Below are 57,671 nucleotides of genomic sequence, written 5' to 3' on the forward strand. Positions count from 1 at the left end.
GTTCGCGCCGAGCTGAACGACACCGTGGTGGAGATAGCCAAACAGGTCGAGCAGATCCTCACCGCCGTGTTCAATATCAACAAGCGCCTGAAGGGGCGCGTGGATATGACCATGGCGCTGGGGCTGTCGGACGTGAAGGCGCAGATGGCGGGGCTGGTGTACCGCGGCTTTGTCACCGGCAACGGCTTTAAGCGTCTGGGCGATACGCTGCGCTATCTGCAGGCGATTGAAAAACGTCTGGAGAAAATGGCGATCGATCCGCACCGCGATCGCGCGCAGATGCTGAAGGTCGAAAGCGTGCAGCAGTCGTGGCAGCAGTGGTTAAACAAGCTGCCGCCGGCCCGCCGCGACGATGAAGATGTGCAGGAGATCCGCTGGATGATCGAGGAGCTGCGCGTCAGCTTCTTTGCTCAGCAGCTCGGTACGCCGTATCCGATTTCGGATAAACGTATATTGCAGGCGATGGAGCAGATTTCCGCTTAACGTCCTTGCCCGGTTTTCTCCCTCTCCCACAGGGAGAGGGTCGGGCTGATGCCTTCACCCATTCACAATCGCCAGCGTAAACCCATCCCATCCCTTAACCCCCACCGTTTGCAGTGCGGTGGCGGTTAAGCGCGGGTTATCCCCCGTCATCTCGATAAAACGCCGCACGCCCAGCACGCGCGCGTCGTCGCTTTGCCCGTTAATGACCTCGCCGTCGCGGACCACGTTATCGCCGATAATCACCGTGCCGGGACGGGAATAGTGCAGCGCCCACTCCAGATAGCCGGGATTGTTTGGCTTATCGGCATCAATAAAGATCAGGTCGAACGGCGGAACGTCACCGAAATTCTCCAGCGAGTTCAGCGCCGGGCCTTCTATTAATTCAATACGATCGTTCAGCCCCGCGAGGCGAATATTCTGGCGGGCAACATCGGCATGCGTTGGGTCCGCCTCGAGCGTAATCAGCTTTCCGTCCGGCGGCAGGGCGCGCGCCATCCAGATAGAGCTATAGGCACCCAGCGTACCGATCTCAAGAATGCGTCTTGCCTGCGTCATGCGCACGAACAGCGCCAGCAGCTGTCCCTGATTGGCCGCAACATCGTGTTCGGGTAGCCCGGCGCGTTTGTTGTTCTCAAGAACCTTCTGTAGAACCTCATCCTCAGGGATAAGCGAAGAAATCATGTAATTATCTACTGCAGACCATTGTTGTTGCATAGATTGACTCCTTTAGAGGGATTGCCGGGTGGCGGCTACGCCTTACCCGGCCTACGGGTGCGAAATGCAGGTCCGGTAAGCAAAGCGCCAACGGGCAGGTTTTCAGGCACTGACCCATCCTCCGCCCAGTGCTTTATACAAATCAATCTGCGCCAGCAGCAGGTTATTTTTGACCTGCACCACGCTGGTCTGGACCGAGTACAGCGTGCGCTGCGCGTCCAGCACGTCAAGATAGGATGAATAACCGTTGCGATAGCGGTTCTGCGCAATGCGCAGCGTCTCCCGGGCCACATCCTGCTGGGCAAGCAGCTCCGTCAGCTGTTCCTGATAGCGCGTAATGGCATCAAGGCTGTTGTTCACTTCGGCAAACGCGTTACGCACGGTTTTTTCATACGCATACAGCGCCTGGTTACGCTGGGACTGGGAAATATCCACCTGCGCGTTCAGCGCCTGGCGGTTCAGCAGCGGGGCGAGAATGCTGCCGCCTGTGCTCCAGAGCTGGAGCGGGTTATCCAGCAGGCCGGAAAGGGTGCGATCCTGGATCGATCCGGTTGCGGTCAGGTTGATTGACGGCAGCAGGCTGGCGCGTGACGCGGCAAGCGAGGCGTCAGCCGCGACCAGCTGTCGCTCAGCCTGCACGATATCCGGCCGACGATTCAGGAGCGTGGAGGGCAGCTGTGACGGCAGCGTGAGCGGCGTCAGCGCCGCAAAGCTTTCGCTACGCGCTACCGCACCGGGATTGCTTCCCAGCAGCAGGCTCAGGGCATTCTCCTGCTGCGCAATCTGATGCCGCAGCACGGGCACCTGCGCTCGCGTTGAGCGAAGCTCGGAATCCGACTGCATCAGCTCCAGGCGCGAACTGTAGCCCGTCTCAAGCTGGCGTTTGGCAAGATTAAACGCCTCTTCGCGTGATTTCAGCGTGGATTCGGTCACGCGCAGCTGTTCATCAAGCGAGAGCAGGGTGACGTACCCGGAGGCAACGGACGAGGCGACGGTGAGATCCGCAGCCGCGGCGGCGGCTTTTTGCGCCTCCAGCGAGGCTTCGGCGGCATTGGCCGTGCTGCGGTTGACGCCCCAGATATCAACATCATAGCTCGCCGTCAGGCTGCCTCTGTACAGCGTGCTGTAGACCGGCAACCCGGTGGCGGCGGATTGCGAACGGGCGCGCGTCCCGGTTACGCCCGCGTCGAGCGAAGGAAACAGGCTGCCGTCGGCGGCAAAGACCCGCGCCTGATATTCGTTAATTCGTTCCCGCGCGATCAGCACGTCGCTGTTGTTTTTTAGCGCCTGGTCCACATAGCGGTTGAGGTTGTTGTCATGAAAATTGCGCCACCAGAGCTGTTCCGTCGGGCTGGTTGGCCCTGAGACGGCGCGCCATTGAGCCGGAATTTGCAGGGTCGGCTGCGCCGGCTTGACGTCAACGGACTGGCATCCGGCCAGCATGAGCGCCCCCACCAGCGCGGCTATCGGGCGAAGGATCATGGCTTCGCCTCCCGCGTATCAATCGTCACCTGTACCGACATACCCGGACGCAGCAGCGCAGACTCTTCAGGCTTACCGAGCACCTCAATGCGCACCGGAATACGCTGGGCGATTTTGACAAAGTTGCCGGTGGCGTTGTCCGGCGTGATAGCGCTGAATTCAACCCCGGTCGCCGGCGAGATGCTCTCTACGCGGCCCTGATACGCTTTGTTGTTTAAGGCATCGACGGTAAACTTCACCGGCTGACCGACGCGCAGCTCCGCCAGCTGGGTCTCTTTGATGTTGGCAATCACCCAGTGCTGCGGCGGTACCAGCGTAGTGAGGTGCGTTCCGGCGGTCACGTACGCGCCGAGACGCACGGCAATCTGGCCGAGCTGGCCGTCGCGCGGGGCGATAATGCGGGTGTTTTGCAGGTCAATCTGCGCCAGCTCCAGCGCCGCTTTGGCGTTTTCAACATCTGCCTCCAGCGCGCCGCGGTTCACAATCACCGTCTGCAGATCCTGACGCGACATCTCAAGCGTGGCTTTCGCCTGGTCGATATCTGCGCTGCCCTGAGCCGCACTGGCCAGCGCGGCATCGCGCTCCCGAATGGAAAGCGAACCATCCGCCGTCAGATCCTTCACGCGCTTTAAATCCGCCTGGGTTTTCAGGCTCTGGGCGCGGGCATTTTTCAGCGCGGCTTCATTTTTGGCAATGGTCGCTTCGGCGCTTTTCCGCTGCTGCAGGTTGTTATTCAGCGCGGCAATTTTCATCGCCAGCTGCGCCTCGGCCTGATGGACGCGCTGGCGGTAGATGCGGTCATCGATCTGCAGCAGCAGATCGCCTTTTTTGACCTGCACAAAGTCCTGAACCTTCACCTCGGTGATATAGCCGTTAACCTGGGGGCTGATGAACGTCGTCTGGCCGCGCACGTAGGCGTTGTCGGTAAACTGCGCGTGGCGGGTAAACGGCGGCAGCTGCCAGGCGTAAAGAATGACCAGCACGCCGACAATACCGATGGCAGCGGCGGTGAAAACGGAAACAATGCGCACATTTTTGCGGGTGTTGGCCTGCTCTTTGGCGGCATCCTGCTGACTCATAAACTCTCCAGAAATATTACAATTATTTGTTGCCGGTGGCGTTCTTCAGCGCCATACGGGCAGTAATGCGCAGGCGCAGCAAGCGCCATAAAATCCAGACCAGCGTGGCGGCAGCGATGCTTGCCGTCAGCAGATAAGTATCGTTATAGGCCAGAATATTTGCCTCAAGGCTGGTCACCGTCTGTAGCTGGGTAATGGCCTGCGTTCCCAGCAGCGTACTGTCGCCAATCAGGCTTTTATACATCTGGGTATAAAGCTGAATCCGCTCGTTGACCAGCGGGTTAAGCGTGGTGAGCTGATCCGCCAGCAGGCTGGAGTGGTATTTCTCGCGCCAGGTCTGGAAGGTGCCGAGAATCGCCGATCCCAGCAGGCCGCCGAGGTTCTGGCTCATGCCAAACATGACCGAAAAGCTGACCAGGTTACGCGGGTCGGCAATTACCCCGCCAATGGCGGCCAGCATGGCGGGCGCCAGGAAGAAGGCGCTGCCGAAGCCCAGCAGGAACTGGCTGACCATCAGCTGATCCGGGCGGGTCAGGTTATTGGACTGGCTGTCCAGCAGCGAGGCAACAATCATCAGCGCCAGAGAGGTGATAATCGGCCACGCCAGCTTTGTGGGCTTGATGGTGAGGCAACTGGTGACGATCCCGCAGACGATCCCGGCGAAAATGGACCACGCCAGATGGGTCATCTGCTCATTCTGTAACCCCACGTACTGCAGCCAGCCGATGACGCCGGTATTTTGCTCCGCCAGCACGATGCGGATCAGCAGCATGATCAGCCCCAGGCGAACGATGCTGCCGCTCGACAGCCAGCGGGTGTTCAGCAGCGGGTTGGCGCGGTTATGTTCAAACACGATGGCGGAAACAATCAGCACCAGCGATAGCGCCAGCGACCAGCCGATCCACGGCGCCTCAAACCACCAGTCAAGACGGCCTAAAGAGAGCACGGCGCAGAGCAGGGCCATTCCGGGAGCCAGTAAAAAGAAGGTGACAAAGTCTTTCTTCTCGAAGACCTTGCGTCGGTCACCCGGCGGCAGTTTTAAGGCGATTACGCAGGCCAGGGAGATCAGCGCCAGCCCCAGCTCAAAGAAATAGAGCCCGCGCCACTCGTCCAGCTGGAGAAGCTCAGTGGAAAACAGACGCGCCAGCGGAATAGCGAGCGACGATCCGGTGATCCCGATGGTAAGCGCCTTCAGGCGATGCTTCGCAGGCCAGGCCTGGATTTGGTAGTAAATCCCCAGCGAGCTGAGCGCGGCGGCCACCATCCCGTGCGCGGCGCGTACCATCAGCGCGGAGCTGAGGTCGTTAACGAACAGGTGGAAAAAGGTGACCAGCACGTACAGCACCAGAAAACCTTCCGTAAAGGCGCGCAGGCCGTACTGTTGACGAAATTTGACCAGCAGCAGGTTAATGGAGATGTTGGTCATCACATAGACTGCGGGCAGCCAGGCGATTTCGGTCGACCAGGCCCCGAAGGTTCCCTGCAGGTTTTGCAGGTTGGCGGTAACCACCGCATTGCCCAGTGCCCCCGTCAGGCAAACCAGCAGCCCAACGACGCCATAGGCGACGCGTTTTGGCGTACTGTGCTCGGGGGTGGAAGGCGAACCCAGCAGGGCGGGTTTCTCATGGGGCTGCCACTCGCGAGGAGCATAAGGGTCGCGTTCGGGCAGGCGCATAACGTCATTACCTTAGAAATGATTGAATAATTAGCGGGCTAGCGATTCTACGTCTGCCGCAAATGATAATTCAAGTGAATATGATTTGCGCATGTTAATCAAATGTACGAGAGAAATTTAAGGAAAAAGAGCGGCCCGATGTCGCCGTTGTGTTGAGAACCTGAAGTCGCTACCCTGAAGGGATAGCGAGAAGGAGTTCATCATGGAACAGACCCATTTTCCCATCCTGCCGGATGCCACGCTGGCGGCTATCAATACTGTCGGTGAATGGCTGGCGCAGGACGACCTGAGCGGCAGCCGCCAGCCCCCGGACGTCGATGCGGTAATTCTGGCAGGGAACGCGGTGATCACGACCATTGAGGCAGCCTGCCGTATTGCCGCGCAGCGAGAAATCCCGCTCCTGATTAGCGGCGGTATTGGTCATTCAACCGCGTTTTTATATTCAGCTATCGGCAATCATCCGCGTTATCACACCTTACAAGTCGAAGGGCGGGCCGAAGCGAGCATTCTTGCCGACATTGCGCGGGCGTTCTGGAAGATCCCCGAGGCGCGCGTGTGGGTTGAAGATCGCTCCACCAACTGCGGTGAAAACGCGCGCTTTAGCTGGAACATGCTGAAAGAGCGTCAGCGGACAAGCGGACGCGTGCTGGTGGTACAGGACCCAACGATGCAGCGCCGCACGATGGCGACGTTTGCCCGCGTGTGCCGCGATGAACCCTCATCACCGCAGTGGATCAGCCATCCCGGGTTTACGCCAGCACTGCAAAACGGCACAGAGGGCGTGGAGTTTAGTGGGGTCAACGCCGGGCTGTGGCCCGTTGACCGTTATCTTTCACTGGTTATGGGGGAACTGCCGCGCCTGTATGATGACGTTAACGGCTATGGCCCGGCCGGGCGGGATTTTATCGCGCACGTTGCCTTTCCGGAGGCGGTGACTGCCGCGTGGAAACAGCTACAGCAGGATCCTGTCCTGAAGGGCGCACGTAAAATAATGTAGGCATGGAACAATCCCCTCGCCCCATTGGGGAGAGGGTTAGGGTGCGGGGAAAATCACAGCGCCGCAAACTTATCCAGCGTCCGCACCAGCTGCGTCACAAACCCATACTCGTTGTCATACCAGGCAACGGCTTTCACCAGCTGCAGGTCTCCCGCTTCTGACACCTCCGTCTGCGTGGCGTCAAACACCGAACCATAGTGCGAGCCAATCACATCTGACGACACGATCTCGTCATCGGTATACCCGAACGATTTATTCCCCTGGGTCGCCTTTTTCAACGCGGCGTTGATCTCCTCGACCGTCACCTTTTTACCCAGAATCGCTACCAGCTCGGTTACCGATCCGGTTTTCACCGGCACGCGCTGGGCGTGACCCTTTAGTTTGCCGCTGAGCGCGGGGATCACCAGGCCGATGGCTTTCGCCGCACCGGTGGTATGCGGAATAATATTTTCTGCCGCCGCCCGCGAGGCGCGCAGATCTTTCCCGCGCGGGCCATCCACCAGCGCCTGGGTGCCGGTATAGGCATGAATGGTGGTCATGGTGCCCACTTTAATTTCAAACGCGTCGTTCAGGGTTTTTGCCAGCGGGGCGAGGCAGTTGGTGGTGCAGGACGCGACGGAAATAATGGTATCACTGGCGTCAATGGTATCGTCATTGACGCTATAGACGATGGTCTTCATCTCACCCGCGGGCGCCGAAATCAGCACTTTCTTCGCACCGGCGTCCAGGTGCGCCCGCGATTTTTCTTCTGAGGTATAAAAGCCGGTGCACTCCACGACGATATCCACGCCCGCGGCTTTCCACGGAATGTGCTTTGCCTCTTTTTCGGCGTACACCGCGATGGTTTTACCGTCGACAATCAGCGCATCCTCGGTGAAGTCCACGCTCCAGGGGAAGCCACCGTAGTTGGAATCATGCCTGAGCAGGTAGGCCAGGACTTTCGGGGAGGTGAGGTCGTTGATGGCGACGACGGTATTACTGTCCTGGGTTTCAAGAAGGCGGCGCAGCACAAGGCGGCCAATGCGTCCAAATCCGTTAATGCCAATTTTACTCATGGTGTTCTCCTGTGAACGTGTCGATACGACAGTTTGAACTCATCCAGGCTTAGACCATCACGGGCAGGGCAGCAATTGAAGATGCTTCATGCGAGGGGAAGTATTTGAAAAACCATACAGAAAAGTTAATGAATTTTTAAGGAAAGGAGATTATGTTGGCGCGGTGACTGTTTATTTCAGGAAATCCCATGCGCACTAAATATACAAGCCTGCAAATCACGATTCACTGGATGGTGTTTTTGTTAATCGTCGTCGCCTACTGCGCGATGGAATTCAGGGGCTTTTTCCCGCGTTCCGACCGACCGCTTATTAACATGATCCACGTCTCCTGCGGCATATCGGTTCTGGTGCTGATGGTGGCGAGATTGCTGATCCGCCTGAAGTTTCCCGCACCGCCCATTCAACCTAAACCTAAAGCGATGATTACCGGTATGTCCCACCTTGGGCATCTGATCGTCTATCTGCTGTTTATTGCGCTGCCGCTGATTGGCATTGTAATGATGTATAACCGTGGAAACGACTGGTTCGCCTTTGGTCTGGCGATGCCTCACGCGGCGGAGGGGAATTTTGACCTGGTGGATGTGCTGAAGGAGTGGCACGTTACGCTGGCAAACCTGGGCTATTTCGTGATTGGTCTGCACGCCTTTGCGGCGCTGATGCACCACTATTTCTGGAAAGATAATACTCTTTTGCGCATGATGCCGAATAAGCGTCAGTAATCTTTAACTCGTGCCGGGCGGCGCAGCGCCACCCGGCTTGTTTTTTAACCCAGAAGAGCACACTCTTCATCAGTTAACGCCAGCGTCTGCGTTGACCCCGTCTCTGACGATTTCACCGCCGCTTCCAGAACAGCCATGACCGCTAACGCCTTGACAGGGTGAACGGGATTGGCGATCTTCCCGAGCATCGCATCCCGCACGTTGATGTAGTACTGCCGCTGATCGCCCTTTGGCGTGGCAATCGTTTGGGGTTTACCATCAGCTCCGAAGAACACCATGCTGTCGTCGTCTTCGCCCCAGGCGTCGCTGCCGGGGATTACGCCAGCCAGCAGCTGCGCTTCCTGCTGATCGATTCTGGCTTTCACCACGCTGCCTTTGTCCCCGTGAACGGTAAAGCGCGCCGTACCGCCAGCCACCAGCATGCTGGCGTGCAGAACCACCTTATGATCCGGGTAATTGAGGACCACGTGCGCCCAGTCGTTAACCTCTGCGCCGTCGCGCAGCGTGGCGATATTTCCCTGAACAGACTCTGGCAGGCCAAACAGCTGAAGCGTCTGGTCGATCAGGTGAGGGCCCAGGTCAAACCACAGACCGCTGCCGGGGACGTTCTGCTCGCGCCAGCGCACGCGCACTTCCGGGCGGAAGCGGTCAATATGCGACTCCAGATGCTTAACCTTGCCAACCGTGCCTTGCTCAATAATCTGCTTAATGCCGAGGAAATCGCTGTCCCAGCGGCGGTTATGGAAAACGGAGAGCAGAAGCTGCTTTTCATCCGCCAGGGCAATCAGGTCCCGGGCTTCCTGCATATCCAGAGTGAAAGGCTTATCCACGACCACGTGTTTTCCCGAGTTCAGGGCCAGCGTCGCCAGCGGCGCGTGGGTGGCGTTAGGGGAGGCAATGACCACCAGGTCGACATCAGGATGTTGAATGGCTTCTTCGGGCGTGGCTACCACCAGCACATCCGGAAGATCGCGCTTCACTTTCTCTTCATCACGGGAAGAGACCACCGCCAGCTTGAGCCCGTCCACGGACTGGATCAGCGGGGCATGGAAGGTTTTACCGACAAAACCATACCCGATCAGCGCAATGTTGATTGTTTGAACTTTACTCATGACCTTCTCCACGTTATTGCGCGCACACCGTGACCCGTAATGCGCCAGGGTCCCCAAGCTCAGGCCAGGGACGATCTAAAAAGAGTTGATGAATATCGGTGAGCCCGGAGACCAGATACGGCTCGCAGCGGTTAACTTTCAGGTGATCGGCAACAATCCAGTGCGCATGGCTTGCGGCGAGCATCGCGCGTTTCACCTCGGCATCCGCTTCTTTACCGGCACTCAGACCGAGTTCGGCATGAAGGGCGCACGCACCGAGAATGGCGATATCGGCCCGATAGCGTGACAGCAGGGACAACGTGGCGCTGCCGGCAAACAGGCGCTGCTTCGGGTCCCATTTTCCGCCGAGCAGAATAAGCTCAATGTCTTCCCGGTCGCTAAAATGCTGGGCGATATCCAGCGAGGTAGTGATCACGGTGTGAGGCCCCTGCAGATAAGTGGCGACGGCCATCACCGTACTGCCGGCATCCAGAAACAGGGTGGAACCCGGCGGAACCGCCTGCGCAACCTGTTTCCCCAGGCGCTGCTTGGTTTCCGGCAGCAGGGTATTGCGGCCCTGACGATTCATGGCCGAAAGATTCAGAGCAATAGCCCCGCCGTGATTCTTCTGGGCAAGCCCCTGATTTTCCAGATCGGTCAGATCCCGACGAACGGTATCCGCCGAAACCTGCAGCTTTTCTGCCAGCTCGGTGATGCTGGCCTGACCTTGTTCACTGAGAATATCAAGGACATAGCGTTGACGTGCGGTTTTGTGCATGGGCAGCAATCCTGCAAAATGTCGCAATAAATCGCATAATACAGCATTTTGACGCAGAAGGAAGGGGCATCATAAACCAGGTTGATGTTTGATTATTGGAATTATATTAAGCGGATATCATTAAGCCGTTCTGAATGTTAACCAGAGTGTTAATGTTATGTTTTAATCAACGATTTGGGTTATGTAACCAACGCATTGTCATTAACTGGTGGAATATGCTGATATGTAATTAAAATAAAGCATTTAATGTCTGATATATGTTTTTTATTAGAATTATTTTTCAACAAATCGATGGCTCTTACTTAAGTTGACACTTCTTTGAAAATCTTTGTGTCTGACCCGCTCAGAAATTAACGCAAAAATGTGCGCAGAGGAGATTAAGAATTTTCCTTAAATTACAGTGTGTTTTGATGTTTCATCTGAAAGGCTATTTTCGGAGTTTTGTCCAGAAACCCCATGTTTTTTCTTATATGTAACACTGCATTAACATTGTGGGTGTAGTGGCCTATACCACATTTTGTTATGCTGCAAATCAACTTATGAAATAAGTAATTTCTTAAATTTAATAAGACAAAGGCGGATCTCATCTCCATCGGAAATGGGTATGGGGAGCTTTACCTGAAATTTAGCGAGGAAGTTAAATAAGATATTTGTCTAATTATCTGTACCTCTTTTTGGGTAATTGCTTGAGTATCACTCAGAGTCAGGGAGATAAAATGACGATATTACGCAAGCCTGTTTCACGCCAATTTATAGCTACGCTGGCGTTAATTTCATTAGCCCTAAATACGGCTTATGCCAATAGTGGCGCGGTAGGTATTGCCCCGATGGCAACGACGACCTTAAAGGAAAGTATTCTTTTCGCTATCGATCGCGATCCGTCAATTAGCCAGCAGGCCGCGCAGTTAGGTATTGGTCAGGCGCAAATAGACGAGGCGCGCAGCGGCTGGATGCCGCAAATAGCGTTGAACGGGAGTACGGGGCATAGCCAGACCACCGATTCCAGCGGTTCGCTGAAGAACTCTGCGGCCTGGGGGGTGAGCCTGACCCAGCTGATATACGATTTTGGCAAGACCAACAACAGCATCAGCCAGTCTTCCGCCCAGCGCGATAGCTACCGCTACCAGCTGATGAGCACGCTTTCTGACGTGGCGGAAAAAACGGCGCTCGGCTACGTGGAGGTCAAACGTTATTCCGACCTGCTACAGGCGGCAAAAGAGAATGTTCAGGCACTGAAAAACGTGGAGCAGCTGGCAAAACTGCGCGCCGATGCGGGCGTGAGTTCCACCTCCGATGAACTCCAGACCCGCACGCGTATTGCCGGCATGCAGGCGACGGTGGCGCAGTATAACGCCGCGTTGAACAGCGCCCGCGCAAGGCTCGCGGTATTAACCGGAATGCAGGCAGATCATTATTCGCCGGTACCCGCAAACCTCGCCGTTGAGCCGGATTCGCTCAACCGCATTGATTATTCGTTAATACCGGCGGTAATGGCCGCGCAGAATATGGAACGTTCGGCCCAGTATGGTGTTGAAACGGCGAAGTCCCAGCACTGGCCAACCCTGAGCCTGAAGGGGGGACGCACGCGTTACGAGTCGGACAACCGCTCATACTGGGACGACCAGATCCAGCTTAATATTGACGCACCGCTTTATCAGGGCGGCGCGGTATCCGCACGCGTGCGTCAGGCTGAGGGCGCCCGGGCGATGGCGTCCTCTCAGGTCGATCAGGCGCGTTTCGACGTGCTGCAAAAGGCCTCCGTCGCGCAAGCTGACTGGACCGGCGCACGGGGAAGAATGGAGGCCGGGAAGCGGCAGCTGGAAAATGCGCTGCGGGCCCGCGAGGTTTATAAAAATGAATACACCCTGAGCAAGCGGAGCATTAATGATTTGCTCAGCGTTGAGCAGGATGTCTGGCAGGCCACGTCGGCGAAAATAATCGCCGAGTATGATGGCTGGAGTTCGGCAATTAATTATGCTTCCGCGGTTGATAATTTAATGCCGCTTATTGGAATAGAGAAAAACGCTGCCGCAAAATTACCCGATTTGAGTTAACAAAAGCCACGCATAGCTGCACGAAATAAGTCTGAAAATAATGGGTGTTTTTTCCCAGGGATAGCTACATCCGTCTGGTGGATATATCCACAGGGATCCGTACACCTGCAAGGAGAGGAATATGAGTAACGTAAAGGTTGTTGATGTCATCATTCGCAAAACGGCGGAGAAAACGAAATTAACCGGCGAAGGAAATCTGTCGGTCTCTATTTCATCGCCGAGCGTGATTGAAATTCAGGGCTCTGCTCAGGACGTGGTGCGTTATGTCCGCCAGGGTAAAGACCTTCTCATTTATATGAAGGACGGCAGCGTTATTCGCTGCAATAACTATTTTGTTGAAGATCCTGAAACCCAACATCAGTCAGAGCTGGTGTTCAACGACGGGCAGGAACTGACTCATCTCTCTTTTGCCGATGCCGGGGAAGCGTCAGGCGTTGCCGCTACTGAATTAACCGCGCAGGCCACACCCATTAGCAGCATTGAACCCTTCCTGGAGCAGGGAAACGTCCTGAGCGATGCCCCGTGGGGCTGGATTGCAGGGGCGGCGTTAGGCGGCGGTGCTATCGGCGCACTGCTGGCCCACGGCGGTGACGGCGAAACCAAAACGAAAGTCATTGATAACACCAAAGAAGTGGAAAGCGCCACGCCGACCTTCCTGCTGTCGGACAAGGTGGGCGACAAGCAGGGAGTGCTGAGCGCAAACGCCCTCACGGACGATAACGCGCCGACCTTCAGCGGTACCGGTCAGCCGGGCGCGACCATCCAGATTAAAGACGGCAGCGGCAGCACCATCGCCAGCGCGATGGTCGGTAAAGACGGCACCTGGACGGTAAAACTCCCGACCCAGGCCGACGGAGAGCACACCTGGTCGGTGGTGCAGATCGACGGCAGTAAAACCACGTCAGCGGGCAACATCACCGTGACCGTTTCTACGTCCGAGGCCACGCTTACGCTGGCGACAACGGCGGGTGACAACGTGATTAACGCCAGCGAACAGTCCGCAGGCTTTACGCTGTCCGGCAGCAGTCAGCATCTGGCGCAGGGAACCGACGTTTCCGTAACGCTGAACGGCAAAACCTACACCGCTCAGGTGGGAGCAGACGGCGCGTGGAACGTTAACGTGCCTGCGGCAGACGCGCAGGCGCTCAGCGACGGTACCTGGACCGTCAGCGTCAGCGGCAAAGACGCGGCGGGTAACACCGTGAGCGGAAGCCAGACGATTGGCGTGGATACCGCTGCGCCAACGCTCTCCGTCGATACGCTCGCGCAGGACAACATCATTAATGCCGCTGAGCACAACCAGCCGCTGACGCTGAGTGGTAAAACCAACGCGGAAGCCGGGCAGATTGTGACGGTGACGCTGAACGGCAAAAATTATAACGCCACGGTGGGCAGCGACGGCACCTGGTCCGTCACGCTGGCGGCCAGCGAGGTGCAGGCCCTTAATGAGGGTCACCACACCCTGACGGTGAACGTCAGCGACAAAGCGGGCAACGGCTCGTCCGTGACCGCGGATTTCACGGTAGATACCAACGCGCCGGTCGTCACCATCAACACCGTCGCGGGCGACGATATCCTCAACACCAGCGAGCAGGGCCAGGCGCAGATCATTTCCGGGCAGGCGAGCGGCGCGGCGGCAGGCGATGTCGTCACCGTGACCGTTGGCGGCCAGACCTTCACCGGCGTCGTACAGGCAGACGGCAGCTGGAGCGTGGGCGTTCCTGCCGCCGTCGTCGGCGCGCTGGGTGAGGGCAACCACACCATTGCCGTCTCCGTCACCGACGCAGCGGGGAACACCGGTAGCGCCACGCACGGCATTGCGCTGAGCGGCAACCCGCCGGAATTTACGATTGACGCCATCAGCCAGGACAACGTGCTGAATGCCCGGGAGGCGATGCAGCCGCTGAGCCTGAGCGGCACCAGCAACCTGCCGGACGGCAGCGCCGTTACCGTGACGCTGAACAACGTCAACTATCAGGCGACCGTCGAAAACGGTATCTGGGCGGTTCAGGTGCCGGTATCCGACGTCCTGAATCTGGCGAACACCCTTTATAACGTCAGCGTCAGCGGCACCGACAGCGTGGGTAACAGCGGCTCCGCAGAGGCGAATCTGCTGGTCGATACCGTGCTGCCGAAGGTGATCATTAACACCTTTGCGGGTGATAACCTGGTTAATAACGCCGAAGCGGGCGTGGACCAAACCCTCAGTGGCCGCGTTACCGGTGCGGCGGCGGGCGATACGGTGTCTGTTACCGTTGGCGGTAAGAGTTACAGCGCCACGGTGGGCAGCGATCTGACCTGGAACGTCACAATCCCTTCAGCGGATCTTCAGGCGTTCGGCGACGGGGATTTGACCTTTACCGCCTCCGTGACCAACGGACACGGTAATACCGGCACCGGCGAGCGCGATATCAATATCAACGCGGAACTGCCGGGTCTGCGTGTAAACACCATTTCCGGCGATGACGTAATCAACGCCATCGAGCAGCAGCAGGATCTGACCGTCACCGGCGCCAGCACCCATCTGGCCGCAGGTACGCCGATTGTCGTCACCATCAACAATGTCGAATATCAGGCCGTGGTGACCGCCAGCGGCGGCTGGAGCATTGGCGTTCCTGCTGCGGATCTGCAGGCCTGGACGGCCGGAGGTATGACGGTCAGCGTCAGCGCGGAAGATGCCTGGGGCAACACCGTTGCGGCTGAACACCCGATTGAACTCGATCTCAACGCCGTGGCGGTCACCATTGATACCGTCTCCGGCGATGACCTGCTGAACGCGGCAGAAAAAGGGAGCGATTTAACCCTTTCCGGCCAGACGCAGGGCGTGGAGGCGGGGCAAACCGTGGTGGTGAAATTTGCCGACCAGACTTTTACCGCGCAGGTGCAGCAGGATGGCTCCTGGAGCCTGACCGTCCCGGCGAACGCCATGGAAACGCTGATTGACGGGCGGGCGCAGGTAAGCGTCAGCGTGACCAACGTCAGCGGCAACAGCGCGGACGCCTCACGCGTGGTGACCGTCGATACGCAGCCGCCGACCATTACGCTCGATAATCTGACCGACGACAACATCATCAATGCGGCAGAAGCGCAGCAGGATCTGGTGCTCAGCGGCAGCACAACCGCTGAAGCGGGCCAGACGGTCACCGTGACGCTGAACGGCAAAAACTATCAAACTACCGTACAAGCTGACGGCACCTGGACGCTGAACGTGCCTGCCGCCGACGTTGGCGCGCTGGCAGACGGCACTGTCACCGTGACGGCCTCCGTCAGCGACGTGGCAGGTAACAGCAGCAGTGCGGACCGCGTTGGGCTGGTGGATGCCACCGTGCCGCAGGTGACCATTAATGACTTTGTCACCGACACCAACACCGTTAACCAACTGGCCCATTCTCAGGCGCAGATCCTGAGCGGCTCCGTCACCGGCGCGGCGGCGGGCGATTTGGTCACCATCACTATTAATAACGTGGACTACACCACCGCGGTGGATGCTGCGGGCAACTGGAGCCTCGGCCTGCCTGCATCCGTCGTTCAGGGGCTGACGGACGGTACCTGGACCATTAACGTCTCCGTGACCGATCGCTCCGGCAACACCGGCAGCAGTTCTCTGGATGTGGTGGTGAATACCGTGACGCCTGTTATCGGTATTAACACGCTGGCCGTAGATGACGTGATCAATGCGGCAGAGAAGGGTGAAGATCTGCTGCTTTCCGGTACCAGCAACCAGCCGGAAGGGACCACCATCACCGTAAACCTGAACGGTATCAACTACACCACCACCACTAACGCCAGCGGCAGCTGGAGCGTCACCGTGCCTGCCTCTGCGGTGAGCGCGCTGGGCGAAGCCAATTACACCGTGACGGCGAGCGTTACCGATAATGTGGGCAACAGCGCCTCAACCTCGCACGATGTGCTGGTGGACAGCGCGTTGCCGGTCGTCACTATCAACACTTTCGCGACCGACAATATCGTCAACGCGGCGGAAGTCACCGCAGGGCAAACCCTGACCGGGAAGGTCTCTAACGCGGCATCGGGCGATACCGTCACGATTATCCTCGGCGGTCAAACATACACCGCTACCGTGCAGGACGATCTCTCATGGAGTCTGCCGTTAACCGAGAGCCAGTTAACCGCGCTCGGCAACGGCGAACTGACCGTATCGGCCAGCGTCACCAACGCACACGGCAACACCGGTTCGTCTTCGCTGGACTTTACCATCGACGCCCAACTGCCGGGCCTGCGTATTGATACCGTGGCGGGTGATGACGTCATTAACGTCATCGAGCACGCTCAGAACCTGATTGTTTCCGGTTCAAGCACCGATCTTGCAGCGGGCAGCACCGTCACGGTGACCATTAACGGTAAGATCTATTCCGCAACCGTACTGGCGGACGGTACCTGGCAGGCGGCGGTTCCGGCAGCGGACGTGTCCCAGTGGGCGGACGGTTCGCTGGATATCAAGGCAAGCGCGCAGGATCCTTCCGGCAACCCGGTGACTATCGGCACCGTCGTGGACGTCGATCTCGCGCCGGTCGCCGTCAGCATCAACAGCGTGACCGCGGACAACGTGCTCAACGCGGCAGAAAAAGGTCAGGATCTTGTGCTTTCCGGCTCCTCCGCGAACGTAGAAGCGGGCCAGACCGTCACCATCACCTTTGCGGGTAAAACCTACACCACGACGGTGAACGCCAACGGCGACTGGACGTACACCGTACCGGCAGCCGATTTGAGCGGCCTGAAGGACGGTGACGCCAGCGTGCAGGTCAGCGTGAGCAACCTGAACGGCAACGCGGCGTCGTCTGCGCAGGAGTTCAGCGTTGATACCGCCGCGCCAACGGTGACCATTAATACCATCAGCGGCGATAACATGCTGAACGCGGCTGAGGCAGCGCAGGATCTGACCCTGAGCGGGACGTCCACTGCCGAAGCAGGCCAGACGGTCACCGTAACCTTCAACGGCAAGCAGTACACCGCGCAGGTGCAGGCCGACGGCAGTTGGACCCTGGACGTGCCGGCTGCGGATCTGGCGGGCATCACCGACGGTAACGCCACGGTCACGGCTTCCGTATCCGACAAAGCGGGCAACCCGGCCAGCGCGGATGCCTCCGTGCTGGTGGATACCACCGTACCGCAGATTAGTTTTAACATCGTTGCGGGCGACGACATCGTGAATATTGCCGAGCACGGCCAGGCGCTGATCGTCTCCGGCAAGGTCACGGGCGCGCAGGCGGGTGACGTCATTACCGTCACCCTGAACGGCAAAGACTACACCGCGATGCTGGACGCGTCCGGAAGCTGGAGCGTGGGCGTTCCGGCGGCAGACGTGGGCGCGCTGGCTAACGGCGAGCAGACGATTTCCGCGACCCTCACCGACAAAGCGGGTAACAGCACCACCGCCACGCATGAATTTGACGTCTCCCTGGCTGCGCCGGAGATTGCCATCAATACCCTGGCGCTTGACGACGTGATTAACGCGGTCGAGAAAGGCCAGGATCTGCTGATTTCGGGCACCAGCAACCAACCGGAAGGTACAGCCATTACGGTGATCCTGAACGGCATCAGCTACGCCGCGACCACCAACGCCAGCGGCGGCTGGAGCGTGACCGTTCCGGCGGCGAACGTCTCTGCGCTGGGTGAAGCGAGCTATACCGTCACGGCAAGCGTGACCGATAGCGCAGGCAACGGCGCGAACGCCAGCCATAGCGTGCTGGTCGACAGCGCGCTGCCGCAGGTCACCATTAACGCAATCGCCATCGATGACGTGATTAACGCGGCGGAAGTCGCTTCCGGACAAACCCTGAGCGGGAAGGTGAGCGGCGCGGCGAGCGGTGACACTGTCACCCTTTCAATCGGCGGCAATACGTATACCGCGACGGTTCAGGACGATCTGAGTTGGTCGGTCAACGTGCCGTCCACGGTCTTAACCGCCATCGGTAACGGCGAACTGACGGTGTCAGCCAGCGTCACCAACGGCCACGGCAACACCGGCTTCGGCGAGCGCGACATCACCATCGACGCCAATCTGCCGGGCCTGCGCGTCGATACCGTGGCGGGCGACGACGTGATTAACAGCATTGAGCATGCGCAGAACCTGATTATTACCGGCTCCAGCGACGGCCTGGCAGCGGGCGCGGCGCTGAGCGTGCTCGTCAACGGCAAAACCTACGCGGCCACGGTGCTGGCAGACGGTACCTGGACGGCGGCCATTCCGGCGGCAGACGTCAACGCGCTCGGCGCAGGCACGGTCACCGTGAAGGTCGAGGGAAATAGCGCGGCAGGCAACCCGGTCTCCATCAGCCACCACGTGAAGGTCGATCTGGCGACGGTTGCTATCAGCATTGACGCGATTGCCACCGACGATGTGATTAATGCGGCAGAAAAAGGCGCAGATCTGGTGCTTTCAGGTTCTACCAGCAACGTGGAAGAGAACCAGACGGTTTACATCACGTTCGGCGGCAAGTCCTACACGGCGAAAGTGGATGCCAGCGGCAACTGGACGGCGACCGTGCCGTCGGCAGATCTGGCTGGCCTGAAGGATGGCGACGCCAGCGTGCAGGTGAGCGTCACCAACGTGAACGGCAACAGCGCCTCGGCGGGACGCGAGTACGGCGTGGACGCCACCGCGCCGACGGTCTCCATCGAAATCGTCAGCGACAACAACATCATCAATGCCGCCGAAGCGCAGCAGGATCTGGTCGTCAACGGTGTCTCTAACGCCGAAGCGGGCCAGACCGTGACCGTCACGCTGAACGGCGTGGATTACACCACCACCGTGCAGGCAAACGGCAGCTGGAGCGTGACCGTGCCTTCTGCGGATCTGGGCGCGATTACCGACGGGAACTATACCGTCAGCGCCGCCGTATCCGACAAAGCGGGCAACCCGGCCTCCGCGGCTCGCGATGTGCTGGTCGATACCACCGTGCCACAGCTGACCATCAACACCGTTTCCGATGACGACGTGATCAACAGCGCCGAGCACGGGCAGGCTCTGATCGTTACCGGCTCAGTGACCGGCGCGGCGGCGGGCGACGTGGTGACCGTCACCATCAATAACAAAGATTACACGGCGACGCTGGATGCTTCCGGCAACTGGAGCGTGGGCGTGCCTGCGGCGGACGTCGGTGCCCTGACCGCCGGGGATTACACCATCACCGCGGCGCTGACCGACAAAGCCGGAAACAGCAACAGCGCGACGCGCGAGGTGGAAGTCAACCTGAGCGCGCCAGTGCTGACCATCGACACCGTCTCCGGTGACGATGTGATCAACAGCAGCGAGAAAACGCAGGATCTGACCATCACCGGTACGGCTTCCGGACTGGCGGCGGGCGCGGTGGTGACCGTGATGCTCAACGGCAAAGCCTACAGCGCCACGGTTGAGGCCAACGGCAAATGGTCCACGACCGTTCCGGCGAGCGAAGTAGGTCAACTGGGTGAAGCGCTTTACACCGTCACTGCCTCGGCAACGGACAGCGTCGGCAACGGCACCAGCACCTCGCACACCGTCAACGTGGAGTCCGTTCTGCCGGGGGTGATTATCAACACCGTCGCCGGTGACGACGTGATTAACGCGGCGGAGCTGGCTGCTGGCCAGACCATTAGCGGTAAGGTGGTGAATGCCGAGGCGGGCAACACCGTGACCGTAACGATTGGCGGCAACAGCTACACCGCAACGGTACAGAGCGATCTGACCTGGTCCGTCGATGTACCGGAATCGGTCCTGACGGCGCTGGGCAACGGCGATCTGACTGTAACCGCCAGCGTGACGAACGGCGTGGGCAACAGCGGCAGCGGCGAGCGTGAGATCGTGATAGACGCCAGCCTGCCGGGCCTGCGCGTGGACACCGTGGCGGGCGATGATGTGATCAACAGCATCGAGCACGGACAGAACCTGATTATTACCGGTTCCAGCAATGGCCTGAGCGCAGGCACGGCGCTGACCGTGACCGTAAACGGCAAAACCTATCACGCGACGGTACTGGCGGACGGTACATGGAGCGCGGCTCTCCCTTCTGCAGACGTAAGTGCCCTGGCAGCGGGCACGGTCACCGTGACCGTTGAAGGCCAGAGCAGCGCGGGCAATCCGGTTTCCATCAGCCACGATGTGACGGTGGATCTGGCGAACGTCGCTATCAGCATCGACGCCATTGCCACCGACGACGTGATTAACGCGGCGGAGAAAGGGGCGGATCTGGAGCTCTCCGGCACCACCTCAAACGTGGAGGAAAATCAAACCGTCACCATCACCTTCGGCGGCAAGAATTACACCGCCACGGTCGATGCCGACGGTAAATGGACCGCCACGGTGCCAGCGGCAGATCTGGCGGGCCTGAAGGACGGTGACGCCAGCGTGCAGGTGAGCGTTACCAACGTCAACGGCAACAGCGCCTCTGCGGGCCGCGAGTACAGCGTGGATGCCACCGCGCCATCCGTCACCATTAATACGATTGCGACTGACGACATCCTGAACGCGACGGAAGCGCAGTCTGACCTGGCGATTTCCGGGAGCAGCACCGCCGAAGCGGGCCAGACCGTGACTGTGTCGCTGAACGGCAAAGACTACACCACAATCGTCGGCGCGGACGGCAGCTGGACGCTGAACGTTCCGGCGGCGGATCTGGCCGCGCTTAATGACGGCAGCGTCACCGTTACCGCGAGCGTGAGCGACAAGGCGGGCAACCCGGCATCCGTAAACCATAACCTGACGGTGGACGTGACCGTACCTGCGGTCACCATCAACGCCGTGGCGGGCGACGACGTGATTAACGTCGCCGAGCACGGTCAGGCGCAGATTATCAGCGGCACCGCCACAGGCGCGGCAGCGGGCGATAAGGTCACCGTGACCATCGGCGGCCAGACTTACACCACCGTGCTGGACGCGGCGGGGAACTGGAGCGTGGGCGTTCCGGCCAGCGTGATTTCCGGTCTCAGCGACGGCACCGTGACCGTCACTGCGTCTGTTACCGACGCGGCGGGCAACACCGGCAGCGGCAGCCATAACGTCACCGTGGACACCGGGCTGCCGTCCGTGGGCTTTAACGCCATCAGCGGCGATAACGTCCTGAACGCGGTGGAAAAAGGTCAGGATCTGAGCATCAGCGGCACCAGCGCCAACCTGGCGGAAGGCACCGTGGTGACCGTGACCCTCAACGGTAAAAACTACACCGCAACGACCGCTGCAGACGGCACCTGGAGCCTGACGGTTCCGGCTGCGGATCTGGTCGGTCTCGGTCAGGCCAGTTACACCCTCAATGCGACCGCCACCAACGGCGTGGGCAACAGCGTGAGCAGCGCTGCGAACCTGCTGGTCGACACCGCGCTGCCGACCGTCACCATCAACACCGTGGCGGGCGATAACGTTATCAACGCGGCGGAAGTGGCGGCAGGCCAGACCCTGAGCGGTACCGTGGCGAATGCCGAAGCGGGCAACACCGTAACCGTGACCATTGGCGGCAACAGCTATACCGCAACGGTGCAGAACGATCTGAGCTGGTCCGTGAACGTGCCGTCTGATGTGCTGACCGCACTCGGCAACGGCAGCCTGAGCGTGACGGCAACCGTCACCAACGGCCACGGCAACACCGGCAGCGGCGAGCGTGAGATTGCGATCGACGCTAACCTGCCGGGCCTGCGCGTGAACACCGTGGCGGGCGACGACGTGGTCAACAGCATTGAGCATGCGCAGAACCTGATCGTTTCCGGCTCCAGCGACGGGCTGGCGGCGGGCACTACGCTGACCGTTACCGTGAACGGCAAAGACTATGCGGCGACGGTGCTGGCGGACGGCACCTGGAGCGCGGCGGTTCCGTCTGCGGACGTGAGCGCGTGGCCGGAAGGCACAGTAAAAATCAGCGTCACCGGCGACAGCGCGGCGGGTAACCCGATTACCATCAGCCACGACGTGACCGTGGATCTGGCTACCGTTGCCATCAGCATCAACGCCATTGCCGCCGACGACGTGATCAACGCGGCGGAGAAAGGGGCGGATCTGGTGCTGTCCGGCGCGACCACCAACGTGGAAGCCGGGCAGACCGTCACCCTGAGCCTGAACGGTAAAATCTACACCACTACCGTAGAAGCAGACGGCAACTGGACCTATACCGTGCCGGCTGCGGATCTGGCGGGCCTCAAGGACGGCGACGCCCGCCTGCAGGTGAGCGTCACCAACGTGAACGGCAACAGCGCCTCGGCGGGCCGCGAGTACAGCGTGGATGCCACCGCGCCGTCCGTCACCATTAATACGATTGCGACTGACGACATCCTGAACGCCACGGAAGCGCAGTCTGACCTGACGGTTTCCGGCACCAGCACCGCCGAAGCGGGCCAGACCGTGACCGTGTCGCTGAACGGCAAGGACTACACCACAACCGTCAGCGCGGACGGCAGCTGGACGCTGAACGTTCCGGCAGCGGATCTGGCGTCGCTCAGCGACGGCAGCGTCACCGTGACCGCGAGCGTAAGCGACAAGGCGGGCAACCCGGCATCCGTAAACCATAACCTGACGGTGGACGTGACCGTGCCTGCGGTGACCATCAACACCGTGGCGGGCGATGACGTGATTAACCTCGCTGAGCACGCGCAGGCGCAAATCATCAGCGGCACCGCCACCGGCGCAGCAGCGGGCGATAAGGTCACCGTCACGATTGGCGGCCAGACTTACACCACCGTGCTGGACGCGGCGGGGAACTGGAGCGTGGGCGTTCCGGCCAGCGTGATTTCCGGTCTCAGCGACGGCACCGTGACCGTCACTGCGTCTGTTACCGACGCGGCGGGCAACACCGGCAGCGGCAGCCATAACGTCACCGTGGACACCGGGCTGCCGTCCGTGGGCTTTAACGCCATCAGCGGCGATAACGTCCTGAACGCGGTGGAAAAAGGTCAGGAACTAAGCGTCAGCGGCACCAGCGCCAACCTCGCGGAAGGCACCCTGGTGACCGTGACCCTCAACGGAAAAAGCTACACTGCAACGACCGCCGCAGACGGCACCTGGAGCCTGACGGTTCCGGCGGCGGATCTGGCGGGTCTGGGCGAAGCGAATTACACCCTGAGCGCAGCCGCGACCAACGGCGTGGGCAATAGCGTCAGCAATACGGCGAACCTGCTGGTCGACACCGCGCTGCCGACCGTCACCATCAACACCGTGGCGGGCGATAACGTCATCAACGCGGCAGAAGTGGCGGCAGGCCAGACCATCACCGGTAAGGTGGCGAACGCGGAAGCCGGTAACACGGTGACGGTGAACATCGGCGGCAACAGCTACACCGCGACGGTGCAGAGCGATCTGACCTGGTCCGTGAGTGTGCCGGAGTCCGTCCTGACGGCGCTGGGCAACGGCGATTTGACCGTGTCGGCGACCGTCACCAACGGCCACGGCAATACCGGCGCGGGCGAGCGCGAAATCGTTATAGACGCCAGCCTGCCGGGTCTGCGTATCAATACCGTGGCGGGCGATGATGTGATCAACAGCATCGAGCACGGACAGAACCTGATCGTCACCGGTTCCAGCGACGGGCTGGCGGCGGGCACCACGCTCACCGTGACCGTTAACGGCAAAACCTATGCGGCCTCCGTGCTGGCGAACGGTACCTGGAGCGCGGCGATCCCGGCCGCAGACGTGGGTGCCCTGGCAGCAGGCGCGGTGACCGTCACCGTGGCAGGCCAGAGCAGCGCGGGCAACCCGGTCTCCATCAGTCACGACGTCACCGTCGATCTGGCGGCCGTGGCGATCAGCATCGATGCGATCGCCACCGACGACGTGATTAACGCGGCGGAGAAAGGCGCGGATCTGGTGCTCTCGGGCAGCACCTCGAACGTGGAGGAAAACCAGACCGTCACAATCGCCTTCGGCGGCAAAACCTACACCGCGAAAGTGGATGCCGAAGGCAACTGGACGGCCACCGTGCCTTCCGCGGATCTCGCGGGTCTGAAGGACGGCGACGCCAGCGTGCAGGTGAGCGTCACCAACGTGCACGGCAACAGCGCGACGGCAGGCCGCGAGTACAGCGTGGACGCGACCGCGCCGACCGTGACGATTGATACGGTGGCAGGTGATAACGTGATTAACGGCAGCGAAGCGGCTGCGGGCGTGGCCATCTCCGGCACCACCACGGCGGAAGCCGGGCAGACGGTCACCGTGACGCTGGGCGGCAAGAGCTATACCGCTCAGGTGCAGCAGGGCGGTATCTGGAGCGTCAACGTACCGGGCACTGACCTCTCCGCACTGGCCGATAACGGTTACACCCTGCAGGTCAGCGTGAGCGACGCCGCGGGTAACCCGGGCAGCGCGGGCAAAGCGATTACGCTTGATACCACACCGCCGTCCGTCAGCTTTAAGGCTGTGGCGGGCGATGACGTCATCAACAGCGTGGAGCACGGGCAGGCGCAGATCGTGAGCGGAACGGCAACCGGCGCGAGCGTCGGCGATAAGCTGGTCATCACCATCGGTTCAAACCAGTACACCACCACCGTTGACGCCAGCGGCAACTGGAGCGTGGGCGTTCCGGCCAGCGTGATTTCTGCCCTGACCGACGGCACCGTGACCATTAGCGCGACCATTACCGACAGCGCGGGCAACAGCAGCACCCAGACTCACGATGTGGTGGTGAATACGGCTTCCGTGGCGCTGACGGTGAATACCCTCAGCGGTGACGACGTCATCAACGCGACAGAAGCGGGTAGTTCGCTGGTGATTAACGGCTCCAGTGCCCAGTTCGCCAGCGGGACGCAGGTCACCGTGACGCTGAACGGCAAGACCTATACGGCCACCATCCAGAACGACGGCAGCTGGACGACCACCGTTCCGGCCGCAGACGTGGGTGCCCTGGCCGATGGCGCGAGCTATCAGGTATCCGTGTCGGCGCAGGACAGCGCGGGCAACAGCGCCTCGGCGACGCACGGCATCAGGGTGGATACCACCGCGCCTGTCGTAAGCATTGCGACGCTGTCGGGTGACGACATGCTGAATGCGCTGGAAGCGCAGCAGCCACTGACGGTACACGGATCGTCCAGCGCGGAGGCGGGCCAGACCGTCACCGTGACGCTGGGCGGCAAAACCTACACTGCGCTTGTGGGCAGCGACGGCACCTGGACGCTCGATGTGCCGGCGGCAGATCTGGCTATCCTGAGCCAGGGGGCGCTGACGGTCACCGCGTCGGTCAACGACAAAGCCGGTAACGGCGGCCAGACCACGCACACCTTAACGGTGGATACCGCTGCGCCGACCGTGACCATCAGCACCGTGGCGGATGACGATATCGTCAACAACGCGGAGCAGCTGGCGGGTCAGACCATCCGCGGCACCACCACGGCAGAACAGGGCCAGACGGTGACCGTTTCCTTCAGCGGGCACAGCTATCAGGCGACCGTCGGGGCGGACGGAACGTGGTCGGTCTTCGTGCCGGGGCGTGATTTCCTCGGCCTGAGCGACGGGGATTACACCATTACCGCGTCGGTAAGCGACAGGGCGGGCAACCCGGGTAGCGCAACGCACGACGTGACGCTGAACGGCGATGTCCCAACCATCACCATTAACACTTTTGCGCAGGACGATATCGTCAATGCGGCCGAACACGGCACGCCGCTGGTCGTCAGCGGCACCACCGACGCGCCTGCGGGCCAGACGGTGACCATCACCCTGAACGGCAAAACCTACGCGGCGACCGTGCAGAATGACGGCACCTGGAGCTACACGGTGGGCAGCGCAGACGTCACCGCGCTGGCAGACGGCGGTTCGTACGTGATTAAGGCGCAGGTCAGCAACGCCATCGGCAACAGCGCCAGCGATAACCACACCGTCACCGTCGATCTCACCGCGCCGTCGATGGGCATCAGCATTGATTCGCTGCAAAACGACACCGGCCTGAGCGCGACGGATTTCATCACCAACGATAAGCAGGTAGTGGTCAACGGCTCCCTTACCGCGCAGCTCGGCAATAACGAGAAGGCGCAGATCAGCCTCGACGGCGGCACCACCTGGATTGACCTGACGGTGACCGGCACCACGTGGCGCTACACCGATGGCCGCACCCTGACGGACGGTTCGTATCAGTACCAGGTGCGGGTGATCGATAGCGCGGGTAACGTGGGGGCAACGGACAGCCAGGACGTGGTGATTGACCTGACGAAGCCTGCGGCAACGACCATTACCGTGGATTCCGTTACCCAGGATACCGGCCTGTCCGGCAGCGACTTTATCACCAGCGACAACCAGATCAGCCTGAAAGGGACGCTCGGCGCGGCGCTGGGCAGCGGCGACCACGCGCAGATCAGCCTCGACGGCGGCGTCACCTGGACCGACGTCAGCGTGAGCGGCCTGACCTGGACCTACGTGGACGGTCGTACGCTGGCCGACGGGGATTACCACTACCAGCTGCGCGTGATTGACGACGCGGGCAACATCAGCGCCACCGCCAGCCAGGTCGTGACGATTGATACGGTTGCGCCGGACGCCAGCAAAACGATCGCTATCGACAGCATCAGCGACGATACCGGCCTGAGCAGCAGCGACTTTATCACCAACGATACGTCCCTGACGCTGCACGGCTCGCTCGGCGCGACGCTGGCCGACGGCGAGTATGCCCAGATCAGCATCGACGGCGGCGTCACCTGGCAGAACGTGATTGTCACCGGCAGCAGCTGGTACTACGTGGACGGACGTACGCTGGGTAACCAGACCTATGACTACTACGTGCGCGTGGTGGATGCGGCGGGCAACGTGGGCGCCAGCGCCCATCAGCAGGTGACCGTCGATACGGTCGCCCCGGATGCGGCGATTACGGTGACGGTGGATAACATCACCGTGGATACTGGCTTCGACAATAACGACTTCCTGACCAGTTCGACCTCGTACACGCTGCACGGAACGCTCGGTGCAGAGCTAGGTGCGGGTGAGTACGTGCAGGTGAGCATGGACGGCGGCAGCACCTGGGTGTATGCCACGGTAAGCGGTACCCAGTGGCGCTATAACGACACGCGCACCCTGGCCGACGGGGATTACAGCTATCAGGTGCGGGTAGTCGATCAGGCGGGCAACGTCGGTGCCACTACCACCCAGACCGTGACGGTGGATACCCAGGCGCCGCAGTACGGCATCACCATCGACAGCATCAGCGATGATACCGGGCAGTCCGGGAGTGATTTCATCACTATGGACACCACCCTGACCATCAACGGCTCGCTGGGCAGCGCGCTGGCGAGCGACGAACGGGTGCAGATCAGCCTCGACGGCGGAAACACCTGGATTGATGCCACGGTCACCAACCAGCGCTGGAGCTACACAGATACCCGCGTTCTGCCTGACGGAGACTACACCTGGCAGGTGCGGATTATCGACCTGGCGGGCAACGTCGGCTCCACCGCCTCTCAGGTGGTGACGGTGGACACCACGCCGCCAGCTACGGTAGGCACGGTAGTGAGCTATACCGACGGTGAAGGCGAGCGTCAGGGCACCTTTGGCAGCACGGTGGCCACGGACGATAACGCACCGCTGATCAACGGTACGCTCAACCGCGCCCCTGAAGACGGCGAGATCGTCCGGCTATACCGCGACGGCGTTCTGCTCGGTCAGGTGACCATGAACGGCAGCGCAAGCTGGTCCTTCCAGGATAACGGCCTGAGCGATGGCAATCACACGTACATCGTGCGCGTGACCGACAAAGCCGGTAACTACACGGAATCGGACGGCTTCGTGCTGAACGTTGATACCAGCATCCCGACCACCACGGCGGCGATTACCGCCCAGACCACGTCAGATACCACCCCAATCGTCAGCGGTACCGTCTCCACCGACCTGGTGAACGGTGAATACCTGGTGGTGACGGTGAACGGGAAAACCTACACCTCCCAGACGGGGGGTGCCGTGGTAGTCGACCCGGATCACAATACCTGGTACCTGCAGATCCCGGACGGCGATGCCCTGAGCGTGGCGGGCTACAGTGTGACGGCGCAGGTGAAGAGCAGCGCGGGTAACGGCAATACCACCGGTACGGCGACCGGCAGCCTGGTGATTGATACCACCACGGTGAATACCGACTGGGCGACCACGGCGGGGAACAGCAACAACTCCACCATGACCCTCGGCATGAACAGCAGCGGTCTGTGGAATATCATTGCGAACACTCAGGCTTACTCCAGCAGCGATAGCTCGACCTATGCCAGCAATACGCTGACCAACACCCGCGGCTACTACGTGGTGAGCCAGACCGCCGCCGACTTTGACCGTAACGGCACGCAGGATATCTTCGCGACCGAGAATACCTACGCCGGGTCTACTCAGGTGATGTGGACCTACGATGGCAGCACCTATAACGCCAGCCAGCTGGCGATGGGGACCACCATCTGGTACGGCGGCGTGATTGCGTACGATAAAACCGGCGATGGCTATCTGGATCTGGCGTACGGCGATGCCGGTATGGACTCACTGACCTACCTGGTGAACAACAACGGCGTCCTGTCGCCGGACGGCACCGGCGGGGAGGGCGGTTTCTACGGCCAGTTCGACTCCGGGCGTGAAATCTCCGGCGTCGACCTGAACAACGACGGTACGGTGGATATTATCCAGCACACCAACCGCAGCGGCGCGTACTCGTTAACCGTGATCAACAACAACGGCAACGGCACGCTCTCCATCGGCCAGAACCTGACCAACGTGTTTGTGGTAAACGCCGCGAATACCACCACGGCGGCGTCCATGACGTGGGCGGATTTCAACGGCGATGGCTACATGGATCTGTACCTGGGCAGCAGCTACAACAACAACGGCGGGGTGATCTACTACAACGACGGTACCGGGAAGCTCTCGACCACCAAGAGCGCGGTGGAAGCCTCTAACGCCACGGCGGGGTATCTCTCGGTGGCGGTGGACTGGAACGGGGACGGGCAGATGGACATCATCAAGCTCAGCACCTACGGCGGTTCACAGACGGCGACGCTGTTCACCAACAACGGCTACGGTTCCAGCTGGACCGCCAGCCAGCTTAAAACTGGCCTGGCCTACGCCACCGGCGTGGCGGCAGTGGACTACAACTGGGACGGCGCGAAGGATCTGCTGGTGTCGCAGCAGAACGGCAAGGTGATGCTGGTGCAAAACAGCGCCAAAATTGCTGACGGTACCGCGATGCACCTGCACATTGTCGACAGCGAGGGCATCAACGCCTACTACGGCAACACGGTCAATCTGTACAACGCCGCGGGCGTGTTGGTGGCTTCGCAGATCATCAACGCCCAGTCTGGTATTGGTTCGAACGATACCTCTGCGCTGGTGAGCTTCTACGGGCTGGATCCGAATGAAACCTATTCGGCCGAGATCCTGAAGATCACCAACGGCGTGTCGGATAACGTCACCTGGAGCGGTCTGGAGGCGGGCAACGGCAAAGAGGGCTACGTCCTGACGGCTGAAGCAGCTACAGGCGGCCACAGCGGGACCCTCACCGGGACCGGGTATAACGACACCTTTATCGCAGAGGATGGCACCTATACCTACAACGGTTCCGGCGGCTGGAATACCCATTCCGACTACGACACCTGGAGCAACACCGGCGGGATGGACGTGGTGGATTACCGCAATGCGACTTCCGGCGTAACCGTTGATTTGCGTCTCTCTACCGCGCAGGACACCGGGTTCGGTACGTCACGACTGCTCAACATTGAGGGCATCAACGGCTCGAACTTCGACGACGTCATTACCGGCAACAGCGGTGATAACCAGTTCGAAGGCCGCGGCGGGAACGACACCTTCAACATCGGCAGCGGCGGTCACGATACGTTGCTCTACAAGCTGATCAACGCGTCGGACGCGACGGGCGGTAACGGTCACGACGTGGTGAACGGCTTCACCGTCGGCACCTGGGAAGGGACCGCGGACACGGATCGTATTGACCTGCGCGATCTGCTCTCCGGCAGCGGCTATACCGGCACGGGCTCGGCGAGCTATGTGAACGGCGTGGCCATGCTGGACAGCAGCGCGGGCAACATTACCGATTATGTCCGCGTGGTGCAGAACGGCAGCAATACCGAAATCCAGGTGGATCTGGACGGTACCGGCGGCCAGTTCTCGCCAACCACCCTGGTGACGCTGAACGGCGTGCAGACGGACCTGGCGACGCTGCTGGCGAATCATCAGCTGTTAATTGCGTAAACCAACGCCGCGGGGATCAATCCTCGCGGCATTTTGGCGTTTCTTTACACGAATGGCGTTAACCCGGAGATTATGAAGACACATCCACAGTACGAACCCTGGCTGCAGGGCATGCTCATCATCGCGAAGCACTACCGGCTGGACTTTTCGGTGGAGCACGTTCGGGTCACGATTAACCATGAAAGTCAGTCTCCGCGCCAGCTGGTGCTGGAGGAGATGGCGCGCCAGCTAGGGCTGGGAATGCGCGTGGCGACGGATGCAACATCTCTCGATCCGTGGCGTCTGCCGCTGCTGGCGGAATTCACTGGCGGTCAAATCGCGGTCATTAACCGCATGGATAACGAAGGCAACGTCAGCCTGCAGTTCAGCGGCGACGGCGGGCTGGAGACGACGCTAACGCGGGACGCGCTCGGCTCACGGTTGAAAACGCTGCTGGTACTGCGCCCGCTTGAGTCTACGCCGGATGCCCGCGTGGACGACTACATCAAACCGTATGAGAAAAACTGGTTCTGGCAGCTGGCGCTGAAGGACTGGCGCCGCTACAGCGACATCATGCTGGTGGCGCTGGTCGCTAACGTGCTGGCGCTCTCCGGTATGGTTTTCTCCATGCAGGTGTACGACAGGGTGGTGCCGTCGCAGTCGGAGGCCACGCTGTGGGTGCTGTTTGGCGGCGTTATGCTCGCCATCGTGTTTGAATTCATCATGCGCATGCTGCGCGTGCATATTTCGGACGTGGTGGGGAAACGCGCCGACCTGCGCATCTCAGAACGCGTCTTTGCCCACGCGCTGCGAATTAAAAACGGGGCGCGCTCCAAATCAACCGGATCGTTTATCGCCCAGATCCGCGAGCTGGAGTCGGTGCGCGAGCTCATCACCTCGACCACCATTGCGGCGATCTCCGATCTGCCGTTCTTCCTGCTGTTCGTCTTTATTCTGTGGATGATTGGCGGCCCACTGGTGCTGGTGGTCCTGCTCGCCGTGCCGCTGCTGCTTATTCCGGGCCTGCTGGTGCAGCGCCCGCTGGGGAAACTCTCCAGCGAAGGGATGCGTGAATCCGCCATTCGTAACGCGACGCTGGTGGAGGCGGTGCAGGGCATTGAAGACATCAAGCTGATGCGCGCCGAGCAGCGATTCCAGAACCAGTGGAACAACACCAACGACGTGGCTGCCAGCGTCGGCATGAAGCAGCGCTGGCTGACGGGGCTGCTGTTGACCTGGACCCAGGAGGTGCAGTCCATCGTCTATGCGGTAGTCCTGCTGGTGGGCTGTTACCTGGTCATCAGCGGCGACATGACCACCGGTGCGCTGGTGGGAACCTCGATTCTGGCATCGCGTACCATCGCGCCGCTGTCGCAGATCTCTGGCGTGCTCTCGCGCTGGCAGTCGGCAAAAGTGGCCCGCAAGGGGCTGGACGACCTGATGCAGCGCCCGATTGACGATCCGCAGCACGGGAAGAAGGTGCATAAAGCGCACCTGCGCGGGGATTACCGGCTGGAAGACGTCGGCTTCTACTATGACGAAGAAGAGAAACTCACCGTGCTGAACATCAGCAAACTGCAGATTCGCGCCGGTGAGCGCGTGGCGGTGCTCGGGCGTAACGGCTCCGGTAAAAGCACGCTGCTGCAGCTTCTGGCGGGCATGCAGGAGCCGCAGCAGGGGAGCATTCTGCTGGACGATATTGCTCTCAATCATCTGGACCCGGCCGACCTGCGCCGCGACATGCAGCTGCTTAGCCAGCAGGCGCGGCTGTTCTTTGGCTCCGTGCGGGACAATATCCTGATGGGGAACCCGCTCGCCACCGACGATGAAATTCATCAGGCGCTGGTCAATAGCGGCGCGCTGGAGTATGTGCGTAAGCAGAAAATGGGGCTGAACACCATCATCAACGAGGGCGGAACGGGCCTCTCCGGCGGACAGCGTCAGGCGCTGCTGCTGGCGCGCGCGCTGATCACTGCCCCGAATATCCTGCTGCTGGATGAGCCTACCGCCTGGCTGGACGAGATGAGCGAGAAGCAGTTTATTCAGCATCTTCACAAATGGCTGGGCAAGCGCCGGACGCTGGTGGTAGCAACGCATCGCCTGCCGATTCTGGATTTGGTCGACCGCATTATTGTGCTGGAAAACGGCAAGGTGGTGATGGACGGCCCGCGCGACGCGATCCTGCATCAGCACGGGCTGGCGCCGCAAAAGGCGGCACAGCGCACCGTGACCATGAAGCCGGCGGCTGTTGCAGAGGAGGGTGCGGCATGAACGATTTCTCCCGTTATAACAGCCGTCTGAAAGAGCCGCGCCTGCCGCGATCCTCGCTGGTGGCATGGTCGCTGTTCGCCCTGCTGGCGGTGTTTATCGCCTGGGCGAGCCTGTTCCAGCTGGACGAAGTCACGACCGGCAGCGGCAAGGTGATCCCGTCCTCCCATGAGCAGGTGATTCAGTCCCTGGAAGGGGGGATTATCCATAGCCTGCTGGTTCGCGAAGGCGATATCGTTGAGCGCGGTCAGCAGCTGGCACAGCTTGACCGGACTAAGACCGAGTCCAGCGTGCTGGAGAGCGAGTCTCGTCTGAACGCGGCGCTGGCAACGGCTGCGCGTCTGAAGGCCGAAGTTAACGACACGGAACTCGCGTTTCCCGAGGAGCTGGACGATGACGTTGAGCTGGTCAAACAGGAAACGGCGCTCTATCAGTCCCGTCGCGAGAGCCTTGAAAAAGGGCTGGCCGGATTACGTCAGGGCGCCGAGCTGGTGCAGCGCGAGCTGTCGTTGACCCGTCCGCTGGTGACCCAGGGGGCGGCCAGCAAGGTTGAGGTGTTACGTCTTGAGCGTCAAAAAAATGAGCTTGAGAATAAAATCACCGAGATGAAAAATCAGTATTACGTCCGCGCCCGTGAAGAGCTGGCGAAAGCCAACGCGGAGATTGAAGCCCAGCGTTCGGTCATGAAAGGGCGTGAGGACTCCCTGACCCGGCTGACCTTCAACGCGCCGGTCCGTGGGATTGTGAAGGATATTGACGTGACGACCGTGGGCGGCGTTATTCCCCCGAACGGCAAGCTGATGAGTTTGGTCCCGCTGGACGACCAGATGGTGGTTGAGGCGAAAATCTCGCCGCGCGATGTCGCGTTTATCCACCCCGGCCAGAAAGCGCTGGTGAAAATTACGGCCTATGACTACTCCATCTATGGCGGGCTGGAGGGCGAGGTGACCATGATTTCGCCGGACACCCTGCAGGACGAGGTGAAAAGAGATGTCTACTACTACCGCGTCTATATCCGCACCGACAGTAACCACCTGACCAATAAGCAGGGCAAAGACTTTCCGGTCTTTCCAGGGATGATTGCAACGGTAGATATTAAAACCGGCAGCAAAACCATACTGGATTATCTGTTGAAACCGCTGAACAAGGCAAAAGAGGCGCTGCGCGAGAGATAAAGATTGGCGTTCGGGATACCGAACGCCATTTGTATTATACCGTTGACGTTACGTTGTTTGGGTGGCGTCGCTCCTTCGGCACCACGTTAATGTAATGAGTAACATAGGCGAAATATAATCCGGCATAGTTTTCGACCAGTTCGAAAAACGCCGGATACACCGACAGGCGACCGTCACCGCGATCTTTAAGATAACCTGCCTCATGCGCCGATTTGATAATCCGGTTGACGTGGATCCGGGAGACAAAGAATTCTTTAGCGAGCGTGCTGGCGGAGTATTGAATAACCGCGCCGTGGGCGGATTTGTTTTTTATGGCCTGCAGGTAAAGATACAGCATAATCATGCGGCCTCCATCCTTATCAATAAATAACCCCACTTCCGGTAAAACTTTTCTGAACGTTAATCCCCGGAAAAGATATTCTGCCGCGCGGCGGAAGAAGTTATTTCTCAATGTGTCATTATCCAGCAGATTTACATCAATATTAAACGTCGGGTAAAGAATGCTGACGGGTAAAAATGCACCGGACATATAGCGTTTGAGTTCATTCAATCCTTTTTCGGTTGGGGCAATTCTCGTTTTTCGCCGGTCTTCCGTACAGCGCCAGGTCCTGATGCGTCCCGTGGTTCGGAGTAACGTAATGATCGCAATAACGCTGTTGGGGCTGGCTATTTTATAGCGGGAACATAACTCTTTTATCTCTGAGACGGATTCGGCCTGATTGCCAAATATAAAACAACACATGGAAAGAATAATGTTAAACCGAGATTCCTGAAGCATTGTCTTGTAGAACAAGGGCTGCTTTTTGTAGATGGCGTCATTGATTGTGTAGTGCTCTAATATTGCCTCGCTAAACCGCGGGTTGCTTTTTATAACATCCCTTCGATGTAGCAAGGCCCTGGATGAGATGTGATTATCCATAGCATTTTTCTCGTATTTGATGAGCCGATAGATGAAGTATCCAGCCTTCTTTTTCGGAATTTTCATTATACCTGAGAAAAAGTGGCTTGCGGTCGGTATTTTAAAAGAAATATAGAGTTATATTTATGTTTGGAAAAAGAGTGATTAACGCAAAGATGTTACAGTGCATGGCGTTGATAACAGTATCTTAACCTGATGGTGTATTGTAAAATTATTATACACACCGCTGTTGGTATACATACTCATAATAATAATGGCGCTTTCGTGCCCAGGAGCAGGTTATGACCCACCAAATTTCTCTCAGGAATGATGCGCGCAACGAGCGAAGATTTGTCATTTCAACCTGCGGCTTTACGTTTCAGGGATATCACCTGCTGCTCAAAAAGTACGGCATAGAGACTGCGCATATTCACTTTGATGGAGATGAGTTATCTGATCCTGACAAGGAAAATATCCTTATTCATCAAAACGCTCACATCGTAGTGTTCCTGGGAAAAGGTACGGTAGGTCTCCTGGAGAGCCTGACGCGACTGGCATCCGTACTCAATGCACTTCCTGTTATTCGTCGTGTTACCCTGTATGGTGATATACCGGACAGCTGGCTGTATCGAACCCTGGGTAGTCTTCTAAATAATAGTCATCAATTATCATTGATTCGCATAGCCAGCGTATCTGATGTAATAACCTGTTTCCACACCCACAATAATGGCTTTAAAGACCGCTCGCGCTTATTACGCGATTACTATCTGGACTGTTCTTCGTCAGAAAAGCTCAAATGGCTGACAAGAAGAGAGGTTGATGTTTTATTGAACTTCTATCGCGGTATGTCTATAAAAGACCAGTGCGACAAACTGAGGCTTTCTAATAAAACGGTTTACACCCATCGTAAAGAAGGTCTGCAGAAATTACATTGTATCAAGCGATGGTTGAATGAACCGCGCAATGTAAAAGTGGAAAGGCGGATTAAAAGCCAAAATCAAAGAGTGGACTTCACGGATAAAGAAGCGGAAGTTTTTAATGCGCTGGTGAAAAGGGAGATATTTCCCGCCTACCAGATCATTACCGATCGTGATAAGAAAGGGGTGGGGTTTGAGATACTTATTCGCTGGAATAAGAACGGTAAAATAGTAAAGCCAGCGCGTTTTCTGAATGATATCGCTAATTATGAAGTATGGCTAAAGATTACGGCTATGGTGATCCACGCCGCCGTGTCCGGGATTAATAAATATAACGGTAAATTCTATTTTTCCGTTAATATTCCGCCTCGCCTGGCGTCCGGGAACGCGCTGCCAGAGATGGCCAGGAAAGCCATCGGCATGCTGCTTAACCCCCAGTGGGCGGAAAAGCTGGTCTTTGAATTCGCGGAAGATATTGATGTAACGAAAGATAAAAGCATCCCAGAAACCATGCGGCACCTGCGTAATACGGGGTGCAAACTGTTTCTTGACGACTGCTTCTCAAGCCATCATGCCATGTTCCCCGTGAGGCAGGTGCATTTTGATGGGCTGAAACTGGATCGGGACATCGTCGATCATTTTGTGGCGAACGACAACGATTATAATCTGATTAAAGCGATACAGATTTACAGCGACATGACCGGAACAGCTTGTATTGCAGAGGGAGTTGACAGTGAGGAGAAGTTTGAAAAATTAGTCGAGCTGGGTGTGAAAAACTTTCAGGGATATTATCTCTCGCGCGCCGTAAAAGAGGAGGAATTAGACCGCATGGTGAGATTGTTCAGCTAAAAAATAAAGCCCCGAAGGGCCTTGTTTATTTGCGTCCCAGCAACAGGCCAAGCACAATACCAACCGCACCCGCGGCGATAAGACCGGTGAGCGGGTTATTTCTGACCGCTTCAGTCACGTCAGAGACAGCATCGCTGGCCTGTGCGGCATATTTTTTCGCAGCGCCTTTTACCTGATGCTTCGGTGAATCAACGAACTCACCGAACTGCTGCTGGGCTGAACCTGAAAGTTCATCAAATTTATTTTTTGCTTTGTCTTCTGCAAACTGGGTGTTTTTATCAGTACCGAAATCAGACATTTTTGCCTCCTTTTGTTGATAGTTAAAGGATAGCCTCTCTTTGAAAAGATGAGAGGCGGAACGCTAAATTTCGGAGGGAATTGGCCGGTTTTCGGATATATCTACACCAGAAGAGGGCGTTATTTTTCGCTCTCATCCTGGCCGTAATACAGCTTGCCAATGCGGATAAGCGGGCGGCCCTGAGACTTGCGGTGCAGGTTGCTGTCCCGAAGGGAATACACGCAGCCGCAATATTCCTGCTGGTAAAACTGTTCCCGCTTGCTGATCTCAATCATGCGTGATGAGCCGCCCTGTTTGCGCCAGTTGTAGTCCCAGTAGACCATCCCCGGATAGCGCGCTGCCGCACGCTGGCCGCAGTCATTGATCTGCTGCATATTCTTCCAGCGAGAGATCCCCAGCGAGCTGCTGATAACGCTGAAACCATTTTCCGCCGCGTAAAGCGCCGTACGCTCGAAGCGCATATCGAAGCACATGGTGCAGCGGACGCCGCGCTCGGGCTCCCACTCCATGCCTTTGGCACGCTCGAACCAGTTATCAGTATCGTAATCGGCATCAACAAACGGCACGCCGTGTTTTTCTGCAAAACGAATGTTTTCTTCCTTACGGATGAGGTATTCCTTTTGCGGATGGATGTTGGGGTTATAGAAGAAAATGGTGTAGTCAATGCCCGAGGCCTGGATAGCTTCCATGACTTCACCGGAGCAGGGGGCGCAGCAGGAATGCAGCAGAAGTTTATCGGCGCCGTTTGGCAGGGTGAGCTGCGGGCGGATGAAGGGGGTTGTACTCATGATGTTCTACAATATGTTAATGAAATTTATGGAATTGTAGCACAAGTTATTAATGTCTTCAGACAGTACTGGCGGGAATCGAGGATCCCGCCTGGTCGGGATCCTCGCGCTGAGCGGTGCCGTTATTCGGCAAATTTGAGCAGCGCTTCGCCGTCAAGACGGTAGCGCACCCATTCGGACTGCGGCAGCGCGCCAATGCTGAGATAAAAATCGATGGCGGGCTGGTTCCAGTCCAGCACGCTCCATTCAAGGCGGCCACATTGCCGTTTTACCGCGAGTTGAGCGATATGTTTCAGCAGCGCTCTGCCCGCGCCTTTTCCGCGGTAGTCCGGGGAAATGTACAGGTCTTCCATATAAATCCCGTTGCGTCCAAGCCAGGTCGAATAGCTGGTGAAGAACACGGCATAGCCGACGATCCTGCCGTCAAACTCAGCGATCAACGCCTCGGTTTTACTGCCCGCACCAAAGAGGGTTTCCCGGATCTCGTCCGGCGTGGTTACGACCTCTTCGGGGGCTTTTTCATATACCGCCAGCTCATAGATCATGGCGTAAATAGCCGCTGCATCTTCGGGACGGGCCTGACGAAGGGTTATGCTCATTGTTTTTCCTGTTTTTTGCACGGTTCGCGATTGATGGCGTTAAGCATACGGAGTATTGTCCGAAGAATTAAGTGCAATGAAATCAACAAATGATGAATATTATGCATCCGGCGCTGAGACGTCTTGATTTAAACCTGCTGCCCGTTTTTGACGCCATTTACCGCCACCGTTCCGTTCGCCTCGCAGCCGACGAGCTGGCGATGAGCACCTCGGCGCTGAGCCATGCGCTGTCGCGTCTGCGCACGGCCCTTAACGATCCGCTCTTTTTTCGGGAAGGGCATCGTATGTCGCCCAGCGTGTATGCCACTCAGCTTGCGCCCTCTATTGCTTCCGCATTGTCGTTCCTTAATCAGGAGCTGACCCCGCAGCCGGAGTTTGACGCCGCCAGTAGTACCGAAAGCTTGCAAATTGGGATTACGGATTTTACCGCGCTATGTATTTTTCCCGCCCTGATGCACAAGCTGCAGACTGCTGCCCCGGGCTTGCGTTTCGAATTGCGCTATCTGCCGCACAGCCCGGCGCTGACGGAGCTGCTGGCGGGCGAGGTGGATCTGGCGCTGGGTTTCAGCACCGAGGACGATATCCGCCATCCGGAACTGGAAGAGATCGGCTGGTTTGAGGATGAGTATGTGGTTATCAGCAACGCAAGCCGGACCCGGCTAACGCTGGAGGATTATCTCGCGGCCCGACACCTGGTGGTGACGCCGTGGAATGAAAAGCAGGGCGTCCTGGACGTGCGGCTCGAGCAGCTGGGCTATACGCGGCACATTGCGATCAAAACGCCGTCGATGCTGAGCGCGCCATTTATCGTTGCGGAAAGCGACCTGCTGATGGCCATTCCTCGTTACGCCGCCGAGAAGCTGGTTGCGGCGGCGGAACTGAGGATTTTTGCCTTGCCGTTCTCTATTCCCAAATTTGAGGTGAAAATTTACTCGCATAAGCGCAGCGGCCAGCGGGGGGCGACCCGATGGCTTCAGGAGGAGCTGCAAATGCTGGCGCAAGATTGCAGGGGGATGAGTGCCGGATAAGCTCAGCCCGATCTAGATTTCACGTTAAAAGTAAGTTTACATATGTAAGATAACTCATATACCATACCCCCCTATAGTATCAGGAGGGCATATGCCGCACTCACCCGAAGATAAAAAACGTATTCTTACCCGCGTCCGCCGCATTCGGGGCCAGGTTGATGCCCTTGAACGCGCGCTGGAGTCGGGCGACCCCTGTCTGGCCATCCTGCAGCAAATTGCCGCCGTGCGCGGCGCTGCCAATGGCCTGATGGGCGAAATGGTCGAAATTCACCTCAAAGACGAGCTGGTGACGGGAGACACAACGCCGGATCAGCGAGCCGTACGCATGGCAGAAGTCGGCCATTTGCTGCGCTCTTATCTAAAATAAATCCACACACCTGACAAAAAGGGAAGACATGATGAAATCTCGCGCAGCTGTTGCATTTGGCCCCGGCCAGCCGCTGAAAATCGTCGACATCGACGTCGCACCGCCGAAAAAAGGCGAAGTGCTGATCAAAATCACCCATACCGGCGTGTGCCATACCGATGCATTTACCCTCTCCGGTGACGATCCGGAAGGCGTCTTCCCGGCGGTGCTGGGTCATGAAGGCGGCGGGATTGTGGTGGAAGTGGGCGAGGGCGTGACCAGCCTGAAGCCAGGCGATCACGTTATCCCGCTGTACACGGCGGAATGCGGCGAGTGTAAATTCTGTAAATCCGGTAAAACTAACCTCTGCCAGGCCGTGCGCGCCACTCAGGGGAAAGGGCTGATGCCGGACGGCACCACCCGTTTCTCCTACAACGGTGAGCCAATCTATCACTACATGGGTACCAGCACCTTCAGTGAATACACCGTTTGCGCGGAGATCTCGCTGGCGAAGGTCAACCCGCAGGCGCCGCTGGATAAAGTCTGCCTGCTGGGCTGTGGCGTAACTACCGGCATTGGCGCGGTGCATAACACGGCAAAAGTCAAAGAGGGCGACACCGTGGCGGTGTTTGGTCTCGGCGGCATTGGTCTGGCAGTGATTCAGGGTGCGGTGCAGGCGAAGGCCGGGCGTATCATCGCGGTCGATACCAACCCGGAAAAATTCAAGCTGGCGGGTGAAATGGGCGCGACCGATTTCGTGAACCCGAAGGATCACGAGAAACCGATTCAGGACGTCATCGTTGAGATGACCGACGGCGGCGTGGACTTCAGCTTCGAGTGTATCGGCAACGTCAACGTAATGCGTTCTGCGCTGGAATGCTGCCACAAGGGCTGGGGTGAGAGTATCATCATCGGCGTGGCCGGGGCAGGCCAGGAGATCAAAACCCGTCCATTCCAGCTGGTGACCGGACGCGTCTGGCGCGGCTCCGCGTTTGGCGGCGTGAAGGGGCGTACCCAGCTTCCCCGCATGGTGGAAGACGCGATGGTCGGTAAAATTCAGCTCGACCCGTTCATTACCCACCGTTTACCGCTGGAACAGATCAACGAGGCGTTCGATCTGATGCACGAAGGAAAATCCATCCGTACCGTCATTCATTTCGGCGACAAGTAACTCTTCTGCCAGCGGTTTTTAGCCGCTGGCATTTCTTTAATAATCTTCTCTAAAGTGTGACCAGTGCGGCGTTTTTAGCCGTAATCTAAATCTCTGCCGTGCCGATGACTATCTAACAGGCGTGTTTTTGCGCATCTTACCTATAAGAGAGTCGACGGTCATGGACAACACTTCTTCGATGCAGGCGCAGCGCAAGCTGAGCTTCCTGCATCACATCAGGCTGGTTCCGCTGTTTTCCTCCATTCTCGGTGGCATTATTCTGCTGTTTGCCTTGAGTTCGGGTCTGGCGGGGTATTTCCTGCTACAGGCCGACAACGATCAGCAGGACGTTACGTCCGAAATTCAGGTGCGTATGGGGCTGTCGAACAGCTCAAACCATCTGCGCACCGCGCGTATCAATATGATCCACGCCGGCGCGGCAAGCCGTATCGCGGAGATGGAGGCCATGAAGCAGAACATCCGCGAGGCGGAAACGCGCATTAAGCAGTCCCAGGATAGCTTTACCGCCTATATGCATCGTTCCGTGCGCAGCGCTGCGGACGAAGCGCTGGATGCAGACCTGAAGGCACGCTACGACGCCTATATCGCGGGCCTCCAGCCGATGGTCAAATTTGCCAAAAACGGTATGTTCGAGGCGATCATCAACCACGAAAATGAGACCGCGCGCCCGCTGGACGATGCTTACAACGCCGTTCTGCTGAAGGCGATTAAGATCCGCACCGACCGCGCCAATGCGCTGACGGCGCAGGCGCACAGCCGCACGCAGCTGGGCCTGATGTTTATGGTGGGCGCGTTTGCGCTGGCGCTGGTGCTGACCGCGATGACCTTCGTCGTGCTGCGCCGCACGGTCATTAATCCGCTGCAGCGTGCAGCGAAACGTATCGAGAATATCGCCAAAGGCGACCTGACGATGCCGGACGACGTGGCCGGACGCAGCGAAATTGGCCGCCTGACGCGCGATCTGCAAACCATGCAGCACTCCCTTGAAACAACGGTCGGCACCGTCCGTCAGGGAGCGGAGGAGATCTACCGGGGTACCAGCGAGATCTCTGCCGGTAACACCGATCTCTCATCACGCACCGAGCAGCAGGCCGCGGCGATTGAGCAGACTGCCGCCAGCATGGAGCAGTTGACCGCGACGGTGAAGCAGAACGCCGATAACGCCCATCATGCCAGCAAGCTGGCGGAAGATGCCTCCGGGAAAGCCAGCCGCGGCGGTCAGATGGTCTCCGGTGTGGTGAAAACCATGGGCAATATCTCAAGCAGTTCGAAGAAAATCTCTGAGATTACCGCGGTGATCAACAGCATCGCCTTCCAGACCAACATCCTGGCGCTTAACGCGGCGGTAGAAGCGGCGCGGGCGGGCGAGCAGGGACGCGGGTTCGCCGTGGTGGCCAGCGAAGTCCGTACCCTGGCAAGCCGCAGCGCCAACGCCGCAAAAGAGATCGAAAGCCTGATCAACGAATCGGTCTCGCTGATAGACCAGGGTTCCGGTGAGGTCGTTGCCGCTGGCAATACCATGAATGAGATCGTCGAGGCGGTGAAGCGCGTCACCGACATCATGCTGGAGATTGCCGCCGCGTCTGACGAGCAGAGCCGCGGTATCGTGCAGGTCAGCCAGGCTATTTCGGAGATGGATAAAGTGACCCAGCAGAACGCCTCGCTGGTGGAAGAGGCCTCCGCGGCGGCCGCGTCGCTGGAAGAACAGGGCGCGCGTCTGACAGAGGCGGTCGGGGCGTTTCGTCTGAGCGGCAAGGCTCAGGGGCGTACTCAACAGCAGAACTCTGCGGCAGTAAAACCTGCCGCACTACGTCCGGCGGTAGCGCATAACGGTGATAACTGGGAAACGTTCTGAGTCGCCGGCCGTGTCGGGTGGCGCTTCGCTTACCCGACCGACAAAAAAGGGACCTTTCGGTCCCTTTTTTCATCCGTTACTGCTTATCGGGTAACGCGTACGCGATAACGTAATCACCGCGATCCGGCGACTGGCGAGCGCCCCCGGCGTTAATGACGATGTACTGCTTACCGGTTTTCGGCGAGACGTAGGTCATCGGGCCGGACTGGCTGCCGACCGGCAGGCGGTCCTTCCAGATCTCTTTCCCGGTGGCGGTATCAAACGCGCGCAGGTAGAAATCCTGGGTACCGGCGAAGAACAGCAGGCCGGACTGGGTTGACAGCGACGCGCCCAGCGTTGGCATCCCGATTGGGATTGGCATGTGCATGCGAATGCCCAGCGGGCCGGTATCTTCCACGGTACCAACCGGTACCTGCCACACCAGCTTGCCGGTTTTCAGGTCAACGGCCGACATGGTTCCGAACGGCGGCTTCTGGCACGGAATGCCCAGCGGCGACAGGAAGCGCTCGCGCATTGCGCCGAACGGCGTGCCGTCCATCGGGACAATCCCCATCTCAATGCCGCTGGCGTTTTTCGCCACGTTCGCGCGCGGCACCATGTAGTTTGCCAGCCCCAGACGCATATCGTTGACGAACATCAGGCTGTTGTTCGGGTCAACGGAGACGCTGCCCCAGTTCATCCCGCCGAGCGAGCCGGGGAACTGCAGGGAACGGTCGAGCCCCGGCGGGGTGAAGACGCCCTGATGACGCATTTCTTTAAACTGAATGCGGCACAGAAGCAGGTCGACAGGCGTCGCCCCCCACATGTCGGACTCGGTCAACGTCTGGTTGCCAATCATCGGCATACCTACGGAGTACGGCTGGGTCGGAGAGTAGCGTTCACCTTCAACGTTACCCGCCGGAACTGGACGTTCCTCCACCTTCGCCACCGGCTTGCCGGTTTCACGGTTGAGCATAAAGATCATGCCCTGCTTGCTGGTCTGCACCAGTACAGGCGTGGTGCCGCCTTTGCCGTCCGGCAGGTCGTACAGCAGTGGCTGGGAAGGCAGGTCGAAGTCCCACAGGTCGTGGTGGGTGGTCTGGAAATGCCAGCGCACCTGTCCGGTGGCGGCGTCGACGGCGACGATGGAGGAGCTGTATTTATCGTCCAGCGCGGTACGCTCGCCTGCCCAGAAGTCCGGGGTGGCGTTGCCGGTTGGCAGGTAGATCAGGTTCAGCTTAGCGTCATAAGACATTGCAGACCAGACGTTCGGCGTGCCGCGCGTGTAGGTCTGGCCTTCCGGCGGCAGGCCGGTCAGGTTCGGGTTACCCGGATCCCACGCCCAGGCGAGCTTACCGGTGTGAACGTCGTAGGCGCGCACCACGCCCGGCGGCTCGCCGGTGGAGAAGTTATCCGCGACGCGACCGCCGACGACAACGACGTTTCCGGCCACCAGCGGCGTGGAGGTCTGCTGATAATAGCCCGGCTTGATTTCGCCCATGCCAACGCTCAGGTCAACGGTGCCATGGTCGCCAAAGTCGTCGCAGAGCTTGCCATTATCCGCATTAATGGCAATCAGACGGGCATCGGTGGTCGGCAGGAACAGGCGGCGAGGGCATGCCGCTGGCGATGTCCCGGTCTGTGACGCTGTCACGTTTGCATGATCTTCAAAGTAGCCCAGACCACGGCAACGCTGCCAGTTCGGGGCGGTGGCTTTCGAATCATAACGCCATTTTTCTTTCCCGGAATCCACGTCCAGCGCCAGCACTTTACTGTACGGGGTACAGACATAGAGCGTGTCGCCAATCTGCAGCGGCGTGTTCTGATCTTCCGCACCGGAGCCGTTGCTCTGCGGGATATCCCCGGTGTGCGCCACCCAGGCGACTTTCAGATCGCTGATGTTTTGCTTGTTAATCTGGTCCAGCGCGGCGAAGCGGTCGCCGTGGGTAGTGTTGCCCCAGTGTTCCCAGTTTTTCTGCTGTTCGCCGGGAGCAACGGGTTTCACCGGAACGGGCTCGTTCGCCGCCACGAGGGTTTGCGGCTTAAACATCCAGCCGAGGCTGACCAGCATCGCCAGTGCGAGAACCGCCGCAACGCCATAAGCCGGGGCTTTATTCGCTGCGCCGCGGTTGGCCGCGCGCAGGAAAGGCCAGACGATGGCGCAGAGGAAGGCCAGTACGGCAAAGGTGAACAGGCGCGAGAAGAGCGGCCAGAAATCCCAGCCCGCATCGCTTACCGCCCAGAACAGCGAGGCAATAAACGCGATGCCGTAAAGCACGATCCCGCTGCTGCGATTGAGGAAAATCAGGAGCGCGGCAATGACCATCACCACGCCCATTATCACGAAGTAAAAACTTCCGCCTACGGCGGCGAGCTTGAAGCCCAACCCGCCGACCGCCAGACCGATGAGCAACATCAGTCCGGCAAGGAGCCACTGCAAAATACGAGGTATCCCGCGCGGCGCGCTGCCAAATGCCATTTCTGTCTCCTTTGAATCTCTCCGCATTGTCGGGTGTGTACCATCTGGATAATAAATGCGGGTAGAGCAATGATTAAAACGAGTGAATTCTTGTTTATATAACGATTAGCGAACCAAATGGTTAATCCGCCGTTATGATAAAACTGTTAATTTGTTTTACGCAATTGTTAATGAATCATTCCGCATTATTTGATTAACGCACAGCCCAGTTCCCTCTCTCTGTGGGAGAGGGAACTGGGTGAGGGGTGAAGGGAATCAGACAGGCATAGATTTACGGATAGCGCTCAGTAGCGTTTGTGCGCCCGTGGAAAGGGGAGTATCCACCCGGGTCAAAATACCGATGGGTTCACCCGCACCCGGGGAGGCGATCGGCAGGGCGGTCAGCGTGCCCTGACGCAAATCATCTTTTACCGCACCGGAGGGGACGAACCAGACGTAGTCATAATCCAGGGTAAGCTGGCGCGAAAGAGAAGCCGAAAGCGTTTCGATGCACCCTGAGGGTAGCGTACACCCCTGCATCTGCAGCAAGGTTTCGGCGGCCTGGCGCGGGACGGTCCCTTTCGGGCAAACCACCACCGGCCACTCCATCACCCGACTTAACGTCACCGTGTCCTGCAGCAGGGGATGATCGGGTCGAACCACCAGCTTCAGGGATTCCAGGAACAGCAGTTCATAATTGAGACCGCCCATCAGCTCGGGATCGGACATTCGACCGATACCGAGATCAAGCTCACCCGATTTCAGCCCCGCGAGCAGCATGGTGTTATTCATGGTGGCAACCTGAATAGTGGTATTGCGCTGCTGCTTGTGGAACTGTCCAATAACGGGCGGCAGGATCCCCAGCGCCGCGGTTGGCAGGGCGCCGACGCGCACCACCTCGCTGGTGTGCTCTTCTTTTCGGTGCAGGGACTGGCCTGCGGTGTTGAGCGCATCAAGAACCTTCACGGCGTGCGTCAGGAACTGTTCGCCCACCAGAGTCAGCTGTGCCCCCAGCCGACCGCGGTCAAATAGACGGGCGCCGGTCAGCTGTTCCAGCTCGTTAAGGGTTTTTGAGAGCGCGGGCTGGCTCAGGTTAAGAGTTTCAGCCGCGCGCCCCAGCGTTCCCTGTTGAGCGACGGCCACAAATGTATGCAAATGGCGCAAGCGTATGCGCTGACTGAACAGACCATTTTTTTCCATAGGCGATGTTAAAAACAGAGCGATGCGGGTGACAAGTTAAGTTGTTTAATTTTGATAACTTGATAGCAAAATATTTTTAACATTTGATCTGTTTGAGTTACAACATGTTTTTCAGGCGAGGTGGGTGATGAACGTCCTTGTTCATTTATTGCTCACTGCGGAGGGATAAACTGCAAACCGTTTTAGATCACGCCGTCGCCGCCGTCAGAGCACCATACCTGACCGGAGGTAAAGGAACACTCATCCGAGGCCAGCGTGACGTACAGCGGGGCAATCTCGACGGGCTGTCCCGGACGACCCAGCGGGGTATCACCCCCGAACTCCTTCACTTTCTCCATCGGCTGGCCGCCGCTGGACTGGAGTACCGTCCAGTACGGGCCGGGGGCGACCGCGTTGACGCGAATGCCTTTCGGACCCAGCTGTTTGGCTAAGGATTTGGTAAACACCGCCAGACAGGCCTTCGTCTGGGCATAGTCCAGCAGTACGGGGCTGGGCTTCACCGCCTGAACGGAGGAGGTGTTAATGATCACGGACGACGCTTTCAGGTGGCGCAGGGCGGCCTTGGTGATCCAGAAGGGGGCGTAAACGTTGGTTTTAAACGTCGCGTCAAAATCTTCGGTGGTCAGCTCTTCAAGGGATTCCCGGAATTGCTGACGGCCTGCGTTGTTGACCAGAATATCCAGTCCGCCCAGCTTCGAAACGGCTTCTTCGACCAGATTCTGGCAAAAGGTTTCGTCCCGGACGTCTCCTGGCAGCGCGATGGCGTTGCGGCCTTCCGCTTTGATCAGGTCGATAACCTCGGCGGCATCTTTCTCTTCTTCAGGCAGATAGTTGATGGCGACGTCTGCCCCTTCACGGGCGTAGGCGATAGCCACTGCGCGTCCAATCCCGGAGTCACCACCGGTGATCAGCGCTTTTTTGCCGGCAAGGCGGCCATGCCCTTTATAGCTTGTTTCACCGTGGTCGGGTACAGGCTGCATTTCAGACGCCAGCCCCGGCGGCGTTTGCGGCTGTTCCGGGAACGGGGGTTTCGGGTAAGCGTTCGTACGTTGTGTAGTATCACTCATAGCTGACTCCTTAAGCCAAGGGGTGAGATTTGATGGATAGTTGCAGCGTTAACGCTTCGCTGAATTATTTCTGCAAACGATCAACACGAACGACGGCAGGCGATGATTTTTTATCAAGCGAACCGTTGATACTGATCATCTGATCGGGTTTTACCGTTCTGCCGTCGAAGACTGCCTGGGGAATAATAACGTCGATTTTTCCGGTTTTATCCTGGAATACAAACTTATCGCCGCTACCGTCAATAAGATTACCGCGCAATGAAATTGTCGCGCCATCGTGCAATTGTTTTGCCTGATCGATGGTCATAATACGCGCGTCGTCGGTTCCACGATATCCGCTGTCCAGCGCGTGGGGCGGTGGCGGTGCTTCACCTTTTTGTAACCCGCCGTTATTATCTGCCCATGCAGCTGGAACCAGAAATATCAAAAAAGCGGAAATAAGTGATAATTTCATCTGATATCCTTCATTTTTGAGTGTCTTGACATATTAAGTATTGTTGCTATTCCTTTATGTGGCAAATGTGATAAGTCTTAAAAACATTCTCTTTGGAAATCAAAACTATCTTGAAATAAGCGAAACGGTGACAACGACTATGAAGCATGAAAATGAAAAGTTACCCGGGATAGATGAGAGTTATCGCTTGTTGAGGTTTGAATATTCATTTCGCCAGGTGGGTTTTGTGGTCCTTCTGGCTATTATCATCGCAGCGGTTGCTGGTCTGTTTTCCAGCGGGATGGTGAGCGATACGGCCAAAACCAATTCCGCTAACTCATTGAGCATAAACTATGAACGCTTCGGCCGGCGGGAGACGGAGTCAAGAATGCAGATCACCTTCCCGGTGAAGAAGGAGGGCAGCTATACCCTCAGCCTGACCACCGACAGCAGCGACGTGTACGAGCCCGGCAGCGTCTGGCCGCAGCCAGACAAAATGTATAGCCACGGCAAAACCCTCTATTTGGTCTATGACGACCTGCAAAAATCAGACAACTTCTCTGTTTTATACTTCACGACACCTTCCAGAACCGGTAAATGGAACACCGTCATCCGCGTCAACAACGAGCCGGAGATTAACCTCTGGCAATTTATTTACCCCTAGGAGGCAGATATGGACATGGTCTTTCGCGCGCTGGCGATTTATCTGTTTCTCGTGGTGGTATTTAAAGTGGCAGGGCGACGGGCGCTGCTGCAGATGACCAGCTTTGATCTCATCCTCCTCTTAATTATTAGTGAGGCGACGCAGCAGGCGCTTTTGGGGCAGGATTTCTCCGTTACCGGCGCAATGATTACCATTACCACACTGGTGGTCGTTGACATTATATTTGGCCTGATGAAGAAATATTTTTCCCCGGTGGAGAATATTCTTGATGGGACCCCTGTGATTCTGGTTGAGAATGGCGTTCCATTAGCGGATAAGCTAAAAAAAGTCGACGTATCTTGTGATGATATTCTGGTGTCAGCGCGTCAAAATAATGGCATTACAGAACTTAGCGAAATTAAATATGCCATACTTGAGCGCAATGGACATATTTCAATCATTCCTGTTGAAAAATAAGAGGCGGTAAGATGAGCAATCTTTTACACGACAGTCATTATACCGTGAGTGAACTCACCAAAAAGCTGGCGAGTAAATTAACCGATGCCGGGCTGCGCTTAACCACCGCGGAATCCTGCACGGGAGGAAAGCTCTCGGTGGCGCTGTGTGCAGAGGAAAACACGGCCGATTTTTATGACGTCGGGCTGGTTGTGTTCAGCGATGAAGCCAAATCGCGGATCCTCGGCGTGCGTCAGGAGACGCTGGCGCGCTATACCGCCGTCAGTGAACAGACGGTGACCGAGATGGCCGCCAGCATCCGCGACATTGCCCAGGCGGATATCAGCATCGCCATCAGCGGCTACGCGGGCCCGGAAGGGGGCGATGACGGCACGGCGGCGGGAACGGTCTGCTTTGCCTGGAATATCTGCGGTGAGACGAAAACCCGCACCGTCCTTTTCTCCGGCGACTGCCAGGATGTGGTGGAAAAAGCGGTGCAATTTTCGCTCGCTGAACTGGTGACAACATTGTCGGACGGCAATAACGGCTAAATTCACGCGGAGGTTCTATGGCGGTCATAGTGATTACCGGCGGGACGGCGGGCGTGGGAAAAGCCACGGCGCTGAAATTTGCAAAGGCAGGTTACGATGTGGGGCTTATCGCCCGCGATGAAGCCAGCCTACACTCCACCCAGGAAGAGCTGCGCCGCTTCGGCGTTAATGCCCACGCGGTGCAGGCGGACGTCGCCGACAGTCAGGCGGTGGTGGATGCGGCTAACGAGATCGAGTATCGCCTCGGGGCGATTGATGTCTGGGTCAACAATGCGATGGGGGCCGTGCTGGCGCCGTTTCGTACCCTGACGCCGGATGAGTTTCGTCGCGTGACGGATGTTACCTATCTCGGATTTGTTAACGGCACCCGCGCCGCGCTGGAGCTGATGGTACCCCGCGACAGGGGGGTGATTATTCAGGTGGGGTCCGCACTGGCCTACCGTTCCATCCCTTTGCAGTCGGCCTACTGCGGGGCCAAAGCGGCGATCCGCGGATTCACCGATGCGGTGCGCACGGAGCTGATGCACGAGAACAGCCGGGTTCAGCTTTCCATGGTGCAGATGCCGGGACTCAATACGCCGCAGTTCGAATGGGCAAGGAATAAGTTCGCCTGGGCGATGCGACCGGTGCCGCCGGTCTTTGAGCCTGAAGTGGCCGCCAGCGCCATCTTTAAGGTTGCGCAGAAACCGGTGCGCGAGCTGTGGGTGGGCAGCAGCACTATCCAGTCCATCGTCGGGCAATTCTTCTTTCCGGGCTACCTTGACCGTCTGATGGTAAAAAAAGCCTGGGAAGGCCAGATGACCGACGATCTGAACGCAGCGGATCGGCGGGACTATCTCGACCAGCCGATTGACGACCTGCACAAAATCCATGGTCGTTTTACCGACGAAGCGAAGAACCGCGCTACGTCCGTCACCTCCGGTATGCCGGGTAAGGTGGCGCTGGGGGCCCTCGCGGTGGCGGGGATTATGCTGACGCGTCTGATAACCCGCCGGAAACGCTAATCAGCGCAGCGCGCTGCGGTGCGTCCAGAACCAGCGGTAACCGTAGGCGCCAATACTGAGTTCGACGGTTTTGCCGCAAACCAGCGCGTCGTCGTAGCGTTTGTCCGCGAGGCAGGCGGTCCAGGTGGCGTTGCGGATCCCTCTGGCGGTGAACTGCACCGGCTGGTCGCTGAAGTTTACGAATGTCAGAATGCTGCGCTCGTCGGTCTCGTAATAGATCCCCAGCACCGCGTCATGATTGAGGGTGATGAGGCGAAAGGGCGCCACGGCAATTTCGGGGAACTCCGATCGGGTATTGGCAATATCAATAATCCGGTGCAGGAGCGAGTTGCGGTGGAGCAGCGAATCGGCGACGTTGATTTTTTGATAGCGGTAGGGCCCGTGGTCGATTATCGGCGCAATAAATTTTTCAGGATCGGCCGCCGAAAAACCACCGCCCTGTGAACCTGCCCACTGCATTGGGGTGCGAACGGCGTAGCGCTCCTCCAGTTCAAGGTCGTCACCCATGCCGATCTCATCCCCGTAGCGCATCACCGGGACGCCCGGCAGGGAAAAGAGCACCGCGTGGCAGAACGCCAGCCGCTTTGGATCGCCATTCAGCATCGGGGCCAGACGTCGGCGGATCCCACGCTGATAGACGTTCATCTCCTCGTCAGGGGCGAAGGTGTCGAGCACGAACTGTTTATCTTTCTGGCTAATCCCTTCCAGATCCAGCTCGTCATGGTTGCGCAGCCAGTTGGCAAAACAGCATGAATCTGGCGGGACGATCATCTTCTTCACCGCGTTGCGCAGCGGGCGGGCGCTTTTTCTGGCCAGGCTGACGTAGAAATACTTGTTGAGCCAGAAGTTGAGCACCAGATGCAGGCGGTCGTTATTGCCGAAATAGTCTTTATAAACCTCAACGTCTACATCCACTTCGCCAAGCAGGATCGCGTCCGGATTACGCTGTTCGATAAGACGGCGCATGTGCTCCAGGATCCACAGGCCATTTTTCTCGTCACCGCTGCCCGCCTGCTTCGTGAGGTGTGATGCGGCATCCAGTCGAAATCCCGATACCCCCAGCTTGAGCCAGAAGAGGATAATATTCTCAATCTCCTTAAGCACGGCGGGCGAGGTCAGGTTCAGGTCAGGCTCGTGGCGGTAGAACATGTGCCGGTAATACTGTCCCGCCTCGTCGTCCCAGCTCCAGACGCTCTTTTCCACGCCGGGGAACATGGGTGGCGTGTCGTCGTCGTCGTTATCCGACCAGATATAGTAATCACGATAGGGCGAGGAGGGGCTGCGGCGGGCCTGCTGGAACCAGGGATGGGCGTCCGAGGTGTGCTGGATCAGCAGTTCAATAATGACCTGCATGCCCAGCTCCCGGGCCTGTTCGATAAAGGCGATGATATCAGCCAGTTTTCCGAAGCGGGGATCCACCTGCAGATGGTCGCTGACGTCGTAGCCCTCATCGAGAAAGGGCGTGAGGTAAAACGGGGTGATCCAGATAACCGTCGCCCCCATGCGGCGAATATAGCGCAGCTTGGCCGCGATCCCGGCGATGTCCCCGCAGCCATCGCCGTTCATATCGTAAAAAAGCGCGGTATCAATCTGGTAGATAATGGCCCGTGTATGCCAGTCCGTCATAGCGTTCCTCAGTGATAGCCTTCAGTATCCGAAACTTTGCCCCGGAAGACGTAGTAGCTCCAGGTGGTGTACACCAGAATCACCGGAATTATCAGCAGGGTCCCGACCAGCATAAACAGCTGGCTGGCGGGGGGCGCCGCGGCTTCCCACAGGGTGATGCGCGGCGGAATAATGTTTGGCCACAGGCTGATACCCAGGCCGCTAAATCCGAGGAAGATCAGCCCCAGCGTCAGCAGGAAGGGGCGCGAGTGGCTGGCCGGGTTGCGGGTCAGCCGCCAGATCAGCACGCTAAACAGGCCTACCAGCAGGGGAACCGGCAGGAACCAGAAGAAGTTGGGCAGGGTAAACCAACGGTCGGCCACGTACTGCCAGCCGAGCGGCGTCCAGACGCTGACAACCGCGATCACCACCATCAGGGCCAGCAGCACGTGGCGGGTTAGCTCGCGCATGCGGCGTTGCAGGGCGCCTTCACTTTTCATGATAAGCCAGGTGGTGCCCAGAAGCGTGTAGGCGACCACCAGGCCGATACCGCAGAAAAGGTTAAAGGGCGTCAGCCAGTCAAGCGGCGAGCCCACAAAGCGTCTGCCCTCTACCTCAAAGCCGTTGATCACCGCCCCCACGACGATCCCCTGGCTGAAGGTGGCGAGCAGAGAGCCACCGGCGAAGGAGTAGTCCCAGAACTTGCGGTGCGAAGGCGTCGCTTTAAAACGAAACTCAAAGGCGACGCCGCGAAAGATGAGGCCGATCAGCATCGCGGTGAGGGGGATAGTAAGCGCATCAATGATCACCGCGTAAGCCAGCGGGAACGCGCCGAACAGCCCCGCACCGCCAAGCACCAGCCAGGTCTCGTTGCCGTCCCATACGGGCGCTACGCTGTTGACCATCACATCGCGCTCTTTCGCATCGCCCACGAAGTTAAACAGCAGGCCGATGCCCAAATCAAAGCCATCCATAATGATGTACATCAGCGTGGCAAAGACGATGATGGCAAACCAGATAACAGAGATATCGACGCCCATCAGTTTCTCTCCTGTTCCGGAACAGACTCCGCGGCAGACAGTGGACGGGCCGGGGTGCCCGACGTGTTTGACGTCAGCGTATCGACGGGCTGCGGGCCTTTCTTAATCAGCCGGATGAGGTACACATAGCCCACGCCAAACACCGACGAGTAGACAACGAAGAACGCCAGCAGGCTGATGCTCATCTGCAGGGTGCTGTGCAGGGAGACCGCGTCAATCGTGCGCAGATAACCGTAAACCACCCACGGCTGGCGGCCCACTTCGGTGGTCACCCAGCCGGCGAGCAGCGCCACCAGACCCGCGGGCCCCATGCAGAGGGCAAACCACTGGAACGGACGCGAGTGGTAGAGCCGGTGGCGATAGCGTAGCCAGAGGCTGACCAGACCGAGGGTAATCATCAGCAGGCCCATTCCGACCATGATGCGAAACGACCAGAAGACGATGGTCGAGTTTGGGCGATCCTCTTTCGGGAAGTCCTTCAGCGCCGGGACCTGCTTATCGAGGCTGTGCGTCAGGATAAGGCTACCGAGCGCGGGGATTTCAAGACCGTATTTGGTGCGCTCCTCGTCCATATCGGGCAGGCCAAACAGCAGCAGCGGCGTGGCCTCGCCGGGCGGATTTTCCCAGTGACCCTCTATGGCGGCAATTTTGGCTGGCTGATGCTCAAGCGTGTTCAGGCCGTGCATATCGCCCACGACGGCCTGAATGGGGGCAACCAGCAGCGCCATCCACATCGCCATGGAGAACATGGTGCGTATGGCAGGGGTATCATTGCCGCGCAGCAGGTGCCATGCGCCCGACGCGCCGACAAACAGCGCGCTGCTCAGAAAGGCGGCGATGGCCATATGAATCAGGCGGTAAGGGAAGGAGGGGTTAAAGATAATCGCCAGCCAGTCCTGCGGAATGACCTGCCCGTTCTCGATAGTAAAACCCTGCGGGGTGTGCATCCAGCTGTTGGAGGCGAGGATCCAGAAGGTCGACATCAGCGTGCCGAGCGCCACCATGCAGGTTGAAAAGAAGTGCAGCCCAGGGCCGACCTTGTTCCAGCCGAACATCATTACGCCAAGAAAGCCGGCTTCCAGGAAGAAGGCGGTTAACACCTCGTAGGTCAGCAGGGGACCGGTAATACTGCCTGCGAACTGGGAGAACCCGCTCCAGTTGGTGCCGAACTGATACGCCATGACCAGCCCGGAAACGACACCCATCCCGAAGTTAACGGCAAATATCTTGAGCCAGAAGTGGTACAGCGAGCGCCAGACGTCGTTTTTGGTGCGCAGCCACATGCCTTCAAGCACGACCAGATAGCTGGCAAGACCGATGGTGATCGCCGGGAAAAGAATGTGAAACGAGACGGTAAAAGCGAACTGAATTCTGGCGAGATGAAATGCATCAAGTTCGAACATGGTCCGTACCTCTGAAGCGATGGGGCACGAGAATTGCCGGGCAGGTCAGGATGCCCGGCAAAACCGATTACGGTTTACTCTTTCCGGCACCCAGCTCGGCACCGGTCAGCGGGTCGGAATGGGGATCGGACTTGGTGCGGGCAGACATCGCCTTAACCAGGGTTGCCTGTTCAGCTGTGAGCGTCACGCTGGCGCTACCGTCTCCGCCATCAACCGCAGGCTGGGGGGACTCAACGTAATCAAAGTGCTTATCGCTGTTCCAGCTTCCGCGAACCTCTCCACCTTCAGACATATTGTAGTACTTGTTGGTGAATTCCTCGATTGGCGGCAGTTTTCCCGGCGGGAAATTGTTACGAATGGACTGCAGCGCCTTCTCAAAGGAGAGCTGATGCGCCGCCTCACGCGTCATCAGAAACGCCAGCGCGTCCTTCACTCCGGGATCGTCAGTGACGTTAATCAGCCGTTCATAGATGATTTTCGCCCTGGCCTCTGCCGCCACGTTCGAGCGCAGATCCGCCGTCGGCTCGCCGATGGTATCGACGTAGGCTGCCGTCCAGGGCACGCCCGCCGAGTTAGTGAGCGGGGTACCGCCGCCGTAGAGCAGGGAGGTTATGTGACTGTCGTTACCGTTTTCGGTCATGGACCGATACAGTTCAGCCTCATTTTCCACCCCTTCCGCCAGCGCGCCTTTGGCACCTTTGTTCAGCATACCAACCAGCGTACCGATGATTTCGAGGTGACTTAGCTCCTCGGTGGCGATATCCATCAGCATATCCTTGCGGCCCGGATCGTCATCGCTCAGGCCCTGAGTGAAGTAACGGCAGGCGGCAGCCAGTTCGCCCTGCGGCCCGCCAAACTGTTCCAGTAAAAGGTTAGCAAGACCGGGGTTGGGTTCGGCGACGCGAACCGTATATTGCAGCTGTTTGACGTGTCGAAACATAGGCACTCTCCTGTGGATTATTTTTTCGCTTCGACACCGTCTGCGTCTGAACGCAGCAGGAACTGTTCCGTCGTTTGCGGGATATGGCGAATCAGCCAGTCGGCCATTTCGCGCTCTTCTGCGAGGATCGTCTCAATGGCAGGCACGGAGACGGTATCGCCCGCTTTTTTCGCCGCAGCGAGCAGGGAGGTGTAGCAGGCGATTTCAAACTGTTCGAAGACATAGCCGCTGATCGAGCCCTTAACGATCTCATCGGACGGGAACATACCGCCGATGGATTGACCCAGGGCCGCCATTTTGCTCATCGAGTCTTTTAAGACCGAACGAGAAATATCATTACGGTCGAGGATTTCCTCCAGCAATGTAATTTGCCGTTTTGTCTCATTAATATGTTGCTCAATTCTGGCGCGAACATCAGGATAATTATCAATACGGCTGGCCATGGACTCCAGCATAGATTCGGCTTGCTTTTCCATTGCATGGGCATCGCGTAGCCAGTCATGGTAGTGTTCTACGTGATTCATCATTGTATCCTCATTAGGGGTTCGCTTATTTGGTCTCACTTTCAGCAGCCTGATCGGCACGTGCGGCACTGTAGCCAGATAAGTGGCCGACAATATTGGCGTAAATGCTGATGATAATGACCCATAGTACGCTATTCTTCCACCATATTACTGAAGGGATAGCGAGAATGAACCATATTATTGCTGCCGCTAAATGGCACCGTTTAATTGTCCTGGGACTGATGCTCATTTTATTTAACCTGTCTTATCGCGTCATTTCTGCGCTTTTTGGTTAATATTGCCAACGGCCAGGTCGGTGAGTTTAAGGTCGGTCTCTTTCTCTTCTTCCAGCGTTTCGGCAAGAAGTTTAACGGCTTTTTTGTAGCCCAGTTGTTCTGCGAGGGTCGCAAGGGTACCGTAGCTGGCTATTTCGTAATGCTCCACTTTTTGCGCAGCGGCAATTAACGCGGCATCACGCACTTCATTTTTTTCCGTACTTTCGATAACTTCGTTGGCTTCTTCAATTAAGCCTTCCATTGCCACGCACTTCATGCGCTTGAGCTTAATACCGTCTTCCTGTTCGACGATCTGGTCAATACGTTCAATCTGACCCTGCGTCTCCTCCAGGTGCGCGGTGAAGGCGGCGCTCAGCTTCTCGCTGGAGGCGGCACGAGCGAGTTTGCTTAACGCTCGGGTAAGTTGTTTTTCAGCGCTGTAGGTATCGGACAGAAGATGAATAAATACATCCTCAACACTTTTCATATTCATAATAATTACGCTCCGGTAAAATAAGGAAAGGGTACTGCGAGCTTTTCAGCCCGCAGCATGCTCTCAGGTTTTATTAAAAGAGTACTAAATAAGATCAGGAGTTATCAGATTTACGGCCTCCGCCGTGACTGTTCTGTCCCCCTTTCTTACCCGCTTCAGATGCGCGTTGCGGATCGTTTTTGAAATTACCACCGCTGTGCTGGCCGCCTTTACGTCCAGCTTCTGATGCTTTTTCACGGTCTTCAGCGAAATTACCGGAACCACCACGATGCTCTGCCATATTAAACCTCATAGTCATATATTGGTTATGTCAGTACGATACGAAAATATTCCGTATCACTCGTCGTTCGAGTAATAACTCTAGTCGCTGTGAGGCATACGTCAAATTCGTTTCGCCATTAGCGGTTGCGTTATATTTAATTATTGCTGCGTTTGCGCTTCGCTTGGTTTGGAAATATGGAAGTGTGGGAAGGACTTGTAAACAAATGTTCGGATTAGTCCTAAGTTTCATTTAAAAATCGGAAGGTTGAGGCCAATAATAATGGCTTGGCAAAAACGAATAATTTGTAAGCGGTGATTTTGGAAAAATTACCCCTTTAGGGCTAGAAAAAATAGCCGCTACGAATCATAAGGAAAATCCTGGAAAAAGATGACGAGGCGCCTGACAGGGGTCGGTAGCACACGGTTTAACCACTGGCGTCTTAAGATCACAAATCAGAAATTCTTCCCCCCGGAAGGAACGGCCTTCTCTACACTCCAGGTAATATTCACTGGAGGCATGACATCATGGCGAACACCATCACGGCTGATGATATTCGGGAACATTTTTCGCAGGCTATGTCGGCGATGTACCAGCAGGAAGTTCCGCAGTACGGCACCTTGCTTGAGCTGGTCGCGGACGTAAACCTGGCGGTTCTGGAAAATAATCCACTATTACATGAACAACTGGCGAACGCCGACGAGCTGGCGCGCCTGAACGTGGAGCGTCACGGGGCGATCCGCGTCGGTACGGCACAAGAGCTTTCCACCCTGCGTCGTATGTTTGCCATCATGGGCATGTTCCCGGTCAGCTATTACGATCTTTCTCAGGCGGGGGTACCGGTCCACTCAACGGCGTTTCGTCCGGTTGACGATGCGGCGCTGTGCCGCAATCCGTTTCGTATCTTTACCTCACTGCTGCGCCTTGAGCTGATTGA

40 protein-coding genes (2 of these 40 cut by a window edge) are annotated in these 57,671 nt (G+C 58.0%); 17 read left to right on the forward strand and 23 right to left on the reverse strand.

Translation table 11 applies throughout. From position 1 onward, the window contains the following. On the forward strand, positions 1-483 hold the end of the coding sequence (hrpA, locus tag IM284_RS04875) for an ATP-dependent RNA helicase HrpA (RefSeq protein ID WP_193055739.1). Its footprint begins 3,420 nt before the window's first position; 483 of the gene's 3,903 nt are visible here — the last part of the coding sequence; the start codon falls outside the window, past its left edge; it ends in the stop codon at positions 481-483. Between the two features lie 54 nt (positions 484-537). Here the strand turns inward: hrpA and IM284_RS04880 are convergent, their stop codons facing one another. The 4 genes from IM284_RS04880 to IM284_RS04895 all read right to left on the reverse strand — a co-directional run bounded on the left by IM284_RS04880 (position 538) and on the right by IM284_RS04895 (position 5,433). Continuing rightward, positions 538-1,197, reverse strand: a complete 660-nt coding sequence (locus tag IM284_RS04880) for an O-methyltransferase (RefSeq protein ID WP_047368505.1) — start codon at positions 1,195-1,197, stop codon at positions 538-540. A gap of 102 nt (positions 1,198-1,299) precedes the next feature. Further along, positions 1,300-2,679, reverse strand: coding sequence for an efflux transporter outer membrane subunit (locus IM284_RS04885; protein WP_047368506.1), 1,380 nt, complete (start codon positions 2,677-2,679; stop codon positions 1,300-1,302). Next, positions 2,676-3,758 (reverse strand): HlyD family secretion protein, encoded by a 1,083-nt coding sequence (locus IM284_RS04890; protein WP_047368507.1) that lies wholly within the window; start codon positions 3,756-3,758, stop codon positions 2,676-2,678. The genes IM284_RS04885 and IM284_RS04890 overlap by 4 nt, the downstream gene beginning before the upstream one ends. A gap of 22 nt (positions 3,759-3,780) precedes the next feature. Continuing rightward, positions 3,781-5,433 (reverse strand): MFS transporter, encoded by a 1,653-nt coding sequence (locus IM284_RS04895; RefSeq protein WP_032644875.1) that lies wholly within the window; start codon positions 5,431-5,433, stop codon positions 3,781-3,783. A 202-nt stretch (positions 5,434-5,635) separates the two neighbouring features. On the opposite strand from IM284_RS04895, the gene IM284_RS04900 reads away from it, so the two are divergent. Next, a complete protein-coding gene (locus IM284_RS04900; RefSeq protein ID WP_047368508.1) occupies positions 5,636-6,430 on the forward strand; it encodes a YdcF family protein in 795 nt (264 codons plus the stop codon). A 53-nt stretch (positions 6,431-6,483) separates the two neighbouring features. Here IM284_RS04900 and gap read toward each other — a convergent pair whose 3' ends face one another. After that, on the reverse strand, positions 6,484-7,485 hold the full coding sequence (gene gap / locus IM284_RS04905; protein ID WP_047368509.1) for a type I glyceraldehyde-3-phosphate dehydrogenase: 1,002 nt from the start codon (positions 7,483-7,485) through the stop codon (positions 6,484-6,486). A gap of 188 nt (positions 7,486-7,673) precedes the next feature. Between gap and cybB the strand changes: the two genes are divergently transcribed. Beyond that, positions 7,674-8,204 carry a cytochrome b561 gene (gene cybB / locus IM284_RS04910; RefSeq protein WP_047368510.1) on the forward strand — a complete coding sequence of 177 codons (531 nt, stop codon included), beginning with the start codon at positions 7,674-7,676 and terminating at the stop codon, positions 8,202-8,204. A gap of 44 nt (positions 8,205-8,248) precedes the next feature. Here cybB and IM284_RS04915 read toward each other — a convergent pair whose 3' ends face one another. Together IM284_RS04915 and IM284_RS04920 are read right to left on the reverse strand one after the other, a co-directional pair. After that, on the reverse strand, positions 8,249-9,316 hold the full coding sequence (locus tag IM284_RS04915) for an oxidoreductase (RefSeq protein WP_047368511.1): 1,068 nt from the start codon (positions 9,314-9,316) through the stop codon (positions 8,249-8,251). A 13-nt stretch (positions 9,317-9,329) separates the two neighbouring features. Then, positions 9,330-10,073, reverse strand: coding sequence for a DeoR/GlpR family DNA-binding transcription regulator (locus IM284_RS04920; protein WP_047368512.1), 744 nt, complete (start codon positions 10,071-10,073; stop codon positions 9,330-9,332). Between the two features lie 716 nt (positions 10,074-10,789). On the opposite strand from IM284_RS04920, the gene IM284_RS04925 reads away from it, so the two are divergent. The 4 genes from IM284_RS04925 (at position 10,790) to IM284_RS04940 (ending at position 33,676) form a co-directional block, all read left to right on the forward strand. Further along, positions 10,790-12,127 carry a TolC family outer membrane protein gene (locus IM284_RS04925; RefSeq protein ID WP_041910078.1) on the forward strand — a complete coding sequence of 446 codons (1,338 nt, stop codon included), beginning with the start codon at positions 10,790-10,792 and terminating at the stop codon, positions 12,125-12,127. Between the two features lie 121 nt (positions 12,128-12,248). Then, positions 12,249-30,254 carry an Ig-like domain-containing protein gene (locus IM284_RS04930; RefSeq protein ID WP_193055740.1) on the forward strand — a complete coding sequence of 6,002 codons (18,006 nt, stop codon included), beginning with the start codon at positions 12,249-12,251 and terminating at the stop codon, positions 30,252-30,254. A 72-nt stretch (positions 30,255-30,326) separates the two neighbouring features. Continuing rightward, a complete protein-coding gene (locus IM284_RS04935) occupies positions 30,327-32,504 on the forward strand; it encodes a type I secretion system permease/ATPase (RefSeq protein ID WP_047368514.1) in 2,178 nt (725 codons plus the stop codon). Beyond that, positions 32,501-33,676 (forward strand): HlyD family type I secretion periplasmic adaptor subunit, encoded by a 1,176-nt coding sequence (locus tag IM284_RS04940; protein ID WP_028013086.1) that lies wholly within the window; start codon positions 32,501-32,503, stop codon positions 33,674-33,676. Before IM284_RS04935 ends, IM284_RS04940 begins: the two co-directional genes overlap by 4 nt. Before the next feature lie 34 nt (positions 33,677-33,710). Here the strand turns inward: IM284_RS04940 and IM284_RS04945 are convergent, their stop codons facing one another. After that, positions 33,711-34,595, reverse strand: a complete 885-nt coding sequence (locus IM284_RS04945; RefSeq protein ID WP_028013087.1) for a hypothetical protein — start codon at positions 34,593-34,595, stop codon at positions 33,711-33,713. Positions 34,596-34,876: 281 nt separating this feature from the next. Between IM284_RS04945 and IM284_RS04950 the strand changes: the two genes are divergently transcribed. Next, positions 34,877-36,340, forward strand: a complete 1,464-nt coding sequence (locus tag IM284_RS04950) for an EAL domain-containing protein (RefSeq protein ID WP_047368515.1) — start codon at positions 34,877-34,879, stop codon at positions 36,338-36,340. Between the two features lie 25 nt (positions 36,341-36,365). Here the strand turns inward: IM284_RS04950 and IM284_RS04955 are convergent, their stop codons facing one another. The 3 genes from IM284_RS04955 to IM284_RS04965 all read right to left on the reverse strand — a co-directional run bounded on the left by IM284_RS04955 (position 36,366) and on the right by IM284_RS04965 (position 38,025). Beyond that, entirely contained in the window at positions 36,366-36,638 is a 273-nt protein-coding gene (locus IM284_RS04955) for a YqjD family protein (RefSeq protein WP_028013089.1), read from the reverse strand. Positions 36,639-36,757: 119 nt separating this feature from the next. Next, the gene (locus tag IM284_RS04960) at positions 36,758-37,426 is read right to left on the reverse strand and encodes an epoxyqueuosine reductase QueH (protein ID WP_048338866.1); all 669 of its coding nucleotides are present in this window, start codon (positions 37,424-37,426) and stop codon (positions 36,758-36,760) included. A gap of 122 nt (positions 37,427-37,548) precedes the next feature. After that, complete coding sequence (locus IM284_RS04965) at positions 37,549-38,025, reverse strand: GNAT family N-acetyltransferase (RefSeq protein WP_047368518.1); 477 nt, start codon at positions 38,023-38,025, stop codon at positions 37,549-37,551. An 89-nt stretch (positions 38,026-38,114) separates the two neighbouring features. On the opposite strand from IM284_RS04965, the gene IM284_RS04970 reads away from it, so the two are divergent. The 4 genes from IM284_RS04970 to IM284_RS04985 all read left to right on the forward strand — a co-directional run bounded on the left by IM284_RS04970 (position 38,115) and on the right by IM284_RS04985 (position 42,425). Next, positions 38,115-39,053 carry a LysR family transcriptional regulator gene (locus IM284_RS04970; RefSeq protein ID WP_047368519.1) on the forward strand — a complete coding sequence of 313 codons (939 nt, stop codon included), beginning with the start codon at positions 38,115-38,117 and terminating at the stop codon, positions 39,051-39,053. Between the two features lie 91 nt (positions 39,054-39,144). Then, entirely contained in the window at positions 39,145-39,420 is a 276-nt protein-coding gene (locus tag IM284_RS04975) for a metal/formaldehyde-sensitive transcriptional repressor (RefSeq protein ID WP_028013093.1), read from the forward strand. A gap of 31 nt (positions 39,421-39,451) precedes the next feature. Further along, complete coding sequence (locus IM284_RS04980; protein ID WP_047368760.1) at positions 39,452-40,570, forward strand: S-(hydroxymethyl)glutathione dehydrogenase/class III alcohol dehydrogenase; 1,119 nt, start codon at positions 39,452-39,454, stop codon at positions 40,568-40,570. 160 nt (positions 40,571-40,730) lie between these two features. Then, entirely contained in the window at positions 40,731-42,425 is a 1,695-nt protein-coding gene (locus IM284_RS04985; protein WP_041910068.1) for a methyl-accepting chemotaxis protein, read from the forward strand. A 76-nt stretch (positions 42,426-42,501) separates the two neighbouring features. Here IM284_RS04985 and IM284_RS04990 read toward each other — a convergent pair whose 3' ends face one another. From IM284_RS04990 to IM284_RS05005, 4 genes are all read right to left on the reverse strand, one after another. After that, a complete protein-coding gene (locus IM284_RS04990) occupies positions 42,502-44,883 on the reverse strand; it encodes a glucose/quinate/shikimate family membrane-bound PQQ-dependent dehydrogenase (RefSeq protein WP_045260480.1) in 2,382 nt (793 codons plus the stop codon). A gap of 255 nt (positions 44,884-45,138) precedes the next feature. After that, positions 45,139-46,062 carry a LysR substrate-binding domain-containing protein gene (locus IM284_RS04995; protein ID WP_041910066.1) on the reverse strand — a complete coding sequence of 308 codons (924 nt, stop codon included), beginning with the start codon at positions 46,060-46,062 and terminating at the stop codon, positions 45,139-45,141. Between the two features lie 182 nt (positions 46,063-46,244). After that, positions 46,245-47,129: an SDR family oxidoreductase gene (locus tag IM284_RS05000; protein ID WP_047368520.1), complete on the reverse strand. Its 885-nt coding sequence runs from the start codon at positions 47,127-47,129 to the stop codon at positions 46,245-46,247. A gap of 64 nt (positions 47,130-47,193) precedes the next feature. Continuing rightward, complete coding sequence (locus IM284_RS05005) at positions 47,194-47,583, reverse strand: YdeI family stress tolerance OB fold protein (protein WP_008502282.1); 390 nt, start codon at positions 47,581-47,583, stop codon at positions 47,194-47,196. 139 nt (positions 47,584-47,722) lie between these two features. Here IM284_RS05005 and IM284_RS05010 point away from each other — a divergent pair, with 139 nt between their 5' ends. Genes IM284_RS05010 through IM284_RS05025 form a run of 4 tightly spaced genes read left to right on the forward strand, consistent with a single transcriptional unit; the run spans position 47,723 to position 50,216 of the window. Next, positions 47,723-48,226, forward strand: coding sequence for a hypothetical protein (locus IM284_RS05010; RefSeq protein WP_047368521.1), 504 nt, complete (start codon positions 47,723-47,725; stop codon positions 48,224-48,226). 9 nt (positions 48,227-48,235) lie between these two features. Further along, positions 48,236-48,682: a DUF421 domain-containing protein gene (locus tag IM284_RS05015; RefSeq protein WP_028013100.1), complete on the forward strand. Its 447-nt coding sequence runs from the start codon at positions 48,236-48,238 to the stop codon at positions 48,680-48,682. An 11-nt stretch (positions 48,683-48,693) separates the two neighbouring features. Then, entirely contained in the window at positions 48,694-49,212 is a 519-nt protein-coding gene (locus IM284_RS05020; RefSeq protein ID WP_047368522.1) for a 2-oxo-tetronate isomerase, read from the forward strand. 17 nt (positions 49,213-49,229) lie between these two features. Continuing rightward, complete coding sequence (locus IM284_RS05025) at positions 49,230-50,216, forward strand: SDR family oxidoreductase (protein ID WP_028013102.1); 987 nt, start codon at positions 49,230-49,232, stop codon at positions 50,214-50,216. Here the strand turns inward: IM284_RS05025 and IM284_RS05030 are convergent, their stop codons facing one another. The 8 genes from IM284_RS05030 to IM284_RS05065 form a co-directional block, all read right to left on the reverse strand. Further along, entirely contained in the window at positions 50,217-51,842 is a 1,626-nt protein-coding gene (locus IM284_RS05030) for an alpha-amylase family protein (RefSeq protein WP_047368523.1), read from the reverse strand. 8 nt (positions 51,843-51,850) lie between these two features. Then, positions 51,851-52,861: a cytochrome d ubiquinol oxidase subunit II gene (cydB, locus tag IM284_RS05035; protein ID WP_193055741.1), complete on the reverse strand. Its 1,011-nt coding sequence runs from the start codon at positions 52,859-52,861 to the stop codon at positions 51,851-51,853. Beyond that, positions 52,861-54,264: a cytochrome ubiquinol oxidase subunit I gene (locus tag IM284_RS05040; RefSeq protein WP_028013105.1), complete on the reverse strand. Its 1,404-nt coding sequence runs from the start codon at positions 54,262-54,264 to the stop codon at positions 52,861-52,863. The genes cydB and IM284_RS05040 overlap by 1 nt, the downstream gene beginning before the upstream one ends. A 67-nt stretch (positions 54,265-54,331) precedes the next feature. Continuing rightward, the gene (locus IM284_RS05045; protein WP_028013106.1) at positions 54,332-55,204 is read right to left on the reverse strand and encodes a manganese catalase family protein; all 873 of its coding nucleotides are present in this window, start codon (positions 55,202-55,204) and stop codon (positions 54,332-54,334) included. Between the two features lie 17 nt (positions 55,205-55,221). Further along, positions 55,222-55,728 carry a ferritin-like domain-containing protein gene (locus IM284_RS05050; protein WP_047368524.1) on the reverse strand — a complete coding sequence of 169 codons (507 nt, stop codon included), beginning with the start codon at positions 55,726-55,728 and terminating at the stop codon, positions 55,222-55,224. Positions 55,729-55,753: 25 nt separating this feature from the next. After that, the gene (locus IM284_RS05055) at positions 55,754-55,957 is read right to left on the reverse strand and encodes a hypothetical protein (protein ID WP_008502273.1); all 204 of its coding nucleotides are present in this window, start codon (positions 55,955-55,957) and stop codon (positions 55,754-55,756) included. 23 nt (positions 55,958-55,980) lie between these two features. Continuing rightward, positions 55,981-56,475 carry a ferritin-like domain-containing protein gene (locus IM284_RS05060; RefSeq protein ID WP_008502272.1) on the reverse strand — a complete coding sequence of 165 codons (495 nt, stop codon included), beginning with the start codon at positions 56,473-56,475 and terminating at the stop codon, positions 55,981-55,983. A gap of 94 nt (positions 56,476-56,569) precedes the next feature. Beyond that, positions 56,570-56,755, reverse strand: a complete 186-nt coding sequence (locus IM284_RS05065; protein WP_004150795.1) for a general stress protein — start codon at positions 56,753-56,755, stop codon at positions 56,570-56,572. A 506-nt stretch (positions 56,756-57,261) separates the two neighbouring features. Between IM284_RS05065 and IM284_RS05070 the strand changes: the two genes are divergently transcribed. Further along, a protein-coding gene (locus tag IM284_RS05070; RefSeq protein ID WP_047368525.1) for a VOC family protein crosses the window boundary here: on the forward strand, positions 57,262-57,671 show its 5' portion. 934 nt of this gene lie beyond the right edge of the window; the window shows 410 of its 1,344 coding nt (coding positions 1-410); it begins with the start codon at positions 57,262-57,264; its stop codon lies off the right edge, out of view.

This window comes from Enterobacter cloacae complex sp. P12RS, assembly GCF_014895875.1.
Classification (GTDB): Bacteria; Pseudomonadota; Gammaproteobacteria; order Enterobacterales; family Enterobacteriaceae; genus Enterobacter; species Enterobacter bugandensis.

Excerpts from the sequence above, each read along its gene's own strand:
- IM284_RS05025 (WP_028013102.1), top strand. The coding sequence starts at position 49,230 with ATGGCGGTCATAGTGATTACCGGCGGGACGGCGGGCGTGGGAAAAGCC.
- IM284_RS04940 (WP_028013086.1), top strand. The coding sequence starts at position 32,501 with ATGAACGATTTCTCCCGTTATAACAGCCGTCTGAAAGAGCCGCGCCTG.
- IM284_RS05065 (WP_004150795.1), bottom strand. The coding sequence starts at position 56,755 with ATGGCAGAGCATCGTGGTGGTTCCGGTAATTTCGCTGAAGACCGTGAA.
- IM284_RS04945 (WP_028013087.1), bottom strand. The coding sequence starts at position 34,595 with ATGGATAATCACATCTCATCCAGGGCCTTGCTACATCGAAGGGATGTT.
- cybB (WP_047368510.1), top strand. The coding sequence starts at position 7,674 with ATGCGCACTAAATATACAAGCCTGCAAATCACGATTCACTGGATGGTG.
- IM284_RS05060 (WP_008502272.1), bottom strand. The coding sequence starts at position 56,475 with ATGAATATGAAAAGTGTTGAGGATGTATTTATTCATCTTCTGTCCGAT.
- IM284_RS04925 (WP_041910078.1), top strand. The coding sequence starts at position 10,790 with ATGACGATATTACGCAAGCCTGTTTCACGCCAATTTATAGCTACGCTG.
- IM284_RS05005 (WP_008502282.1), bottom strand. The coding sequence starts at position 47,583 with ATGAAATTATCACTTATTTCCGCTTTTTTGATATTTCTGGTTCCAGCT.
- IM284_RS04890 (WP_047368507.1), bottom strand. The coding sequence starts at position 3,758 with ATGAGTCAGCAGGATGCCGCCAAAGAGCAGGCCAACACCCGCAAAAAT.
- IM284_RS05020 (WP_047368522.1), top strand. The coding sequence starts at position 48,694 with ATGAGCAATCTTTTACACGACAGTCATTATACCGTGAGTGAACTCACC.
- IM284_RS04965 (WP_047368518.1), bottom strand. The coding sequence starts at position 38,025 with ATGAGCATAACCCTTCGTCAGGCCCGTCCCGAAGATGCAGCGGCTATT.
- IM284_RS04995 (WP_041910066.1), bottom strand. The coding sequence starts at position 46,062 with ATGGAAAAAAATGGTCTGTTCAGTCAGCGCATACGCTTGCGCCATTTG.
- IM284_RS05030 (WP_047368523.1), bottom strand. The coding sequence starts at position 51,842 with ATGACGGACTGGCATACACGGGCCATTATCTACCAGATTGATACCGCG.
- IM284_RS05055 (WP_008502273.1), bottom strand. The coding sequence starts at position 55,957 with ATGAGCATCAGTCCCAGGACAATTAAACGGTGCCATTTAGCGGCAGCA.
- gap (WP_047368509.1), bottom strand. The coding sequence starts at position 7,485 with ATGAGTAAAATTGGCATTAACGGATTTGGACGCATTGGCCGCCTTGTG.
- IM284_RS04930 (WP_193055740.1), top strand. The coding sequence starts at position 12,249 with ATGAGTAACGTAAAGGTTGTTGATGTCATCATTCGCAAAACGGCGGAG.
- IM284_RS04960 (WP_048338866.1), bottom strand. The coding sequence starts at position 37,426 with ATGAGTACAACCCCCTTCATCCGCCCGCAGCTCACCCTGCCAAACGGC.
- IM284_RS04895 (WP_032644875.1), bottom strand. The coding sequence starts at position 5,433 with ATGCGCCTGCCCGAACGCGACCCTTATGCTCCTCGCGAGTGGCAGCCC.
- IM284_RS04955 (WP_028013089.1), bottom strand. The coding sequence starts at position 36,638 with ATGTCTGATTTCGGTACTGATAAAAACACCCAGTTTGCAGAAGACAAA.
- IM284_RS05015 (WP_028013100.1), top strand. The coding sequence starts at position 48,236 with ATGGACATGGTCTTTCGCGCGCTGGCGATTTATCTGTTTCTCGTGGTG.
- IM284_RS05050 (WP_047368524.1), bottom strand. The coding sequence starts at position 55,728 with ATGAATCACGTAGAACACTACCATGACTGGCTACGCGATGCCCATGCA.
- IM284_RS04915 (WP_047368511.1), bottom strand. The coding sequence starts at position 9,316 with ATGAGTAAAGTTCAAACAATCAACATTGCGCTGATCGGGTATGGTTTT.
- IM284_RS04885 (WP_047368506.1), bottom strand. The coding sequence starts at position 2,679 with ATGATCCTTCGCCCGATAGCCGCGCTGGTGGGGGCGCTCATGCTGGCC.
- IM284_RS04920 (WP_047368512.1), bottom strand. The coding sequence starts at position 10,073 with ATGCACAAAACCGCACGTCAACGCTATGTCCTTGATATTCTCAGTGAA.
- IM284_RS05000 (WP_047368520.1), bottom strand. The coding sequence starts at position 47,129 with ATGAGTGATACTACACAACGTACGAACGCTTACCCGAAACCCCCGTTC.
- IM284_RS04935 (WP_047368514.1), top strand. The coding sequence starts at position 30,327 with ATGAAGACACATCCACAGTACGAACCCTGGCTGCAGGGCATGCTCATC.
- IM284_RS05045 (WP_028013106.1), bottom strand. The coding sequence starts at position 55,204 with ATGTTTCGACACGTCAAACAGCTGCAATATACGGTTCGCGTCGCCGAA.
- IM284_RS04970 (WP_047368519.1), top strand. The coding sequence starts at position 38,115 with ATGATGAATATTATGCATCCGGCGCTGAGACGTCTTGATTTAAACCTG.
- IM284_RS04900 (WP_047368508.1), top strand. The coding sequence starts at position 5,636 with ATGGAACAGACCCATTTTCCCATCCTGCCGGATGCCACGCTGGCGGCT.
- IM284_RS04950 (WP_047368515.1), top strand. The coding sequence starts at position 34,877 with ATGACCCACCAAATTTCTCTCAGGAATGATGCGCGCAACGAGCGAAGA.
- IM284_RS04880 (WP_047368505.1), bottom strand. The coding sequence starts at position 1,197 with ATGCAACAACAATGGTCTGCAGTAGATAATTACATGATTTCTTCGCTT.
- IM284_RS04975 (WP_028013093.1), top strand. The coding sequence starts at position 39,145 with ATGCCGCACTCACCCGAAGATAAAAAACGTATTCTTACCCGCGTCCGC.
- IM284_RS04980 (WP_047368760.1), top strand. The coding sequence starts at position 39,452 with ATGAAATCTCGCGCAGCTGTTGCATTTGGCCCCGGCCAGCCGCTGAAA.
- IM284_RS04990 (WP_045260480.1), bottom strand. The coding sequence starts at position 44,883 with ATGGCATTTGGCAGCGCGCCGCGCGGGATACCTCGTATTTTGCAGTGG.
- IM284_RS05010 (WP_047368521.1), top strand. The coding sequence starts at position 47,723 with ATGAAGCATGAAAATGAAAAGTTACCCGGGATAGATGAGAGTTATCGC.
- IM284_RS04985 (WP_041910068.1), top strand. The coding sequence starts at position 40,731 with ATGGACAACACTTCTTCGATGCAGGCGCAGCGCAAGCTGAGCTTCCTG.
- cydB (WP_193055741.1), bottom strand. The coding sequence starts at position 52,861 with ATGGGCGTCGATATCTCTGTTATCTGGTTTGCCATCATCGTCTTTGCC.
- IM284_RS05040 (WP_028013105.1), bottom strand. The coding sequence starts at position 54,264 with ATGTTCGAACTTGATGCATTTCATCTCGCCAGAATTCAGTTCGCTTTT.